Origin of the sequence: Shewanella sp. SM73 (assembly GCF_025653795.1) — a bacterium.
GTDB classification, from domain to species: domain Bacteria; phylum Pseudomonadota; class Gammaproteobacteria; order Enterobacterales; family Shewanellaceae; genus Shewanella; species Shewanella oncorhynchi.
The window spans coordinates 288,358-346,028 of sequence record NZ_JAKKRY010000005.1; the positions used below are offsets into that span (position 1 = coordinate 288,358).

General features: G+C 45.8%; 54 protein-coding genes and 1 riboswitch (1 of these 55 running past the window's edge). Of the genes, 27 read left to right on the plus strand and 27 right to left on the minus strand.

Annotation, left to right across the window (positions count from 1 at the left end; genetic code table 11):
* Positions 1-1,367 carry the final stretch of a S8 family serine peptidase gene (locus L5M51_RS09985; protein WP_263172523.1) on the plus strand. Its footprint begins 2,497 nt before the window's first position, so 1,367 of the gene's 3,864 nt are visible here — the last part of the coding sequence; its start codon lies beyond the left edge, outside the window; it ends in the stop codon at positions 1,365-1,367.
* A 68-nt stretch (positions 1,368-1,435) separates the two neighbouring features.
* Here the strand turns inward: L5M51_RS09985 and L5M51_RS09990 are convergent, their stop codons facing one another.
* The 9 genes from L5M51_RS09990 to L5M51_RS10030 all read right to left on the minus strand — a co-directional run bounded on the left by L5M51_RS09990 (position 1,436) and on the right by L5M51_RS10030 (position 9,698).
* Positions 1,436-2,206, minus strand: coding sequence for an ABC transporter permease (locus L5M51_RS09990; RefSeq protein ID WP_006080287.1), 771 nt, complete (start codon positions 2,204-2,206; stop codon positions 1,436-1,438).
* Positions 2,203-3,141, minus strand: coding sequence for an ABC transporter ATP-binding protein (locus tag L5M51_RS09995; RefSeq protein WP_263172525.1), 939 nt, complete (start codon positions 3,139-3,141; stop codon positions 2,203-2,205). The genes L5M51_RS09990 and L5M51_RS09995 overlap by 4 nt, the downstream gene beginning before the upstream one ends.
* 202 nt (positions 3,142-3,343) lie before the next feature.
* The gene (gene hpt / locus L5M51_RS10000) at positions 3,344-3,874 is read right to left on the minus strand and encodes a hypoxanthine phosphoribosyltransferase (RefSeq protein WP_028761726.1); all 531 of its coding nucleotides are present in this window, start codon (positions 3,872-3,874) and stop codon (positions 3,344-3,346) included.
* 7 nt (positions 3,875-3,881) lie between these two features.
* The gene (locus L5M51_RS10005; protein ID WP_028761725.1) at positions 3,882-4,541 is read right to left on the minus strand and encodes a flavin prenyltransferase UbiX; all 660 of its coding nucleotides are present in this window, start codon (positions 4,539-4,541) and stop codon (positions 3,882-3,884) included.
* A 1-nt stretch (position 4,542) separates the two neighbouring features.
* Positions 4,543-5,937, minus strand: a complete 1,395-nt coding sequence (mpl, locus tag L5M51_RS10010) for a UDP-N-acetylmuramate:L-alanyl-gamma-D-glutamyl-meso-diaminopimelate ligase (RefSeq protein ID WP_263172526.1) — start codon at positions 5,935-5,937, stop codon at positions 4,543-4,545.
* A gap of 198 nt (positions 5,938-6,135) precedes the next feature.
* Positions 6,136-6,759, minus strand: coding sequence for a hypothetical protein (locus L5M51_RS10015; RefSeq protein ID WP_006080282.1), 624 nt, complete (start codon positions 6,757-6,759; stop codon positions 6,136-6,138).
* 169 nt (positions 6,760-6,928) lie between these two features.
* On the minus strand, positions 6,929-7,795 hold the full coding sequence (locus L5M51_RS10020) for a sterol desaturase family protein (protein WP_212599734.1): 867 nt from the start codon (positions 7,793-7,795) through the stop codon (positions 6,929-6,931).
* A gap of 131 nt (positions 7,796-7,926) precedes the next feature.
* Positions 7,927-8,958, minus strand: a complete 1,032-nt coding sequence (locus tag L5M51_RS10025; RefSeq protein ID WP_263172530.1) for a DUF2804 domain-containing protein — start codon at positions 8,956-8,958, stop codon at positions 7,927-7,929.
* A 215-nt stretch (positions 8,959-9,173) separates the two neighbouring features.
* Positions 9,174-9,698, minus strand: a complete 525-nt coding sequence (locus tag L5M51_RS10030) for a porin family protein (protein WP_411569041.1) — start codon at positions 9,696-9,698, stop codon at positions 9,174-9,176.
* A gap of 227 nt (positions 9,699-9,925) precedes the next feature.
* On the opposite strand from L5M51_RS10030, the gene L5M51_RS10035 reads away from it, so the two are divergent.
* From L5M51_RS10035 to L5M51_RS10050, 4 genes are all read left to right on the plus strand, one after another.
* Complete coding sequence (locus L5M51_RS10035) at positions 9,926-10,492, plus strand: YajG family lipoprotein (protein WP_105250136.1); 567 nt, start codon at positions 9,926-9,928, stop codon at positions 10,490-10,492.
* A gap of 29 nt (positions 10,493-10,521) precedes the next feature.
* Positions 10,522-11,106, plus strand: a complete 585-nt coding sequence (locus L5M51_RS10040; RefSeq protein ID WP_263167575.1) for a peptidylprolyl isomerase — start codon at positions 10,522-10,524, stop codon at positions 11,104-11,106.
* 73 nt (positions 11,107-11,179) lie between these two features.
* On the plus strand, positions 11,180-11,500 hold the full coding sequence (locus L5M51_RS10045; RefSeq protein WP_028761869.1) for a hypothetical protein: 321 nt from the start codon (positions 11,180-11,182) through the stop codon (positions 11,498-11,500).
* Between the two features lie 284 nt (positions 11,501-11,784).
* The gene (locus tag L5M51_RS10050; protein WP_263172532.1) at positions 11,785-13,200 is read left to right on the plus strand and encodes an AmpG family muropeptide MFS transporter; all 1,416 of its coding nucleotides are present in this window, start codon (positions 11,785-11,787) and stop codon (positions 13,198-13,200) included.
* Positions 13,201-13,321: 121 nt separating this feature from the next.
* Here the strand turns inward: L5M51_RS10050 and L5M51_RS10055 are convergent, their stop codons facing one another.
* Positions 13,322-13,807: a YajQ family cyclic di-GMP-binding protein gene (locus L5M51_RS10055; protein WP_006080274.1), complete on the minus strand. Its 486-nt coding sequence runs from the start codon at positions 13,805-13,807 to the stop codon at positions 13,322-13,324.
* A gap of 155 nt (positions 13,808-13,962) precedes the next feature.
* Between L5M51_RS10055 and L5M51_RS10060 the strand changes: the two genes are divergently transcribed.
* The 4 genes from L5M51_RS10060 to L5M51_RS10075 all read left to right on the plus strand — a co-directional run bounded on the left by L5M51_RS10060 (position 13,963) and on the right by L5M51_RS10075 (position 17,331).
* On the plus strand, positions 13,963-14,325 hold the full coding sequence (locus L5M51_RS10060; protein WP_105250138.1) for a VanZ family protein: 363 nt from the start codon (positions 13,963-13,965) through the stop codon (positions 14,323-14,325).
* A 50-nt stretch (positions 14,326-14,375) separates the two neighbouring features.
* Positions 14,376-15,332, plus strand: coding sequence for a ketopantoate reductase family protein (locus tag L5M51_RS10065; protein WP_263172534.1), 957 nt, complete (start codon positions 14,376-14,378; stop codon positions 15,330-15,332).
* 350 nt (positions 15,333-15,682) lie between these two features.
* Entirely contained in the window at positions 15,683-16,021 is a 339-nt protein-coding gene (locus L5M51_RS10070; protein ID WP_105250140.1) for a P-II family nitrogen regulator, read from the plus strand.
* On the plus strand, positions 16,018-17,331 hold the full coding sequence (locus L5M51_RS10075) for an ammonium transporter (protein ID WP_263172536.1): 1,314 nt from the start codon (positions 16,018-16,020) through the stop codon (positions 17,329-17,331). The genes L5M51_RS10070 and L5M51_RS10075 overlap by 4 nt, the downstream gene beginning before the upstream one ends.
* An 83-nt stretch (positions 17,332-17,414) precedes the next feature.
* On the opposite strand, the gene L5M51_RS10080 is transcribed toward L5M51_RS10075, so the two are convergent.
* The 6 genes from L5M51_RS10080 to L5M51_RS10105 form a co-directional block, all read right to left on the minus strand.
* Entirely contained in the window at positions 17,415-18,935 is a 1,521-nt protein-coding gene (locus tag L5M51_RS10080) for an EAL domain-containing protein (protein ID WP_263172538.1), read from the minus strand.
* A gap of 173 nt (positions 18,936-19,108) precedes the next feature.
* Positions 19,109-19,981 (minus strand): DMT family transporter, encoded by an 873-nt coding sequence (locus L5M51_RS10085; RefSeq protein WP_263172540.1) that lies wholly within the window; start codon positions 19,979-19,981, stop codon positions 19,109-19,111.
* 188 nt (positions 19,982-20,169) lie between these two features.
* Positions 20,170-21,018: a 3-deoxy-8-phosphooctulonate synthase gene (gene kdsA, locus L5M51_RS10090; RefSeq protein WP_105250144.1), complete on the minus strand. Its 849-nt coding sequence runs from the start codon at positions 21,016-21,018 to the stop codon at positions 20,170-20,172.
* A gap of 58 nt (positions 21,019-21,076) precedes the next feature.
* Positions 21,077-22,324: a DUF819 domain-containing protein gene (locus L5M51_RS10095; RefSeq protein WP_105250145.1), complete on the minus strand. Its 1,248-nt coding sequence runs from the start codon at positions 22,322-22,324 to the stop codon at positions 21,077-21,079.
* 156 nt (positions 22,325-22,480) lie between these two features.
* Complete coding sequence (locus L5M51_RS10100; RefSeq protein ID WP_263172542.1) at positions 22,481-23,269, minus strand: SirB1 family protein; 789 nt, start codon at positions 23,267-23,269, stop codon at positions 22,481-22,483.
* A complete protein-coding gene (locus L5M51_RS10105; protein ID WP_006080263.1) occupies positions 23,269-23,664 on the minus strand; it encodes a SirB2 family protein in 396 nt (131 codons plus the stop codon). The genes L5M51_RS10100 and L5M51_RS10105 overlap by 1 nt, the downstream gene beginning before the upstream one ends.
* 119 nt (positions 23,665-23,783) lie before the next feature.
* Here L5M51_RS10105 and L5M51_RS10110 point away from each other — a divergent pair, with 119 nt between their 5' ends.
* The gene (locus L5M51_RS10110; RefSeq protein WP_113939757.1) at positions 23,784-24,197 is read left to right on the plus strand and encodes a GNAT family N-acetyltransferase; all 414 of its coding nucleotides are present in this window, start codon (positions 23,784-23,786) and stop codon (positions 24,195-24,197) included.
* A gap of 203 nt (positions 24,198-24,400) precedes the next feature.
* On the opposite strand, the gene L5M51_RS10115 is transcribed toward L5M51_RS10110, so the two are convergent.
* Positions 24,401-24,604, minus strand: coding sequence for a YheV family putative zinc ribbon protein (locus tag L5M51_RS10115; RefSeq protein ID WP_012088350.1), 204 nt, complete (start codon positions 24,602-24,604; stop codon positions 24,401-24,403).
* Between the two features lie 253 nt (positions 24,605-24,857).
* Here L5M51_RS10115 and L5M51_RS10120 point away from each other — a divergent pair, with 253 nt between their 5' ends.
* Both L5M51_RS10120 and L5M51_RS10125 read left to right on the plus strand, forming a co-directional pair.
* A complete protein-coding gene (locus L5M51_RS10120) occupies positions 24,858-26,771 on the plus strand; it encodes an ABC transporter ATP-binding protein (RefSeq protein ID WP_263145330.1) in 1,914 nt (637 codons plus the stop codon).
* A gap of 54 nt (positions 26,772-26,825) precedes the next feature.
* Positions 26,826-27,287 (plus strand): TIGR02444 family protein, encoded by a 462-nt coding sequence (locus tag L5M51_RS10125; RefSeq protein WP_263145332.1) that lies wholly within the window; start codon positions 26,826-26,828, stop codon positions 27,285-27,287.
* Between the two features lie 78 nt (positions 27,288-27,365).
* On the opposite strand, the gene L5M51_RS10130 is transcribed toward L5M51_RS10125, so the two are convergent.
* The 3 genes from L5M51_RS10130 to L5M51_RS10140 all read right to left on the minus strand — a co-directional run bounded on the left by L5M51_RS10130 (position 27,366) and on the right by L5M51_RS10140 (position 29,999).
* Positions 27,366-27,776 carry a GFA family protein gene (locus L5M51_RS10130; RefSeq protein ID WP_263145334.1) on the minus strand — a complete coding sequence of 137 codons (411 nt, stop codon included), beginning with the start codon at positions 27,774-27,776 and terminating at the stop codon, positions 27,366-27,368.
* A 51-nt stretch (positions 27,777-27,827) separates the two neighbouring features.
* Positions 27,828-29,423 carry a GMC family oxidoreductase gene (locus L5M51_RS10135; protein ID WP_263145336.1) on the minus strand — a complete coding sequence of 532 codons (1,596 nt, stop codon included), beginning with the start codon at positions 29,421-29,423 and terminating at the stop codon, positions 27,828-27,830.
* 69 nt (positions 29,424-29,492) lie between these two features.
* On the minus strand, positions 29,493-29,999 hold the full coding sequence (locus tag L5M51_RS10140; protein ID WP_263145337.1) for a TAT leader-containing periplasmic protein: 507 nt from the start codon (positions 29,997-29,999) through the stop codon (positions 29,493-29,495).
* 188 nt (positions 30,000-30,187) lie between these two features.
* Between L5M51_RS10140 and L5M51_RS10145 the strand changes: the two genes are divergently transcribed.
* The 3 genes from L5M51_RS10145 (at position 30,188) to L5M51_RS10155 (ending at position 32,438) form a co-directional block, all read left to right on the plus strand.
* Positions 30,188-31,231: a hydrolase gene (locus L5M51_RS10145; protein ID WP_263172544.1), complete on the plus strand. Its 1,044-nt coding sequence runs from the start codon at positions 30,188-30,190 to the stop codon at positions 31,229-31,231.
* Positions 31,215-31,460, plus strand: coding sequence for a YheU family protein (locus tag L5M51_RS10150; protein ID WP_263172545.1), 246 nt, complete (start codon positions 31,215-31,217; stop codon positions 31,458-31,460). Before L5M51_RS10145 ends, L5M51_RS10150 begins: the two co-directional genes overlap by 17 nt.
* Positions 31,461-31,550: 90 nt before the next feature.
* Complete coding sequence (locus tag L5M51_RS10155) at positions 31,551-32,438, plus strand: phosphoribulokinase (protein WP_011847692.1); 888 nt, start codon at positions 31,551-31,553, stop codon at positions 32,436-32,438.
* 401 nt (positions 32,439-32,839) lie between these two features.
* Here L5M51_RS10155 and L5M51_RS10160 read toward each other — a convergent pair whose 3' ends face one another.
* Complete coding sequence (locus L5M51_RS10160) at positions 32,840-33,349, minus strand: GNAT family N-acetyltransferase (RefSeq protein WP_263172547.1); 510 nt, start codon at positions 33,347-33,349, stop codon at positions 32,840-32,842.
* Between the two features lie 189 nt (positions 33,350-33,538).
* Positions 33,539-34,831 (minus strand): aminopeptidase PepB, encoded by a 1,293-nt coding sequence (pepB, locus tag L5M51_RS10165; RefSeq protein WP_113939740.1) that lies wholly within the window; start codon positions 34,829-34,831, stop codon positions 33,539-33,541.
* A 201-nt stretch (positions 34,832-35,032) separates the two neighbouring features.
* Between pepB and sfsA the strand changes: the two genes are divergently transcribed.
* The 10 genes from sfsA (at position 35,033) to L5M51_RS10215 (ending at position 44,606) form a co-directional block, all read left to right on the plus strand.
* Positions 35,033-35,737 carry a DNA/RNA nuclease SfsA gene (gene sfsA, locus L5M51_RS10170; protein WP_263172550.1) on the plus strand — a complete coding sequence of 235 codons (705 nt, stop codon included), beginning with the start codon at positions 35,033-35,035 and terminating at the stop codon, positions 35,735-35,737.
* A 163-nt stretch (positions 35,738-35,900) separates the two neighbouring features.
* Complete coding sequence (dksA, locus tag L5M51_RS10175; RefSeq protein WP_006082967.1) at positions 35,901-36,344, plus strand: RNA polymerase-binding protein DksA; 444 nt, start codon at positions 35,901-35,903, stop codon at positions 36,342-36,344.
* A 169-nt stretch (positions 36,345-36,513) separates the two neighbouring features.
* Complete coding sequence (gene gluQRS, locus L5M51_RS10180; protein ID WP_263172552.1) at positions 36,514-37,428, plus strand: tRNA glutamyl-Q(34) synthetase GluQRS; 915 nt, start codon at positions 36,514-36,516, stop codon at positions 37,426-37,428.
* 19 nt (positions 37,429-37,447) lie between these two features.
* Positions 37,448-38,989, plus strand: a complete 1,542-nt coding sequence (locus tag L5M51_RS10185) for a polynucleotide adenylyltransferase PcnB (protein WP_173497280.1) — start codon at positions 37,448-37,450, stop codon at positions 38,987-38,989.
* Positions 38,989-39,471 carry a 2-amino-4-hydroxy-6-hydroxymethyldihydropteridine diphosphokinase gene (gene folK / locus L5M51_RS10190; RefSeq protein WP_263172553.1) on the plus strand — a complete coding sequence of 161 codons (483 nt, stop codon included), beginning with the start codon at positions 38,989-38,991 and terminating at the stop codon, positions 39,469-39,471. The genes L5M51_RS10185 and folK overlap by 1 nt, the downstream gene beginning before the upstream one ends.
* 56 nt (positions 39,472-39,527) lie before the next feature.
* Complete coding sequence (gene panB, locus L5M51_RS10195) at positions 39,528-40,325, plus strand: 3-methyl-2-oxobutanoate hydroxymethyltransferase (protein WP_028761774.1); 798 nt, start codon at positions 39,528-39,530, stop codon at positions 40,323-40,325.
* 24 nt (positions 40,326-40,349) lie between these two features.
* Positions 40,350-41,195, plus strand: coding sequence for a pantoate--beta-alanine ligase (panC, locus tag L5M51_RS10200; protein WP_198572881.1), 846 nt, complete (start codon positions 40,350-40,352; stop codon positions 41,193-41,195).
* Between the two features lie 389 nt (positions 41,196-41,584).
* Positions 41,585-42,112, plus strand: coding sequence for a DUF4124 domain-containing protein (locus tag L5M51_RS10205; RefSeq protein WP_263172556.1), 528 nt, complete (start codon positions 41,585-41,587; stop codon positions 42,110-42,112).
* Positions 42,113-42,666: 554 nt separating this feature from the next.
* Positions 42,667-43,086 carry a curlin gene (locus L5M51_RS10210; RefSeq protein ID WP_131525368.1) on the plus strand — a complete coding sequence of 140 codons (420 nt, stop codon included), beginning with the start codon at positions 42,667-42,669 and terminating at the stop codon, positions 43,084-43,086.
* Positions 43,087-43,100: 14 nt separating this feature from the next.
* A complete protein-coding gene (locus tag L5M51_RS10215; protein ID WP_263172558.1) occupies positions 43,101-44,606 on the plus strand; it encodes a curlin in 1,506 nt (501 codons plus the stop codon).
* A 165-nt stretch (positions 44,607-44,771) separates the two neighbouring features.
* On the opposite strand, the gene L5M51_RS10220 is transcribed toward L5M51_RS10215, so the two are convergent.
* Entirely contained in the window at positions 44,772-45,437 is a 666-nt protein-coding gene (locus L5M51_RS10220) for a helix-turn-helix transcriptional regulator (RefSeq protein WP_014611267.1), read from the minus strand.
* Between the two features lie 394 nt (positions 45,438-45,831).
* Positions 45,832-46,440 carry a DUF2238 domain-containing protein gene (locus tag L5M51_RS10225; RefSeq protein ID WP_105251516.1) on the minus strand — a complete coding sequence of 203 codons (609 nt, stop codon included), beginning with the start codon at positions 46,438-46,440 and terminating at the stop codon, positions 45,832-45,834.
* Between the two features lie 154 nt (positions 46,441-46,594).
* Here L5M51_RS10225 and serA point away from each other — a divergent pair, with 154 nt between their 5' ends.
* Both serA and ygfZ read left to right on the plus strand, forming a co-directional pair.
* Complete coding sequence (serA, locus tag L5M51_RS10230) at positions 46,595-47,824, plus strand: phosphoglycerate dehydrogenase (protein WP_105251515.1); 1,230 nt, start codon at positions 46,595-46,597, stop codon at positions 47,822-47,824.
* A gap of 154 nt (positions 47,825-47,978) precedes the next feature.
* Positions 47,979-48,941, plus strand: coding sequence for a tRNA-modifying protein YgfZ (gene ygfZ / locus L5M51_RS10235; RefSeq protein ID WP_263172560.1), 963 nt, complete (start codon positions 47,979-47,981; stop codon positions 48,939-48,941).
* Positions 48,942-49,029: 88 nt separating this feature from the next.
* Here the strand turns inward: ygfZ and L5M51_RS10240 are convergent, their stop codons facing one another.
* From L5M51_RS10240 to L5M51_RS10250, 3 genes are all read right to left on the minus strand, one after another.
* Positions 49,030-50,046: a two-component system response regulator gene (locus L5M51_RS10240; RefSeq protein WP_263172562.1), complete on the minus strand. Its 1,017-nt coding sequence runs from the start codon at positions 50,044-50,046 to the stop codon at positions 49,030-49,032.
* Positions 50,047-50,094: 48 nt separating this feature from the next.
* Positions 50,095-55,422, minus strand: a complete 5,328-nt coding sequence (locus tag L5M51_RS10245) for a PAS domain S-box protein (protein ID WP_263172564.1) — start codon at positions 55,420-55,422, stop codon at positions 50,095-50,097.
* A gap of 130 nt (positions 55,423-55,552) precedes the next feature.
* Positions 55,553-56,911, minus strand: coding sequence for an alanine/glycine:cation symporter family protein (locus tag L5M51_RS10250; protein WP_105251512.1), 1,359 nt, complete (start codon positions 56,909-56,911; stop codon positions 55,553-55,555).
* Between the two features lie 250 nt (positions 56,912-57,161).
* A riboswitch (glycine riboswitch) is annotated at positions 57,162-57,291 on the minus strand.
* Between the last annotated feature and the right edge of the window lie 380 nt (positions 57,292-57,671).

The window sequence follows — 57,671 nt, forward strand, 5'->3', positions numbered from 1 at the left end:
TTAATCTTCCTAAAATGACGACAACTAAGGGCTCAGCTGGTTTCCCAAGCATAGTGAGTCTAGGGGTCAAACCAATTACTTGTCCAGAAGGTTGTGATGAACAAGCGTTCACCTTTACTGTGCCTAGCTTTAAATACAATGGGGTTAGCTATTCCAGCATCACTATGTCTGACAATGGTCTAGCGATTGTTGGAGGTGGAAGTGCAAGTGGTACATTTGCGAACAAAAAGCTACCTGATGGCAGCAACCCAAATAACATTTTAGCGCCCTTCTGGTCAGATTTTGATTTATCAGATAAATCTGCTGGCGATACTGGAGGTGGTGACTTAGCCGTTGGTGTATTCACAGATGATGATGGAGTTAAATGGTTAGCTTTAGAGTGGAATAAAGGCCAACTCTATGGTGATACATCAAATACACCTTATACGTTTAGCATTTGGATTAAGACAGGTAATACTGAAGAGGTTGTATTCAATTACATAAATATTCCAAATATGCCTTCAAACGTCACTATCGGCGCTGAAAATATAGGCGGAACAATTGGAACAACTTACCACTTTAATGGTGAAGGTGATTCGGTTGTAACAGGTAATACATTGACGCTGAAAAACACAACGGCAGGTAATGTTACTATCGACTATCTGGCTAAAGCGACAGAATTCTCCTTTGGCACTGGCGATATGGCAGAAGCTACAGAAGAAACCTCAATAGAAATTGATTTGCTCGCAAATGATATCAATCCAGATCAAAAAGTTGCTCGCGCATCAATCACAGGCAATGGCATAACCGCCAATGCACAACGTGTTTTGGATATTGCTCCTGTAGGTACATTGTCTAAAGCAACTGTAGTAGACGCACCTGCCAATGGTGCTGTCACTATCAGTGAAGCTGGCATTGCGACTTATCAGCCTAAGAAAGACTTCTTTGGCACCGATAGCTTCACTTACAGCGTCGAAGATGCCGATGGCAACGTATCAAAAGCGACTAAAGTGACTGTGACAGTTGCTAATGTCAATGATGCACCAACTGTCGCCCCAACAGGAGAAACCTTGCCTACAGGCCAAAAAATCACCGTCATGTCAAATGCTAAAGATGTCGATGGCGATGCACTCACCTATATTTGGACACAGACATCAGGTCCTACAGTGACTTTTGATCCTGCAGCAAAAAATATTAGCTTTACCCCAAAAGAGCAGGGAACCTATACATTTACTGTTATTGCGAATGATGGCACATTAAACAGTAATACTGGTGAAGTGACTGCGGTTGCTGCACCAAATAAAAATACAGACAATGGAGGAGGTTCACTCGGTTGGTTAACCGCCTTATTGTTACCACTTGCGGCAATGCGTCGTCGTATGAAGTAACGAGTTGTTGACAGTAAAAAGGGAGCCTTAATGGCTCCCTTTTTCTATTACGCTCTAAAGAAATATGTCTAGGAACGCAGGCCTATTCCGCGCGAGACTAAGTAATACGCTAAGGTCCAAAGTGCGACACAGAAACCGATCATAATGGCGATGGATAATGGCACGCTGATATCGGCAAAGCCTAAAAAGCCGTAGCGGAACACGTTGATCATATAGACCACAGGGTTAAGTGCCGACACGCCTTGCCAAAATGGGGGCAAGAGTGACAGGGAATAAAATACGCCGCCAAGGTAAGTTAATGGGGTAAGCACAAAGGTGGGGATGATACTGATATCGTCGAAGCTTTTGGCAAAAACAGCGTTAATTAAGCCACCCAATGAGAATAGCACTGAGGTTAAAAATACCGTCATCACCACTAAACCTGCGTGATGTAAGCTAATGTCGACAAAGAACATGGCCACTAACGTCACTATCAGGCCAACACACAAACCGCGCGCCACGCCGCCGCCTACGTAGCCAGCAATCAGCACATAATGGGGCACAGGTGCCACCATCAGCTCTTCTAAATTACGTTGAAACTTGGCACTGTAAAATGAGCTAGCAACATTCGAGTAAGAGTTAGTGATCACCGACATCATGATCAAACCAGGGGCGATAAACTCCATATAAGATACGCCGCCCATTTCTCCAATCCGGCTGCCGACTAAGTTACCAAAAATCAAAAAATACAAGGTCATGGTAATCGCTGGCGGGACTAAGGTCTGGATCCAAATTCGCGTAAAACGATTGATCTCTTTACTTAAAATACTTTTAAAGGCAATAAAGTAGAGCTGATTCATGCTGAGGCTCCCTGAGTTTTCTTCACGAGTTCGACGAAGAGTTCTTCTAACCGATTAGACTTGTTACGCATCGATAGCACTTCAATATTAGCTGCGCTCAATTGGCTAAAAACATCGTTAAGATTATGCTCTTTCGCTACATCCACCTCTAAGGTATGAGAGTCGGTTAAGCGACAAGCCATGCCATCGAGCACGGGGGCCGTTTCAGTATCGCGACGAAGATCGAGAATAAACGTCTCCATATTCAGCTTACTCAGCAACGCCTTCATGCTAGTGCATTCCACTAAAATACCTTTATCAATAATGCCGATATTACGGCAAAGCATTTCCGCTTCTTCAAGGTAATGAGTGGTCAGGATGATCGTCACGCCCTGCTGGTTTATTTGTTTGAGAAACTCCCACATAGAGCGGCGCAGTTCAATATCCACACCTGCGGTAGGTTCATCTAAAATCAATAATTTAGGTTCGTGCATCAGCGCGCGCGCAATCATTAACCGTCGCTTCATGCCGCCGGATAATTCCCGCGAAGGGCTATTGCGCTTTTCCCACAGATCCAGTTGACTTAAGTATTTTTTGGCACGCTCAAGGGCGATAGGTTTTGGCACACCATAGTAACCCGCTTGATTCACCACAATTTGCAGCACGGTTTCAAACTGGTTGAAGTTAAACTCTTGTGGCACTAAACCAATGCAGAGTTTGGCGTGTTCTAGCTGCTTATCGATATCATAATCAAAGACTTTGACCGTACCTGAACTCTTCTGCACTAAGGAGCTAATAATACCAATCGTGGTGGATTTACCAGCACCATTGGGGCCGAGCAAGGCAAAGAAATCCCCTTGATTGACGGTAAGGCTGATGCCTTTAACCGCTTCTACGCCGCCTTTATAGGTTTTTTTAAGCCATTCGAGTACTAGAGCATGGGTAATATTCGCCATATTTGTACCGATCCTTACACATTAGAAAGTAATAAGATGGTGCTAAAAAACACAATTACAATGATGGGTTGCAGAACTAAAGCAAAAAAATAGCTAATTGATTGAAAAAAAATCTTTAATGATTCTATCATTTATATTTTTTATATAGCCGCAAAAAGCAAAACTCCCGCCTGCTGCGGGAGTTTTAAACTGTATCGGACACTTAATCGAGTGGTACGACTTTGGCGATATAAGGTAGATTGCGATACTGCTCGGCATAATCAATACCATAACCTACGATAAACTCATCAGGGATAGTAAAACCGATAAAATCGACCTTCACATCCACTTCACGACGCTCAGGTTTATCCAACAGGGTGCACAGTGCAAGACTCTTAGGCTCCCGCAGTAACAACATCTCGCGCACTTTGCTTAAGGTGTTACCTGAGTCAATCAAGTCTTCCACAATCAGCACATCGCGACCGGCGATATCTGATTGCACATCTTTCAGCACTTTCACATCCCGTGAGCTGGTCATAGTATTGCCATAACTGGAAACCGACATAAAATCGATTTCAACATGGCCTTTAATGCGGCGACACAGGTCTGCCATAAAGACCACTGAGCCTTTTAACAAGCCGACCATCAGCAGACGTTCACTGTGGGCATAATGGGCATTGATTAGCTCGGCCATTTGATCCAATTTCTGGCTTATCTCTTCAGCAGAGATCATCACTTCGGTGGTGTGTTTCATATAAGTCTCAATTGTCGAGGTCGCGGTTAGACTGTTTGTCATAACCCCAGCGACTCGTTAATGCATGGTCAACGCCCAAATGATCGAGAATTCGAGCGACCATGAAGTCTACCAGATCTTCTACCGATTTGGGATTGTGATAAAAGCCGGGTGCAGCGGGCATAATGGTCGCGCCGAGGCGAGAAAGGCTTAACATATGCTCTAAGTGTATGGCACTAAAAGGAGTTTCCCTCGGTACTAGGATAAGCTGACCGCGCTCTTTAATCACCACATCGGCGGCGCGTTCGAGTAAATTATTACTCATTCCGGTAGCAACTGCCGCTAACGTCCCCGTTGAGCAAGGACAAATCACCATTTGTTTAGGTGCAGCGCTACCCGATGCAGGCGGCGAAAACCACTCATCTTTGCCTAATACCACTAACTCGCCAGCAATAATCACGCCTTTTTCGTGCAGCAAAGCCAACAGCTGGGCATGGGCTTTGTCACTGTTGGCGCTTAACTGTAAGCCGTGTTCCGTCGCCAATACCACTCGAGCGGCACTGGAGATCATCAAAAACACTTGATAACCCGATACCAACAGACACTCGAGTAGCTTAAGTCCATAGGGAGCACCAGAGGCGCCCGTCCAAGCTAAGCTAATCGCCTTAGTCGACTTTGCGTAGGCCATCTTAGCTAACCTGCTCTACAGTTGAAGCCTGTTCTAATGCGGCCAGCAGCTTCTTATGTAACCCACCAAAACCACCGTTACTCATCACCACTATGGTGTCGCCTGCTTTGGCGGTTGCTGCGACTTTGGCGACCACATCATCAATTTGATGTAACACAGTCACAGGGATCACCGCCGCTTCCATAGCTTCTTTCATATTCCAGTCAATGGTATCGGCTTGATATAAAAAGGCTTCGTCGGCTTGCATCATAGAAAAAGCTAAAGTGTCTTTATGGACACCGCTCTTCATGGTATTTGAGCGCGGCTCAAGTACCACAGTAATCTTGCTCTGCCCAACCTTAGCCCGCATGCCTTTTAACGTGGTCGCAATAGCCGTCGGATGATGGGCAAAATCGTCATATACGCTCACACCGTTAACGGTTCCGAGTAATTCGAGTCGACGCTTAGGTGGCATAAACTTAGCTAAAGCTTCAATTGCAGCACTCGGCTTAACGCCAACGTGACGCGCGGCAGCAATGGCCATCATGGCGTTTTCAATATTGTGCTGACCAATCAAATCCCATTCGAGAATACCTTGAGACTCGCCATCAAAAAACACTTCAAAGCGATGGCAATCATCACTTAACGCTTTGCCATACCAACCGCTGGTCGATTCGGCTAAATGGTAGGTTTCTTGCTCACTCCAACACCCCATATCAATCGTTTGCTTAACGGCATGGGAATCGGCGGGCCAAATGATCTTGCCTTCACCAGGAACGGTGCGAATTAAGTGGTTAAACTGTTTTTGAATCGCAGCCAGATCAGCAAAAATATCGGCATGATCGAACTCAAGATTGTTGATCACTAAGGTACGCGGATGATAATGCACGAATTTCGAACGTTTATCGAAGAAGGCACTGTCGTATTCGTCGGCCTCAACGACAAAGAAAGCGGTCTTGCCTAAACGTGCCGACACATCAAAGTTTTGCGGTACGCCACCGATTAAGAACCCAGGCTCATAACCACAATCATCTAAAATCCAGGCTAACATGCTAGAAGTCGAGGTTTTACCGTGAGTGCCAGACACTGCCAGCACCCAACGCTCAGGCAAAATATGATCGGCTAAAAACTGCGGGCCAGAGGTATAAGGGATGCCAATGTTCAACACGGCTTCCACACAAGGATTACCCCGGCTCATGGCATTACCAATGACAACTAAGTCAGGATAGTGCCCTGCTTCACCCAGCTGGCTAGGATCAAAACCTTGAATAAGCTCAATGCCTTGGTCCTCTAGTTGCGTGCTCATTGGAGGATAGACATTGGCATCCGAGCCCGTCACTCTGTGCCCTTTGGCCCTAGCCAATAACGCTAGACCACCCATGAAGGTTCCACAAATTCCTAAAATATGTACGTGCATACCGCTCGCTCTGATGTGTTGAATTCACCGCCATTCTAATCCATCGGGAGACAGATTGGCAGGTAACAATCGGTGAAAAGCACTGCAATCACAAATGACAGTTTTTAAATCCGTGGATTTCACATTCAAGTTGCAGAACTGAGATTTTTAGATAACAGGTCAACTAACACAAGGCCGAAAACTGTCGCAATGGAGGTCCTAACGTAAGTCACGGTAGAGCTGAGCGTGCTGGCTACGGTGGCGACTAAATAAGAATTGACGTAACGCTTCACGCTCTTCGGTTTCGGCCTGAAACTTAACGAAAGCCAGACCTTTCTCGCTACGAATAGGCTCGATATCGACGCGCATAGTCTCGCCATTGGGCAATTGTAATTGCAAGTCTTTACTGCCTAACAATTGTTTAAATTGCTGCTGTGATTTAGCACGAATGGCCATGCCAGAACTAGATAGCGAGGCAACAGACCATTGCTCACCTTGATCGTGGTCGAATATCCACACATCATCGGCTTGAGTTAACCGCCAACTGCGCTCCACTCCCGAGGCATCTAGCACTTCAGGTACACCTAAAGTGGGTTGAAACTGACCAAAGTCATCCACTTTCATCAGTAGCGGAAACCAGAGTTTATAGGGTCCGACTTCGGCCAATAGAGTGAGTTTTGCCTTACCGAGAATCGAGGCGATAACTTGCGGTACTTCAGTTGTGACTGTGAGCACGTGATTGACTAGGGGATCGTTAGTCAAGGCTGTGCCCACACGAGTCGGCGAAAAAAGTTCGCTAAAACAAGCAAGCTCCTCCGCGGATAATCGAGGTTCATCCATCATGATAAGTCCTCCCGAGTTAAACTCCTTACCCCAAAAAGTACCACCAAAGTATGGGATTGTACATTTTTACACCAAAACAGTGGCAAAAAACGGAATATATGCTAGCAAGGCTAAATTCAAGACTCTATTAGCCATTTGCGCTATTTAACTTGGAAAATGCAGTGGATTGTTATTCCTCGCTTTTTAAACTGCTGGAAGGCGGAGCAAACAAGATACGTAGTCGTTGTTTAACACTCAAACCTGTCGCGGTAACCTCTGCAAACATGTCTCGCCATTCACTAAAAGTCACTTTAAAGGGATTAAAACTATTCACTGGCTTAGTAATGCCGTAAATCACAGTCTCTACCTCGGGCTCAAAAGTGCCAAACAGCTTGTCCCAAATAATCAGCACACCCGCATAGTTTTTATCTATATATTGGGGATTACGACCGTGGTGCACCCTGTGATGTGATGGAGTATTGAAGACCCATTCCAGCGGTCCGAGTGATTTAATCGCTTGGGTATGCACAAAAAATTGTAATCCCAGATTGAGTAATACCACAAACACCACCCAGTTTGGATCGAAACCTATAACCACCAGCGGTAGCCAAAATACCCACATGCCTGCAAAGGGATACATTAAACTCTGACGAAACGCAGTGCTAAAATTCATATTCTCAGAGCTATGGTGCACCACGTGAGCCGCCCACATCCAGCGGACTCTGTGGCTCGCCCTGTGGAACCAGTAATAACAAAAGTCCTGCGCGACCATCAAGGCAATAAAGCTCAATGGGCCCATTTCAATATCGAATAACTTCCAACCAAACATCGCCAGATACAGCTTAGCGATCAGCAAACCAGTGAGTAAATCAGCACCTTGATGCATGGCCGCGAGGCTGAAATTACACAGCACTTCTTGGCCGCGATAACGTGCACTTAACGGTAGCCTTTGTCTTTTATCGCCAAAGTACCATTCCAGCAAAATACACGCGAAAAACAAAGGTGCGAGCACTAGCAGTAACAGCTCTGGGTGCTGGATCAGCGAGGAGATATCCATATAAGATCATCCTGTTCTATTTTTATTTTATGGTTATTTTTATTGTTACTTTTATAAAAATTCTGACTGCATTCTATAAACCGCATTCAACGCCACAACGCAGGCAGCTGCGGTCCGTTAGTCGCCGTTAGCTACCAGCGGGCATAATGATCTTCGGCGAGTCCCAGAACATTATTTAACTGGTAACTGTGCCCTTGATTATCGGTAATCGTGCCACTGAAATGACCGATGAATTGGCGGAAATTACTCTTAAGCAAGAGCAAATTACGCTTTTCACTGCGACAATTGCGCGCCGCAAACTGCAAATCCACTTGGCCATTTTGACTGTGGACTCGCCAAACCTCGGCGCCGAGCGTGGCATGGCGATCAAACTCAAATTGCACTGGCCCGAGTAAATGACGCTCACCATTAATCCAAAAGACATTTTCAGTAGCCCCAGTTTCATTGACACCCGCCGCTAAATTAAGTCCCATAATGCCCTCTTGGATCCGCGCGTTAATTGACGCCCAGCGCCAACTGGTATCACGGCGCATGTAACCCGCCGAAAAGTCATAGCCTGCTAAAGCTTGATTCAGCGGCTGCGGCTCATGACCCACAGTCAAACTACCTTTAACGGTCAAACCATTATGCTTTTGTGTGTAAGTCCAGCCGTTGTATCCAGTAGGACTACACATAGCCATAGGCAAACTTAAGGGGGCTGAGTGTAAAGTCACATCGGCTTGAATGTTTTTAGTATCAATCATTAACCGCCAACCGCCCTCTACAATCTCAAAGCTTAACTGCGCCCCTTTACGGCCAATACTACTTCGGCCCTCGGCTGGCGATGGCGTCATTTGATAGCCAAACCTCAAAGGTTTTAGCCAATCAAGCTGGGTGAGTGTGTTGGTTTTTATATCGTATAAATAACAAAAAGCACTGCCGACGTAGGCAATATCGGCAAGCGCGATGCCTAGGACATAACGCGGCGTGACCAAAGAGACAAACTGAAATTGTTTATAATCGAAATGCTTAGCCCACGCTGAAGCAGGTTTATCCATAGTATCGAAATAGGCAAAGTCCGCTAAACCTAAGGTTTTGACTATGCCATCGAAATGACCAAAATGGGGTAACCCCTTCGGATTGATCAAGTTATCTGGGGCGATTTGCGTTGCTATCGTTAACATGACTAAGCCTTACAAAAAGGACGCGGGAGCATCTATGCTCTCTCATTCTAAACATCGAATTTTTACTCTAACCTGTCCCCCATTGCATTAAAAGAGTGCAAGGACAAAGTGTTGTCATTTTGTTGCCAGCCAGTATTCGGTTTAATGTTTTAAATTCCTTGTTTGTAAAACGATTAAAGCGCCTAAAGGCGCTTTAATCGTTGGATAAGGAAAGATTAGAATCGGTAGCTAATACCAAAGTTGATCCCCTGTAATTCAAGCTCTTTCATCGGGATATATTGGTATTCCAAATTCAAACCGAATCCTGACTTAAATCGATATTGCCAGCCTGCAGCGCCATAAAAACCGACATCATCCGAGTCCATATCTTGTTTATCTATCTCATAGCTGACTTGAGTGTAAGCAGCGCCTAATTTGGCATACAGGCTGTTACCACGAGACAAAGCATATTCAGCGTAAGCGGCGGTTATAACACCTTGGTAACGTAAATCTTTTATCTCACTGATGACGCTAACAAGCGCACTCGCCACCCCACCTGAACCCGCTAAATAACCCGCCTCAAACCCAAAATGCTCGTTGAGCATATAGCGGTAATATAAGTCGCTGGTTAATGTGTCACCCGCATCATATTTACCGTTCTTAGTTTCAAATTCTTGGGTACCGTAACCTAAACTACCACCCAGTATATGGGCAGAATCGCCCGCGAGCGCATTGGAGCTCATCAGGCCTGACGCCAGCATCAGGCCAACAAATAACGAAGTGAATGATATTTTTTCCATATTTAACCTGCCTTCCATGCCTTGTAACTATGCGAATAAATGATGTGAATGCACAGAAAACACGGATGTGAATAATGAGCACAAGATATTAGCAATAAAAGCTGTACCTCAACTGAATCACGGTGTTCTGTGGCATCAAAAGTGATTTCTGGTATGCTGTAGCCACTTTTACTTGTACGAGAGATCCCATGAAACGGCTATTACTGACCTTGACTTTCCCCCTGCTGTTCGCGGGCTGTGCCAGCCAAAATCCGACTCATATGGCTTTCAGCCCTCAAGTGCCCAATATCAGCCAACAAACGGCGCAACTTGTACCTATCGCTCTTGAAACGGTAGATACACGCACAGTCGATTATGTTGCTCGTTTTATTGAAGAAGGGACAAAAACACGTTTAGTTGGCCCGAGCGAACCGCCTAAACTGTTACTCGATGAAGTATTCCGCGCAGGTTTTGCTCAAGCGGGCTACCAAATCGACCCAAGCGCAACTAATTCAGTGCAAATTCAATTAGAAGAATTGCAAATGGATATCACTAAAAAGACCTTTGGCTATGAGGCAAAACACAGTGTGTTAATCGCAGTTCAAGCCAAAAATTCCACCCAAGAGCTGGTAAAACGCTATAAAGCCAAAGGCACTTTAAAAGGTCCTTTAACGCCCGATTTTGCAACCTTAGAACTGGATATGAACAAATTGCTCGGCCAACTTACCGGCGAGATTCTAAACGATCCTGAGCTTAATCAGTTTCTACAAAAATAACAGCGTCAGTTTATTATAAGGAAATCAATATGCTCCGTTGGATATCAGCCCTCTTACTCATCTTTATGAGTCATCATAGCCTCGCACTCGACATTCAGGCCGATACCTTGTATCCCAGAGTCGAATTTGATACTAGCTTAGGCAAAATAGTGGTCGAGCTAGATAGAACTCGTGCACCAATCACTGTCGATAACTTTTTAACTCATGTCGTTAAAGGCGAATACGACAACACAATATTTCACCGCGTGATCAGTGACTTTGTGGTGCAAGGCGGCGGAATCACCCCCAAGTATGAAGAGCTGCCCGAAGGTAAGCCGATAGTCAACGAATCAGGAAATGGCCTAACAAATAGCATGGGCACTATCGCCATGGCTCGTGAAAACGAGCCGCACTCAGCCACTCGTCAGTTCTACTTCAACGTAGCCGACAACACTAAGCTCGACCCCTCTAAACGTCGTTGGGGTTATGCCGTATTTGGTGAAGTGATTGAAGGTAAAACCGTCCTCGAAGCTATGGCTGTCGTTGAGACAGGGACTAACACTAAGCTCAATTGGCCCGATGTTCCTGTTACCCCTATCATATTGAAAAAAGCCAAGTTATTACCAAAACAGTAATCAAAATATAATTTCGAGCAAAAGCGCTAATTTTGCATCTATACTGTGATAGTAAACAGAAAGGAGGCAAACGATGACGGCAACTGAGTTCATCGATAATAAAGCGCCCCAACTCGCCTTCTATGGAAAAGCGTTTTTGAGTGAAGAACTCGACTTCCATGAAGTGCAACTTTACTTATGGGACACGTTAGAAGAATGGCAGCAACTGAATTCGACTGGCGAAGCGCAAACTGAAACTGAAAAAGTGTTTTGGCACTTGCTCCACAGCTTTAACAGGTGGCCTGACTGTGTGATCCGCGGTAATCAATATCTGCGTAAGCAAGTAAATGATTGCTGTGACTACCTGAGTTTAGGCGGCCGAGTGCCGCAGGGATGCATCGGGATAAGACCTTAAGTTCAGCATTCCTATCGATAAAAAATGGCCCTGTAATAGGGCCTTTTTTATTTCGTAAACCAATTCCTCGTGTGTACATTATTACGCTCTCCTTACTATCAAGATCTATGCTAGCGATAAAGATAAGCGGTAAACTTTTAGCTACAAGCAGTTAACTCTCGAGCCATATTCAACCATCTTATAGTGCTAAACGGGACTCCAAAGTAAAAGGAATACCATTAGCCCTTGAACCCTATGGCACCTTACCCGTAAGCTAAGCGGATTAAACACTTAGACTCATGCCTATGTCCGCAAAAGGTTTTATTCAACGTACACTCGATGCCCTCAGTGTCTATTATCACAAGCGGGTTTTGATCCTGTTATTACTGGGTTTTTCTGCTGGTCTACCATTAATGCTGGTATTTTCAACGTTATCCTTTTGGTTGCGTGAAGCTGGTGTTGATCGCACTTCAATCGGTTATTTCAGCTGGATAGCCTTAGCCTATGCGTTTAAATGGGCTTGGTCACCCTTAGTCGATCGGCTTTCATTGCCGCTGCTAACTCGATTTCTAGGCCGCCGCCGTAGCTGGATGCTGTTCGCTCAGTTGTTATTGGTTGGTGCCATCTTAGGCATGTCTTTTAGTGACCCTCTCAAAGATCTCGAGCGCTTGGCACTGTTCGCATTAATGGTCGCCTTTGCCTCAGCCACTCAAGATATTGTTATTGATGCCTTTCGGATTGAATCAGCCCCAGAAAAGATGCAAGCCGCACTAGCAGCGGCCTATCAAGTGGGTTATCGCAGCGCCATGATAGTAGCCACCGCAGGCGCACTCACCATAGCGGCTTGGGTTGAACCCGGTAACACGGCATACAACTTAGTGGCATGGCAAACTTCTTACCTGATTATGGCAGGATTGATGTCTGTTGGGATTTTGACCACACTTTTTAGCCGCGAACCCGAAGTCGATACCCGCGCCGCCGATGCCACTGAATTAGTGCTAAAACAACGCTTAAGTGCACGTTATCCTAGAATTATCGCAGCGGGCATATCTTGGGTATATACGGCCAGTATTTTACCCTTTATCGACTTTTTCAAACGCTATGGCCGCAGTGCTATCCTCATCTTATTACTGATTTCTTGCTACCGGATCTCGGATATTGTGATGGGGATTATGGCGAACGTCTTTTATGTGGACATGGGATTCACTAAGGAAGAAATTGCTTATTTGAGTAAAATCTATGGCCTGATCATGACCTTAGTCGGCGCAGCCTTTGGCGGCGTTCTGTTAGCTCGCTTCGGAACTATGAAAATCCTTTTCCTCGGTGCCTTACTGGTTGCCGTAACCAATCTGCTATTCGCGTGGCAGGCAGTGATTGGCTACAACGTGCCCTTTTTAACCTTTGCGATTTCCGTGGATAACTTCAGCGCTGGGATAGCCACGGCGGCATTTATTGCCTATCTCTCGAGTCTCACTAGCAACGGCTACAGTGCAACGCAATATGCCTTACTGTCTTCGATTATGTTGCTTTTCCCTAAATTTATCGCGGGCTTCTCGGGCGCTTATGTCGACGCATTTGGCTATGTGAACTTCTTTGTCGCCGCCAGTGTTATTGGCTTTCCGGTGTTGTTTTTGGTTGTCTTAGTCAACAAGTATGCGCCGCATCCAAGCACATCATTAATGGATGATTCGTCAAAAAGTGCACCAACAAAATCGGATTAAGGTCTCATAGCACTTATGTCATCAATATAAAAAAGCCCTCACACCTTAGTGTGAGGGCTTTTACATTTAAAGACGAAATGGCAAACGCGATACTGCATCACGTTAAACCAATTCTGCTCGATTAATCTTTAAAGTTATCAAATTGGAAAGGCTGGCCTAACTCAGACTCACGTGCCAACGCCATGACAGCTTGTAAATCGTCACGTTTTTTACCTGTAACTCGTACTTTCTCGCCCTGAATAGACGCTTGCACTTTAAGTTTGCTGTCTTTAATTAGCTTGACCAGTTTTTTAGCAATTAAGGTTTCTATACCTTCTTTAAACTTCACTTTTAGGGAGAAGGTTTTACCGCTGTGGATGGCTTTCTCATCGACTTCCATCGAAGACGGATCCACATTACGTTTGCTCAGTTGCATACGTAAAATGTCCACTAATTGTTGGCATTGGAAGTCATCTTCAGCGGTTAACGTGACCACATGGTCCTTATATTCCACGTCAGCCGTTTTACCGCGAAAATCGAAACGTGTCGCCAGCTCACGCTTAGTATTATCAACCGCATTACGCAGTTCAACTTCATTCACTTCTGACACAATATCCATTGAAGGCATAGTTTTTATGTCCCATATCAAATTAATATGCAGCTAGTTTACCCACACACAGGCCTAAGTTGAAGGTAAAGCCTAGAATAAAAGCGTAATCATGGGTGACTTTAGCCACACATTTTCCTATCATTGCCCCACTCTAAGCTAATACAAACATATTTGTGATAACTAAAAACACCCTATTTAAGCTGGCTTTAGCCGTAGCCTTTGTCGTGATCAGTTATCTGGTATTTTCCAGACCAACCTATTCGCAAAGTATTCCGAATATCGACAAGGTAGGCCATCTTGGGAGCTTTTTTTGCCTCTCCTATCTCACCTATCTTGCTTTCAAACCTAAGTGGTATTGGTTATCTCTCACACTGGCAAGCTACGCCATTTTAATTGAGTTAGTGCAATCACGTTTGCCCTACCGTAGCGCTTCTGTGGGTGACGTTATTGCCGACTTTTCGGGTATTGCACTGTTTTACTTTTGCAATTGGGCCTATGGCAAATACTTCCGCGCAGCGCAATTGCGAGAAGATTAACTCAGGCGCTTCAAACTGGTACTGATGACCGATACCTTAAGGCTACACATATGACTCATGCTGTGAACATAAATCGCGTAGTGGATATTGCGATTTTAGGTGCTGGTGCCGTTGGGCAGCTTATTTGCCACCAACTGACTACAGCGGGCATGGGTGTTGGTCTTATCGGCCGCGATTCAATTGCATCTATACAGCAGACACTTAGCGTCACTCCATTAGCGCCGGCCAATGATAATCAACAGAAAACACAAGCACTCCAGTATTCTGTGCCTATCTTAGCGGCCAATGCGCTCGATAATATTCGCCTCGTGATTGTCTGCGTCAAAGCCTATCAAGTGCTCGATGCACTTTTGCCCTTACTTAACCAACTGCCCAGACAATGCCACATTTTGTTGTTACACAATGGCATGGGACCTAATTTAGCCCTAGCGCCGCTAATTGATGCGCAAGCTGATGGCAGAGGGTTAAGCCTAGGGACAACTTCCCAAGGGGTGTTACGTCAAGCCAGTTGGCAAATTAGGCAAACTGGACAAGGGCTAACTCAATTTGGGCATTTTGCAGGTACAGAGCTCACTGAGCATTATCGCAATGCTTTACTGGCGGCTATCCCAAACAGTGAATGGGTGGATGCCATTGTGCCTTGTCTATGGCAGAAACTCGCCGTTAATGCCGCGATTAATCCGCTTACAGCACTATATCAATGTCCTAATGGCACACTCGCCGAGCCAGGTTTTAGTGACATGATTAAAGGCATTCTCGACGAGTTAGTCACGGTTGCCACACTCGAGGGCGTGCCTCTCGATAAACAATTGTTACACGACAGGGTCTATCAGGTGATCCGCCTCACTGCGGGGAATTTCTCATCGATGCACCAAGATATTGCACACCAAAGACGAACTGAAATAGACCAAATTAATGGTTATATCTGTGAGCGTGCACGAGCGCACGGTTTAAGTGCGCCAGTTAATGCTGACTTCTGGGCGCGCGTCAAACAGCTAGAAGCTTAAGCAAGAAAACTCACATAACAAAACTAAATATAACATTATGTTTAATTTATATAATTTTTAATTTTTTGCTAAATTCCCACTTTTTATTTACCGCATTAAAACGCGAATTCCCCTAGTGCCATACTCACTCGGCTTTTCCCGCACTCATGCTAGTCAAGCAAATTTAACTTGCACCAATGATACGCACTAAATCAGGGCAGATTAACTTTGCTTTGCACCGTTTTGCATCAAAATTTCAAGCTATTTCGGTGCATTTTAATGTTAACGCAATGATAATAAATGCTTTATCTATATGGCCTAATTCCTGCTTTATTCCAATAAATTGAGTCTGCAGCTTGTTGGAGAGAAAATTGAAACTGGTCACCGCAATCATTAAACCATTCAAATTAGACGATGTACGTGAAGCTTTAACCCAGCTCAGCGTCCATGGCATGACAGTCACTGAAGTACGCGGTTTTGGCCGCCAAAAGGGCCATACGGAATTGTATCGTGGTGCTGAATATGCAGTGGACTTTTTACCTAAGATTAAACTCGAAGTTGCCATTCATTCCGATCAAGAAGATGCCGTTATTGATGCCATTATTGCTGCAGCCCATACGGGCAAAGTGGGTGATGGCAAAATCTTTGTGACTTCGTTAGAACAAGTGGTGCGCATTCGCACTTCGGAAGAAGGAGTTGATGCCCTATGATGCTAGTGAGCTTCAGACTCAGTATTAAATACCTATTGATATTATTCAGTATATTGGCGACGAATGCCGTCGCCGATGATGGTCAATTTAGCGCTGCAAATACAGCGTGGATCTTAAGCTCATCCGCATTAGTGTTGTTGATGACCTTGCCAGGATTAGCCTTGTTTTACGGCGGTTTAGTTCGCAGTAAAAACGTGCTTTCAATATTGATGCAATGCTTCTCTATTGCCGCCCTAGTGTCAGTTTTATGGTTCGGGCTAGGTTATTCACTCGCATTCGACACAGGTAGCAGTTTCATCGGTGGCTTAGACAAAGCACTACTGTCAGGTATTGGTCGCGATAGTCTTAGCGGGGATATTCCCGAGCCTCTGTTTATGCTATTTCAAATGACCTTTGCCATCATAACGCCAGCTTTAATCATCGGTGGTTTTGCCGAGCGAATGAAGTTTTCAGCTGTGCTTATCTTTTCAGGTGCTTGGTTATTACTGGTTTATGCGCCGATCACCCACTGGGTTTGGGGTGGTGGCTGGTTAGCACAGCTAGGACTGTATGATTTCGCGGGCGGAACCGTGGTGCATATCACCGCAGGGGTTGCTGCGCTCGTGGCCGCTAAAGTGCTAGGTCCACGCAAAGGATTTCTAAACTCGGCCATTATGCCGCACAACCTGACGATGACTGTCACAGGTGCGGGCATGCTGTGGGTGGGTTGGTTCGGTTTTAACGGCGGCAGTGCGCTCGGTGCCAATGGCACCGCAGCCATGGCGATTCTAGCCACTCATCTCGCCGCTTCTATGGGCGCGATGACATGGGCGGCAATTGAGTGGATTAAGTTTGGTAAACCCAGCGCCCTTGGCATAGTCACAGGCATGGTAGCGGGCTTAGGCACTATCACTCCCGCCTCTGGTTATGTTGGCCCAGCAGGCGCCTTAGTCATAGGTTTACTCGGTGGAATCGTGTGTTTTTACTCAACGGTTTATATCAAACAGAAACTTAAAATCGATGACTCCTTAGACGTTTTCCCCGTGCACGGTGTCGGCGGTATTCTTGGTACCCTTTTGGCGGGTGTATTTAGCTCGACCCAATTAGGCGTCTTTAGCGGCTACGGTTTTGCGGCCGTGAACGACACTATGATAGACCAACTTGGGGTACAGATTATCGGGGTTGCGGCGACATTCACTTATACTGCGGTGGTCACTTGGTTGCTGTTTGTGATCATCCGTAAGCTACTTGGCGGCCTTCGCGTCAGCACAGAGCAAGAAGTTAACGGCTTAGATTTATCGGAACACGAAGAAACGGGTTATAGCCTTTAATCAGAACCTCGAACCTTTAGTTAAGACAGTTGAATAGCCATAAGGGTACCAAGGCGCCCTTATGGCAGACTTACATCATGATGCTACTTTTTGAAATGTTCGACTAACCATAACTTTAAATCCGCCAGCTTCATGGGCTTAGCAAAGAGATAACCTTGTAAAAAATGGACTTGGCGACTGGTCAAATAATCTGCCTGCTCCTGGGTTTCAACCCCTTCAGCCACCACCACATAATTCATCTTATGGGAGAGCTCAATAATGGTATCGAGTACGTGGGAAGTCACGGAGTCCTGCCCTATGGTATCGATGAAGCATTTATCGATTTTCAAGTAATCCAATGGCATGGTTTGTAACAAAGATAAGGTTGTTTGCCCAGTACCAAAGTCATCGATAGCCACTAAAATCCCCAACTGGCGTAAGCTTTCAATGCGCTGGCAAATATCCGGCGTTAATAATTGCCGTTCGGTGATTTCGATTAAAGGCTTAACGCCAATACGATCCAAAGAATCCCGCAGATGAATAAATTTCGACTCGATATCATCTTGGGTAAAATGCTCTGGCGCCACGTTGAATGCGACTCTAAAGCCCGATTCAACCTTCATATTAGCAAAATCTTTTAATGCCTTTTCGAAGATATAATTGGTCAATGGAACAATCAACTTGCTCTCTTCGGCGATAGGAATAAACAAATCAGGCCGTACTAAGCCCATTTGTGGGTGCTGCCAACGCACTAATGCCTCGACTCCTTTGGCCTTGCCGTCCTCAGCGCAGATCACAGGTTGATAAACCAAAAAGAACTCTTCGTTCTCTATCCCGCTACGAATATCATCAGCAAGGGAGTGACGAGATAACCGTGAATAGAGCACAAACAAGATAGAACCCGTAATCAAAATAATGCTAAAGGGTAATGAGATGGCAAAAAATATCCAAAAAAAATGCCTAAAAAAAGCAGGTGACATTTCTAGTAACACTGAAAAATTGTGCTCATCAGAATCTAAAGTCATTACCTCATTTTTGATAAATCCGAGTGATTCAGGAATCGTTTTACCATTGATGGATAAAGCGACATTGATAACTGCGCTGGGAAACACATCGGGCTGTACAAAGGAATCTACTAAATATTTCCCTTCAATAATCACAGCGGCGCCGTGTTTAGATTTAGGGTCCCATTTAGATGACACTATCGCGGGCACCTCAGGCATAAAAGGCGTGCCCGTAATAATAAACTGGTTAGATATTTCAAGATTTTCGGTAGCACTAACAATGCTCAGGGGAGTATCAATATCACCGGTTTTAGATGAGCAATAAACACGTTGCGAATCAAATATTAAAGCCGAGCGAAAGTAAGGCTGGAACAACATATAGTCGTGTAATTCTTGACACTCAGTGTCCTTCAACGCCAATGCATAATGGCTGATTTCATCGGCATGAGAGATCAAAGTATCTATGTTGCCTACATAAATCCCCCCCACACCTTTGACTTTATCTTCCACAAAATACTGTGCAGAGAGATAACTTGCTACAACAGCAACCCCAATGGGAAACAATATCACTGCCAGCCATTGCCACAATGGCAGATTCAATTTTGCTATTTTTCTTCGCATAGTTCTCTGTTTAGTTCCTTAACTCGCACAGCACTCGGTTAAAAATGGTATCAAAATCTAAGCGGCAAGGTATGTATATGTTTGTATCTCAGTTCATATCAGCTTGATATAAACTGGCTAAATCGCGTTTTATTCTAGTATAAAAAACCAGTATGACATCAATGAGTTTTAATCTATTCCCACATCACCAAAATGGCGGCCATAGCAATAAGCACTAATCCAAGCATATCTTTTATCTTCACTTTTTCCTTCAACCAAAAGGTGGCAATCAGGATCATAAAGAAGACTTCAACTTGACCTAAGGTTTTTACATAAGGCACAGCCTGCAGCGACATTGCACTAAACCAGCCGATAGAACCTAAACAACTGGCGGCACTGGTGAGTAAGGTAAGCTTAGGTCGCTGCCATAACGCGGCCAGTGTGGATTTATCCTTAAGTAACAGATAACTGACTAACACTAGGGTCTGTAGACTAATCACGAATAACAGCACCCAAGCGGCGCTATGGGGGAAGCCGATATTCAAACATAAACTCGCCTCTCGCACCCAAAGCGATGTCAGCGCAAACGAAGTACCGCAAGCCAAACCAATCAATACCGTATTGAGCGACAAGCTTCGCAGGCCTTGCTTGGCACTCATGAGAAAAATTGCCACACCACCCAACAACACTCCCGACCAACCTAAAAGGGATAAATGCGTCCCAAAAAACACTGTGCCTAAGATCGCAGCGACCACGGCTTCACTCTTGGCTAGCCCAGCACCAACGGCAAAGTTCTGTTGCTTGAACAATTTCACCATCAAGCCCGTCGCGAGGATTTGCATCGCCGATGCTCCGAGAATAAAACCGATAAAACGGTCGCTAAAATCGGGGATTCCGACATCCTGCCAAAGATATAAGCTCGCCAGATACACTGCGGCAATCGGCCCAGCCCAAATAAAACGCGCTAAGGTCACGCCCGCAACACTCACTTCTTTACTCAGCTGGCTTTGAAACGCATTACGCCAAGCCTGCATAAATGCCGCCAGCAAAGTGAGTAAGATCCACATAAAGGTATTCCGTAAAGAATCTGGTCGGCTATAAAAACAAGATTGTTAGGCAAAGCCCATCATAAAACATTAATGTTTCAGATAGCTACGGGGCTATACCAATCACATTCCTCGACTGAAAAACAAAAGCCCCGAACGAGTCGAGGCTTTGGGATTAAGTCACTAATTCATTAAGTCTTAGCTTGCGATTACTTACTGGTATCGATTGGCTCGAAGGATTTAACCAAATCGTCGATCGCTTTCATTTGCTTCAGATAATTTTCTAACTGATGCAAAGGCAGCGCACATGGGCCATCACACTTAGCGTTATCAGGATCGGGGTGCGCCTCAATGAATAGACCCGCTAAACCCAGCGCCATACCACTGCGCGCTAATTCGGTTGCCTGTGCGCGACGTCCACCCGCTGAATCGGCACGACCACCAGGGCGTTGCAGTGCATGGGTCGCATCGAAAATCACCGGATAGCCAGATTGCTTCATCTCGTCCATACCCAACATATCAACGACTAAGTTGTTATATCCAAAGCTTGAACCACGTTCACACAAGATGATCTCGTCATTACCCGCTTCGTTAAACTTAGTGATGATATGGCGCATTTCATGTGGTGCTAAAAACTGTGGCTTTTTCACATTGATGATAGCGCCAGTTTTTGCCATCGCGACAACCAAATCTGTCTGGCGTGCTAGAAATGCAGGTAACTGAATAATATCAACTACTTCTGCCACTGGCGCACACTGATGCACTTCATGCACGTCGGTGATCAAAGGTAAATTAAAGGTCTTTTTAATCTCTTCAAAAATCTTTAAGCCTTCCTCCATACCTGGACCGCGGTAAGAGTTAATCGAAGAACGATTCGCCTTATCAAAAGACGCCTTAAATATATAAGGGATCCCCAGCTTTTGAGTCACTTCGGCGTAGGTTTCAGCAATCGACATAGCGAGATCGCGAGACTCAAGCACGTTCATGCCACCAAACAACACGAAAGGTTTATCGTTGGCAATCTCGATTGAACCTAGGTTTATGATTTTATTACTCATCGCAACTTCTCTCTAAAATGCTGGAACCTTTCCCAGCGGTGAATAGGAGCTAAGGCGGTTATACCGCAACTAACTGTAAAATTTGACCACAAATCCATGCCATATAGGTTCCTAACGCATAACCTAATACGGCTAACAGTACGCCCACTGGTGCTAAAGCGGGGTGAAATGCCGCCGCAACTACAGGGGCTGACGCAGCGCCACCCACATTCGCTTGGCTGCCTACGGCCATATAAAATAACGGGGCTTTAATCAGCTTAGCCACCAATAACATAAAGCTTGCGTGAACTATCATCCACACAATACCAATTAAAAAGTACAATGGCGTATCGAGCACCTTACTCACATCCATATGTAGACCAATGGTCGCAACTAAGATGTAAAGGAAGGCTGAAGCCACTTTTGATGCCCCCGCCGCCTCTAAATGACGCACTGGGCTGAATGACATCGCCAAACCAATCGTTGTGACTATCACCACTAACCAGAAGAATTTAGAGGTTAAACTGTAATCTGCGGTCCAAGGATAGTTCACTTCAAAAAATGGCCCCAGAAAATCAGCGGCGATATGAGCAATACCTGTGATACCAAAGCCTACAGCGACAATCAGCATAAGATCGCGCAGATTAGGAATACGCGCATTTTCAGCATGATACTTTTCAACTTTATCTTTTAACGCTTCAATTGCAGAAGTATCCGCACCGGTTTTAGCATCGATCTCTTTCGCTTTTGAGGCTAGGAACAGCAGCACTGCCATCCAAATATTGGCGACTATCACATCGACTGTCACCATCACAGAGAAAATATTACCGCCCACATCATAAATTTCTTTCATTGCAGCTTGGTTTGCACCGCCACCAATCCAGCTCCCAGCTAAGGTCGTCATACCACGCCATACCGCATCGGGGCCATCGACCCCAATTAAAGAAGGTTCAATAACCGACACCAGCAACAAGGCGATAGGGCCGCCGATAACGATACCGACAGTGCCAGTTAAAAACATGATCAAAGCTTTCGGCCCTAAACTTAAAATAGCTTTTAAATCAACGCTTAAAATCAATAAGACTAAACAAGCTGGCAGCAAATAACGGGATGCCACAAAATACAGTTGTGAGGTATTACCATCGATTACCCCAAAGGTATTCAATAACGATGGCAAGAAATAGCACAATAAAAGGGCGGGAATAAAACGATAAAACTTCTGCCAAAAAGGATGACTACTGCTACTGGTATAAAATACAAAACCTAGAATTGTCGCGAGTATTCCTAACGCCGTGGCATCGTTCGTCACTAAAGCCGTGCTTGTCATGCTAATTTCTCCCTGTTGATACAGTTATTATTTTTATTAGAGACTTAACTTTTAAGTCCCTGGGTCAAACTTCCATCTGCCCAGTGTTATTATTTTTGCGGATTGAATTCGTTAATAAAAGTTGAATAAATAAGAAGAGCCCCGAAAGGCTCTGCTTTAGTGATAAACCTCGGCGTGTTCGTTTAATTCTTTGAGCTGCATCTTCACTATCTCGATCACGGGATCGTGAGGACTATTATCAACAAAATGCTGCAGATCGGCGGCGGCCACATTAATACAACCCAACTGCTGTGCAATAAATGCCCGCTCACGATTCAAATGTACATCGTCAACATGCCATTGCAACAGCAGACTGCAACACTCCATCGCTGCCTCAAATTGATGCGACACTATGCAACCCGCCTTAAGCTCATGCAGCATACGCGTCAGCAGTTTTTTCACCGTTGCAGGCTTTAAGTAACTTGCCTTAAGCTCAGCAGCATTACCTAACTCGCCGCGCACTAACACGTGCAACTGGTGACGGGTGAGTTCCTTGCCCGTTAAAGGATCCAAATAACTCACTTCACCGTCAATCTTACAACGCAGCACCGTATTGCCAGGTAGCAATATGGGTTCGAATTCAAGATCTAACTGCTTCGCAAGCAACATCAATACCGTCGCCAGCGTAGTACTATTACCTTGGCGACTAATTAAGCAAGTACCTAAATCTGCCGCCTCGGTACTGAAGTAGTTCTCACGAACACAAAAACCTAAATCCTCGTAAAACCAATGCAACAGCGCATTAAAACGCTGTTGTTGATCAACCAAGTAATGAGTTAATACGGCTCCCGCCATTTCAAACCAAGCCCATTTAGCGGCTTCAAGTTTAGAAAATCCAAGGTGCGCACCTACATCCAATGCCGACTCGGGCAATGAAATGCCATCTTGCAGAGTGTAGTTACCCATTAACCCAATAATACCGCTTGTTTAAAATGAGCCAATTTAGCAGCATAAACCAACCAACCTATCGCGCCTAAGTAAGCAAACACTTTGAACAATTTGTTTCTGTTCGCTTTTATGGCAATGGCGCCTAGGACAATGTAAGCAACTACAGCACCGATTTTTTCGGTCATCCAAGGATCCACAAAAGGAAATTGCTGGATCATAAAACACAAAGTTAAGCCCGACAGCAGTAGGAAAGTGTCGATAACATGGGGCGCTATCTTGAGCAGCTTCTTCTCCATCAGAGCCGATTGGCGCAGATGCAGGACAAAGCGCACGGTAAGCAGTAACACGCTCAACGCGATAAAGGTAAAATGCAGATGTTTAACCGCAGGATATAGACTGTAAAAAGTTTCCATTACGATACTTATGGCCAGTGACAAAGGCGCTAGTTTACCCTAATCCTTGGCGGCATACCAATGCCTATCAGCCTAGATATTCAGAGCTAACATCATAAAAAATCAAACGAGAAGTGACGATGAATTTAAGCTTAATTAACGATGAATCAACCGAGTTCGCCGACGCTATAAAACAAAAAATTGTCGAGTTCAACCAAGTCCAATGGCAGGGGCTTAGCCGTAAAAATCTCGGCCTCAAATTACAAGATACCGAAGGTAAACTGTTAGCGGGAATAAGCGGCAAAACCTTCGGCAATTGGTTGTTAATCGATTATCTGTGGGTCGATGATTCTTTAAGACTCCAAAGTATAGGCACGCACTTATTGTTAGCCGCAGAAAGCCAAGCAAAAGAACGCGGCTGCCAATTTGCCCTACTCGATACCTTAGATTTTCAAGCTAAGCCCTTTTATGAGCGCCACGACTATCGCGTGCAGTGGATACAACAAGCCTACCCAGAAACCGGCAGTAAATTCTTTATGGTAAAAGTCTTGTGATGTTTAAGGTAAGCGGTCATAACCGTACCCAATGCTTAGGCTACCATTTCTGATATCTAACTCAGACCGTTTCAATGAACTTGAGCTAATTGCGAGTGGTTAATGATTTGCGCACCTTTTACTCGCAAAGCTACAAACGGAAAAATAAGACATAGGACAGGGCGTCCTCAGCCGAAGCAACCCAATTGAATTAAATCTTCAACCTAATCCGGTTTAAACACGCCGATCACAGCACCGGTGGCTTTTTCTGTGACCTTTTCATCGGTTTGCTGTTCACGGTAATCACACTCTGTGCATTCAACGGTTTCGATGCCGTTTTCCTTGTAGAGTAAAATGCTGTCTTTGGCGCTACATTTTGGGCACTTAGCACCGGCTACGAAACGCTTTTTGATTTTAGTGTTTGTCATAATAGATAAAGGACCAGATAGCAGGGCCAAGGGACTCGGCCGAAGAAATTGCCGCTATTTTGCCACACTGATGATTGAATGCCAGTGTTACCTGAAAGTATGAGGCCTTAGGTCGATGTGATGCGATTCACTGAAGATCGTCCTGAAAAGTCGAATAATTGTCCGAGTTATCGGGTCAGGCTGTGGTTTGAAACTGGGTTGTACGCTATTATCTGTGCCCTGACGAATTTACGTTCTAACCAAGTTGTAGTTAATGATCAGCATCAACCAAGCGCAATTAATCCGTGGCAGCAAAACCCTGCTAGATGAGACCTCTCTCACGATTTATCCCGGCCATAAGGTCGGTTTAGTCGGTGCTAACGGCACAGGCAAATCCTCACTGCTCGCATTAATTTTAGGTCACTTAAGCCTAGATAAAGGTGAATTTAGTCTGCCTTCTGGCTGGCAAATTGCCACTGTGGCCCAAGAAACCCCTGCGCTCGACGTCTCGGCACTGGAATATGTGATCGATGGCGATAGCGAATATCGTCAATTAGAAGCCCTATTACACAAGGCCCAAGAAGATAACGACGGCAATGCCATCGCACTCTTACACGGCAAAATCGACGCTATCGGTGGTTATGCGATTCATTCGCGCGCGGGTTCATTGTTAGCGGGTCTGGGCTTTAGTGAAGCCGAGCAAAGCAATCCAGTCAAAAGCTTTTCGGGTGGTTGGCGTATGCGCCTCAACTTAGCCCAAGCGCTACTGTGCCGCTCTGACTTATTACTCCTCGACGAACCGACCAACCACTTGGACTTAGATACCATGTACTGGCTCGAAGGTTGGATTAAGTCCTATCAAGGCACGCTGATTTTAATCAGCCATGATAGGGACTTTATCGATGAAATCGTTGATGAAATCGTCCACGTTGAAAATCAAAAACTCAATTTCTACAAAGGCAATTACAGTGCCTTTGAGCGCATTCGTGCCGAACGTATGTCGCAGCAACAGGTTGCCTTCGAACGTCAACAAAAAGAACGTGCGCACATGCAGTCCTTCGTTGACCGCTTCCGTTACAAGGCAAGTAAAGCCAAACAAGCGCAGAGCCGCTTAAAGGCACTAGAGCGCATGACTGAGTTGTTGCCGTCTCAAGCCGATAGCCCCTTTTATATGGAGTTTCGTGCTCCAGAAGCCCTACCCAATCCGCTGATTAAGATGGAGCAAGTCGCGATCGGTTATAGCGATAAGCCAATCCTTAGCAAGGTGCATTTAAACTTAGTGCCGGGTGCGCGCATTGGTTTACTCGGCCGTAACGGTGCAGGTAAATCGACATTAATCAAGCTGTTATCGGGCCAATTATCGCCAATGACAGGTTTGTATGAACCTAATCCTGGCGTCAATATCGGCTACTTTGCACAGCACCAAATCGAATTTTTACGCCTCGACGACACGCCGATGCAGCATTTAGTACGTCTGGCACCCAATGCCAGAGAGCAAGAGTTGCGTAACTTCTTAGGCGGTTTTGGCTTTAATGGCGATATGGCGCTCTCACCTGTACGACCCTTTTCTGGCGGCGAGAAAGCCCGTTTAGTACTGGCGCTATTAGTTTGGCAACGCCCTAACCTATTGCTGCTCGATGAACCCACCAACCATTTAGACTTAGAGATGCGCCACGCCCTGACAATGGCATTGCAAACCTTTGAAGGCGCTATGGTTGTCGTCTCGCATGATAGGCATTTACTACGATTAACCTGTAGCGATTACTATCTGGTGGATCAAGGTGAAGTACGCGCCTTCGACGGCGACTTAGACGATTATCACCAATGGTTGCTCGATGCGGCGAAAGCCAACTCGAATCAAAACAGCACCAGTGACGAGATCAAACCTGCGGCCGATAAGAAGATACAGAAACGCCTCGAGGCCGAGATCCGCCAAAAGGTATCGCCGCTCAAGCGCAAACAAACTAAGTTAGAAACCGAGCAACAAAAGCTGAGCGAACGCCTCGCCGAGCTAGAGCACTTGCTGGCCGATAGCGAATTGTATGATCAAGATAACAAAGCCAAGCTAACCTCGGTATTAACCGAGCGAACGAGCTTGACGCAAACCTTAGAAGACAGTGAAATGCAATGGCTCGAGTTGCAAGAAGAGATAGATGCAATGGAGCAAGAGGTCATGGAGCAACAATAACTCCAGCGTTCTTTTACATAAAAGTCAGTAGCAGCGGCAATACAAGGAAATAGTATGGCGGTTTTAACCCAGTTCGACAGTCAACTCTGGCAATGGTGTGATATGAGCTATGCGCAAAACAAAGCGCTCTGCCTCGAATTGCAAAATAGCTGTCAGGTGAACGTCAATCTACTGCTACTGGCGCAATATTTAGATATCACTATGGATGTGTCTGGGCCGCAGCAATACAGCACAGACCAATGGCAAACACTGATGAATGCAGTAGGTGAATGGGATGAAAGATTTCTCATGCCCTACCGCAAATTACGTAAACTCGCTAAGTCCAGCCTGAATGAACAAGAGTATCAGCAGATGCTCGCCGTTGAGCTGATGATGGAACGTAAAGCGCAACGAACCATCTTAAATAAACTCAATGAACTCAGCCCAAACGGCCAAACGACAAATCTCGTGAGCTACTTAAGCCTGTTTGGACTCAGTGAAATAGACGCCAACGAAATCGGCTTAATCGCGCCCTGATCTAACCAAATCACGTTAAATCAAGCACAGCCAAGTTAGATCGAGCTCAATCAAATCAACGCAGTAATCATCAAATCGCTAACGGCTACGTGCTTGCGGATAGCGTTCACAGTCATCCTTGATCACCAACCAGTTCAGCTGACTCTCAGTATAAATATGGTACTTAGGCTGAACTTGGTTAGCATCGTCCAGACTCGCTATGCTCAAGGTCAAATAATCGGGATATTGAGTATGTCGGTAAGTTAACGATGTACCGCATTGGTCACAAAATCCACGGCGAATAAACTCGGACGATGCAAACTCAGTCACCTGACCTTTAAGCCAAATCACTTGGCTGAGTTTAAAATCCATCCAAGCCCCAAATGCAGATCCCGTGCTTTTTTGGCATGAACGGCAGTGGCAATAATCCGCATCAAAGGGTTCACCTTCAATCTGATAACGAATCGCGCCGCATAAGCAACCACCTTCCCGTAATATGTTTTCAGACATTCACACCCCATCAAGCTTTATCAAGCTAAGCTGCATTTTGATAAGATAACATCAGGCTTTACCGTCAGTGAGCTTCTGTGCGAGTGCGGTGGCATTACGCGCCGTGATGCCATAAATCGACAGCTGCGGATTAGCGCCAAGGCTGGTCGGGAAGATAGAGCCATCCATTACAGATAAATTTTCTAAATAGTGCGACTGACCATAACTGTTGACCATAGAAAGCTTTTCATCTTCGCCGAAGGGACAACCGCCCATCACATGGGCCGATGCAACGATAGTGCGCAGTGGCGCGAGTGACATCTGCGCAATGCTTTCTTTGGCGTCTTTCCACGAGGATAAGTAAGGCATGCCATCGCTGATCGGCAACACTTTTAAGGCGCCAGCCGAGAATTGTAACTCCGCCATACTAGCAAAAGCGCGTCTCGCGGCCTGCCAAAAAGCATCGGTCAACGGATAATCTAAAGCAAAGCCCTTATCCGTTAAGTGTACTTCACCGCCTTGACTGTCGGGATGATAGCCATCGCGGATCAAAGCGATAGTTACTTGTAACTGATTGAATTGTGACATTAACTCAGCATGACTCGTACCATAACCTAAAGTTTTAGAGGCGATTAAAATCGGATGCACCGGCGGCACTTCGAGTTTATAACCCAACTCACCATCGGCGCCATTGTTCCATACAAACTCATCGGAATAGATAGATTGCGGCGCACCGCTATGGCCATTGATCGAATCGGCAAATACGCCGCCGGATAACAAAGTAGGATGTAAAAAGGTGCGTTTACCCAAAAGTTGGTGGGGATCGGGCACTTGCGAACGCATCAAAATCGTCGGTGTATGGATAGCACCCGCACTCAAGATATAATGTTTAGCCTTAAATAACAGCTCAACGTCAGTGGGTCGTAAATTCACATCCAACGCCTGCGCCTTTAACGCAAACACTTGGCCATTATGGTGCTCAATCTTAGTCACTTTAGCGCGGCTGATCAGCTGCGCGCCTTTCTCAAGTGCCGCGGGAATAGTAGTGACTAACATAGATTGCTTCGCATTGACCGGACAACCCATGCCGCAATAGCCAGTATTCCAGCAACCCGCCACATTGCGTTTAATGACTGTGTATTCCCAGCCAAGATTGATACAACCTTGCTTCAGGGCGGCATTATTGCGATTAGGCTCATAATTCCATTCATGAATGTTGAGCCGTTGTTCCATTTGCTCAAACCAAGGATCTAAACTCTCGCGATTAAGCCCAGCAACCGATTTATGTTGCGCCCAAAAAGCTAACGCCTCGGTCGGAGTGCGGATTGAAGTGGTCCAGTTAACTGTGGTTGAGCCACCGACTGCGCGGCCCTGAAAAATTCCAATCGCCTTGTCGGCGGTTTTCATCGCCGCAGCTTGTTGATACAAGTTGGGATAAGCAACTCGCTCTTCCATATTAAAATCGCTGGAGGATTTTAGCGGTCCCGCCTCAATCATGATCACGCTCAGCCCTGCTTGGGTGAGGATTTCAGCCGCCACACCGCCGCCAGCACCTGTACCGACAATAATCACATCGGCTTCAAACTGCTGGTTTTCTTGCAATTGGCTCGCATCAGTGTGCAACCAACCAGAGTTTAAACCATTCACTATAGGATCTATGATTGCCAACTTGAGTGCTCCACTGTCGCGGGTAAGATGCTTATTATTCGGCGTTTGATTAGGTTAAAAATGGACTCGCTATTTGAACAGTTCAGGCTTGGCATAATGCAAGCGGCTCCAGTGCTCAGGACAAGCGTAGTAACTTGCCATCACTAATTCGCGCAATCCGAGATAAGCCGTTTGTAACAAAGCAAAATAACTGTGGCGCCAAGTTTCTAACATATCAGTTAACTCGGCGGGAGAGCGCATCAATAGCGGTGTCATGCTCGAGGTGAGTACTAGTAAACCAAGACGATTTTCGAGCATATCGAGCAGCTCAAACAATTCGGTCTGCTGCTCATCGGGTAACACAGCAATCGACTGTTTGATGGCATCTAAAGTGCGGTTTTGCGCCGCCAACTTATGGATGGCCACATCAGGCAAGGCGCCGTCGAGCATCACAGGCAAAAGCACGCTAAACAACAAACGATAATCTTTGCCTTCGCTATCCTCGGGCAAACTAAACTCAGGAGAATAGAGATTAACCCCTAAGGCTAACGCCGCCGTACCGGCAAACGCGCCCACTATAAAGGTTCGTCGCTTCATCTCTATCTCCTAATTATCAACCTAAATGTCGGCCTAAATATCAGCATAAAAAACAATTGTGCTACAATGGCCGCGAGTTTATACCCAAGCGACCTCAAAATACGAATTTCAGCATTTTGAGTTGGTTTGGGTATAAATTAAACACACGTTTTAATTTTCAGCAATAGCCGATACCAAGATAAACATCTATGCCAAATTCCTTTATGCCACCTTGGTGGGCCAAGAGTCCCCATATACAAACGATTTTACCCGTATTCACTAAAGTGGCCAAACCAGCATTACAGCGGCAGCGCTTAGAGTTACCCGATGGCGATTTTATCGATTTAGATTGGCAGGATGTTCCACAGTCTGGCAAACCGATCATGGTGATCATCCACGGTTTAGAAGGGAGTGCTCAGTCCCATTATGCGAGGCGGATACTGCAAGCCTGTAAAGAACAGCAACTCGCAGCCGTCGTGCACCATCACAGAAGTTGTTCGTGTGAGGCCAATCGCCTCGCCCGCAGTTATCACAGTGGTGACACGGACGATTTACAGTTTAGTCTATCGACACTGAAAAGCGCGTATCCGCAATCGCCCTTATTAGCCGTAGGTTACAGTTTAGGCGGCAATGTACTGACTAAGTATCAGGGCGAATATCAGGATGACAGTTTATTAGCTCGCGCAGTGGTTGTCTCTGCGCCGCTGCAATTGTCCGCCTGTGCTAAACGCTTGGAAAATGGCTTTTCGAAGGTGTATCAAAGCTATTTAATCAAACAGTTGCAGCAAAAAATCAGCCATAAACTGAATGATCCCGACTTAGCCATCTCTATGCCGCTAAGCCAGTTACAGGTAGACCGTTTAAATACCTTCTATGATTTTGACGATAAAGTCACAGCGCCATTACACGGCTTTGACGGCGTAGACGATTACTATACGCGTGCCAGTGGCTTACCCTTTGTCAGCCGCATAACTAAACCGACGCTCATCATACATGCTAAGGACGATCCCTTTATGACCGATGAAGTGATCCCCCAATCAAGTCAATTGTCGGGATATGTGGAATACGAACTGCATCCCTATGGCGGCCATGTCGGCTTTATTGAAGGCGGTACACCTTGGAAACCGCGCTTCTACCTTGAGCGACGGATTTTACACTTTTTACTAGGCGATCAAAGTGTTCACTCGCTTACTGCAGACCCAATCAACGGCGACAATATTACCCAAGGAAACACCGATGCTCATTCCCTATGAAACCCTGTTACAACTCCCCAAGGAAACGCTCGCCAATCTGATCCGCGAATATCTCTTCGGTCAAGTGGAGGATGGCAGCTTTGCCAGTCTCGATGAACAGGAGCTTGCTCAGGCGATAGTCCAATGTCAACAAGCACTTAAGCAAGGTAAGTTGAAATTAGAGTACAGTGAAGACGATGAATCCTTCGCCATACGTTCAGCGGAACAAATAGCACAGCAGCAAGATTGACCAGTCCTACCTCTGTACCGTATAAATAGTACTCGCGTTTTTATCGCTTACCCATAAGCGGCTCTTTTGGTTCCTAGCTAGGTAGAAAAAATGTCAGCAAAACATCCCATTATTGCAGTTACAGGCTCATCAGGCGCGGGAACCACCACCACCACCACCGCCTTTAGCCATATTTTTCGCCAACTCGGGATCAACGCCGCCTTTGTCGAAGGCGACAGTTTTCATCATTTTACCCGCGCCGAAATGGAAGTCATGATCCGCAAATCCCAAGCTGAAAACCGCAATCTTAGCTATTTTGGCCCAGAGGCTAATAACTTTGCTCGTTTAGAACAATGCTTTCGCGATTACAGCACCACAGGCCAAGGTGAAACCCGCAGCTATTTACACACCTTCGATGAGGCAGTGCCTTTTAACCAAATGCCCGGCACTTTTACCCAATGGCGACCACTACCTGAAAATACCGATATGCTCTACTACGAAGGCTTACATGGCGGCGTAGTTACTGGTGATGCCAATGTCGCCCAGCATGTGGACTTGCTGATCGGCATGGTCCCCATAGTCAACTTAGAGTGGATCCAAAAAATTATCCGCGATACTTCGGAGCGTGGTCACAGCCGTGAAAAAGTCATGGGCTCGATTGTGCGCAGTATGGACGACTATATTAAGCACATGACGCCACAGTTCTCCCGCACTCACATTAACTTTCAGCGAGTACCGACGGTCGATACCTCTAACCCATTTAGTGCCAAAGATATTCCGAGCTTAGATGAGAGCTTTGTGGTGATCCGCTTCCGCGGTATCAATAATGTCGACTTCCCCTATTACCTCAATATGATCCAAGGTTCATTTATGTCACGGGTCAACACACTCGTCGTCCCCGGCGGCAAAATGTCGCTGGCGATGGAGCTGATCCTCACGCCTTTGATTAAAGATTTGATGGAAAAACGTCAGCAACTTAATACCCCAGAAGCGAACTGAAACCTTGAGGATTTGTGGGCAATTTTGACTAAAGGCTAAGGAAATAAAGTCTTTTTTTGCAATGGATTAAGTTTTATTTAAGCCACTAGCGCTAATCTTGTCGGCATCGGGATTTCAGGCGAAAGAACGATAGTTGGCATACTCTTGGGAGTTAATTCCCCCATCTTGATCTGTTGATTTCCTTGAGTATGTCAGCAACCTGTTAACGTAACTTTAAGTCTTCAGAGTTAATTCCACATCCATACTTGATCTGTCGATTTCCTTGAGTATGTCAGCAACCTTTTTAACGAAACTATATAAGTTAATTCCGCATCCATGCTTGATCTATTGATTCCCTTTAGTATGTCAGCAACCTCTGATGAATAGCTAACTCCATACCAGTGCTTGAGCCAATATGCATTTTAAACTGATTTTCTGCGCACGAGATTCTTGTACATCACCATGCACTCTAAGGCTATGCCTCTGGGCGAACAGTAAATAGATTCCTCCTCTAACCCCTCACCACCAAAACCACAGTGGCGATAGAAATCCACCGCATTTAAAGTTGATTCTAATCTGAGCTGGGCAATCCCCTGATTAAAAGCCATAGTTTCAATAAATTGCAGCAGCACTTTACCGACACCTAACCCCATAGCATCGGGGGAAACAAACAAGGCTTCTAACTGGGCATAGGGTTCATCCAACATGGCAGTGCCGACCACAGTCTTAAGCTGCGACTCGTCAGAGGACAACTCTGCCACATAAAAATGTGCATCGACGATACGACTAAATTGCTCGGTCAGTTCGCCTTCGGTCCAAATAATCAGATCGCCCGCATCATAAAATCCAGCGCAACCTTTATTGATGGCAGCATTGCGGATATCCCAGCAGGCCTGAGCATCCGCTTTCGTTGCTTTTCGTATCGTTATCATCATGTTTCCCGATTAAAAATGCTCAGCCATAACATGCCATGAAGCCGCTAAAACGCCAAATAAACGAGTGATCTCATCTTTCAACCAATAAAAAACCGCCCGTAGGCGGTTTAATCAAAGCTACAGAACCTTAATGGATCTTTAGCTAACATATCTGATTTAGTCTTAGCGCTAGGCTTAAATCTAGGCTTAGCCTTTAATCAATTCACTAATAGTCAATACGCCATGGGTCGTTGCACCCGCGCCCCACATGGCAGAAGCTGAATCTTCAAAAGCGCCCGCTAAATCAACGTGTAACCATTTAGCTTCGGGTGACACGAAACGCCATAAGAAACCAGCAGCATTAGAAGCACCACCTGCACCACCGCCTTTCATTGCGCGGCTGTTGGCGGTGTCAGCATAGGCAGATGGACACATTTCTTTGTGCCAAGGATCCAGCGGCAGCGGCCATACGCGCTCGGCAACGCTAGTGGCTTTTTGCTGGGCCAGTTGCAACACATCCGCCTGTGGCGAGAAAATCGCGTTGTAGTTAGAACCCACCGCCATCACAGCGGCGCCTGTAAGGGTCGCTGCATCGATAATAAAAGGTGCGCCTGTAGCAGATGCAGCTTGTAGGCCATCGGCCAACACTAAGCGCCCTTCCGCATCTGTGTTCACCACTTCAACTGTTACACCATTTTTGTAGGTCAGAATATCACCTAACTTATAGGCGCGACCGCTGATCAAGTTTTCAGCACAACATAAAAAGAGTTTAACGCGTTTGTTGAGGCCAGACTTGATCGCTAAACCAAGTGCTGCAGTCACAGTCGCCGCGCCGCCCATATCGCATTTCATGCCTAACATGCCTTCAGAAGCTTTGATGCTGTAGCCGCCAGAATCAAAGGTTATCCCTTTACCCACAAGCGCCACAGACACAGGTGCATCGGCGGCTAATGGGTTGAAGTCTAACTCTAACATTGCCGGTGGACGCTCACTGCCGCGACCGACGGCATGGATACCAATCCACTGTTCTTCAAGCAGCGCTTCACCTTCGATAATCCGATAACTCACCTTGTCGCCACCAACCTCAGCCAACCATTTTGCGGCTTGCTGGGCGAGTTTCACTGGCGACAGGTTCTCAGGCGTATCGTTGATCAGTTGACGGGCAAAAGTCGCCACATCGAGTCGACGTTGCAATTCTGCTTGCACAGACTCATCACCACACCAATGGATTTGATAGCCTGGTTTTGCCGTCGCGAAACCTTGGGCAAATACCCATTGGCTATTGAGATCCCAAAACTGCCCAGCTAATTCCACACTGCTAATGCCTTGACTGCGCAGTTTACGGGCCGCCATTTGAATTTGACGCAGCTCATCGCCACCCGCTAAATGAATTTGCGCACCGTCGGCAGTATAAGTCACATCAGCCTTGCCCCAGTGCGCGGCGGGTGCTTCTTTGGTTAATTGCACTTTCATCAATTCAGTTACTTTTAGTTCACTCATTAGGGATCCTTATTTTTCGATTCGTTTTAGAATAATCAATCAGAACAATCAATCAGCAATCAGAACAAACTTTATGGCGGCAGTTTACTGCTAGCAGGCGATGACGCAAAGCGATTGGCTGAAGTTACTCAGGTAAAATCTGTAAACATTTGCGAAATTTGCTAGGCTTTGCGACCTAGAACAGCCGAGATAGGTCTACCGATGGAATTTACTCCGCCACTACAACAGGGCATTTTATTGCGCCGCTATAAGCGTTTTCTGGCCGATGTGCAGCTAAGCGATGGCAGTGAGATCACCCTACATTGCCCCAATACCGGCTCTATGCGTAATTGCCTGTATCCCGGTGAAACCGTATGGTTTTCTACCTCTGATAACCCTAAACGTAAGTACGCCCATACATGGGAACTGATGACCACGCCAGATGCTGGCTTAATCGGGATCCACTCGGGTCAGGCGAACACCTTAGCCGAAGAAGCCATCAATAAAGGTATCATCAAGGAACTCACGGGTTATGATAGCCTCAGCCGTGAAGTCAAATACGGTGATGAAAATAGTCGCATCGATATCCTGCTACAGGGTGCTCAAAAACCCGCCTGTTATATAGAAGTCAAAAGTTGTACTTTGCTCGAGGATGGCCAAGGTTATTTTCCTGATGCTGTGAGCTTACGCGGTCAAAAACATTTACGTGAATTGATGCACATGGTGAGTCAAGGCCACAGAGCAGTATTGCTATTTGTGGTGCAGCACAGTGAAATATTCAGTGTTGCCCCCGCAGCACATATCGACCCTGAATATGCTAAGTTACTGAAAATGGCTGTGTTAGCCGGCGTTGAAGTGCTAGCCTATCGCTGTGAAATGTCCCCGACTGAGATTCACCTAGCCCAAGCCTGCGATGTACGAGTATGATGTTAAGGCTGAGTTAAATTTGATTTCATTTGAATTAGCGAACATAGTCAAAAAATTCAATCAAAGCAGAATGAAAAGTTTGCCTCGATGTGAAGATTCTGCTATAGATAGCGGCCGTTCTTAAGGACGCCCTACAAACGCAAATGATTACAGGAGATGCGTTATGCCTGAAGGCACCAAAAAACTTGGCGTACTCGCTATCGCAGGTGTAAATCCTTACCAGGAAAAGCCGGGTGAGGAGTATATGAACGCTAAGCAACTGGGTCACTTCAAGACAATTCTTGAAGCTTGGCGCAATCAGTTGCGTGAAGAGGTCGACCGTACTCTTAGCCACATGCAGGACGAAGCCGCAAACTTTCCCGATCCTGTTGACCGTGCAGCACAAGAAGAAGAGTTCAGCCTCGAACTTCGTGCTCGCGATAGAGAACGTAAGCTGATCAAAAAAATCGAAAAAACACTGCAAAAAATTGAAGAAGACGATTTCGGCTTCTGTGATTCTTGCGGTATCGAAATCGGCATCCGCCGTCTCGAAGCGCGTCCAACAGCCGATCAATGCATCGACTGTAAAACGCTTGCAGAGATCAAAGAGAAACAAATGGCTGGTTAATCAAGCATACTGGGCGGGGATTTCCCCGCCTATTTGTTTCTAGCAACTCGTAATCTCGACGAGCTTAAGCCAAGCTCACTCCAATTTACCCCGATTCGCTTTTCTCTTAGCATCCCTCTAAAATACATCCACTTTTACCGTCGCGACTTTAAAACACCATCTAGTTGTTATGTCAAAGCCATTACATTCCGATTTATCCAGCCAGCCCTATGTCGGCCGCTTTGCGCCTTCGCCTTCGGGTGCCTTGCACTTTGGCTCGCTTATCGCCGCCCTTGGCAGCTATCTCCGCGCCCGCTCGCTACAGGGTAAATGGCTAATTCGCATCGAAGATATAGACCCACCGCGGGAAGTCAAAGGCGCCGCCGATGATATCTTACGCACCTTAGAAGCCTATGGATTTGAGTGGGATGATGTGCCTCTGTATCAAAGCCAGCGCACAGCGGCTTATCAAGCGCAAATTGACTCGCTGCTCGCCCAAGATAAAGCCTATTTTTGCCAATGTAGTCGCAAGCAAATTCAAGCCATGGGCGGCGTCTACGATGGCCGCTGCCACCGATTGCCACAAACCCAGTCTGCAAATCTTGTTAGGTCGGGTGCGGTGCGAATCGTCAACACGGCGCAAGTGCAAGAATTTGATGACAATCTAATGGGCCATATTTGCGTTGATAGCCATTTTGCCGCAGAGGATTTCATCATCAAACGCAGTGATGATCTGTACGCCTATCAACTGGCCGTGGTACTCGACGATGCTTATCAAGGGATCACCGAAGTGGTTCGAGGCTGCGACTTAATCGAGGCCAGTTGTCGCCAACTGAGTTTGTATCAAAGCTTTGGTTTAGCCACACCGCAATGGCTGCACTTGCCACTCGCCTGCATAAGTAAAGGCTTTAAGCTCTCAAAACAGAATCATGCACAGGCAATTGATACACTTAATCCACAGGCGAGCCTCAATGCGGCACTGACATTTTTAGGCCAACCCCCCGTCGAAACCCGCGGCTCTGTGGCGCAAATGCTCGCTCAAGCCGTGGATCAGTTTCAATTATCCACTATACCGCAACAATCTGAGATACTGATCGAGCCCTGATATACTCATTAGGCCGCATTTGGTATATGATAGCCGCCAGATTTTTAATCAAATAACAGATCATATTTCGAGGTGTCCCATTTTTCGCCGTATCAGCCAATTCTGCAAACAGCTATTTGAAGACGCGCCTAAAACGACCGCTCCGACTCCAGCTCAGATTGAACCAACAACACCTGAACAAAGTTCCGGTGCTTTGAGTTTAGAGTTAGTACCAAGAGATGCCCATACCATCTCGCGCAAACAAATCAGCGAGAATGCCCTTAAGGTATTATACAGACTGAATAAATCTGGCTTTAAAGCCTATTTAGTCGGCGGCGGTGTACGCGATTTACTCTTAGGGATTGAACCGAAAGATTTCGACATAGTGACCAATGCAACACCGGAAGAAATCAAAAAATTATTCCGTAATTGCCGTGTTGTCGGTCGCCGTTTCCGCTTAGCGCACATTGTTTTCGGTCGCGATGTGATTGAAGTCGCCACCTTCCGCGGTCACCACGGCGAGAGTAATGAGAAAGTCTCTAAAGCCAATGCCGAAGGGCGTTTGCTGCGCGATAACGTCTATGGCGAAATCGATGAAGATGCCGAGCGCCGCGACTTTACCGTCAATGCCCTCTATTACGATATCAGCGATTACTCGATCCGCAGCTACGGCGGCGGTATGGCCGATCTCAAAGCGGGCACCCTAAGATTAATCGGCGATCCTGAAACCCGTTACCGCGAAGATCCCGTGCGTATGTTAAGGGCGGTGCGTTTCGCCACTAAGCTCAACATGGGTATCGAAACCGTCACAGCCGCACCGATTAAACAATTAGCGCCGCTGCTCAAAGATATTCCGGCAGCACGCATGTACGAAGAAGTGTTAAAACTCTTCTTTGCAGGCAAAGCCTTAGCCAACTTCGAATTAATGCAAGAATACAAGCTATTTGCACCGCTGTTTCCGCAAGTGGCCGCTCTGCTAAAAGATGATCCTAAAGGTACGACCATGAAAATGGTGCAAGCCATCATGAAGAGCACAGATCAAAGAGTTAACGAAGATAAGCCGGTCACACCTTCATTCTTCTATGCTGCGCTTCTCTGGTATCCACTGCGTCAACGCGCCGAAGATATTGCCGTTGAAAGTGGCCTGACGTTATATGATGCCTTCTTTGCCGCCATGGGCGATGTGATGGAGCAGCAATGCCAAACCATTAGCATTCCACGCCGTTTTAGTACGCCAGCAAAAGACATTTGGCAGTTACAGTTACGCTTTGATCGTAGCCAAGGCACTCGCGCCTTTAAACTAATGGAACACCCTAAGTTTAGAGCTGCATACGATTTACTCTTACTCAGGGGCGAAGTCGAAGCGGGTAATGTCGCTAAAAGTGCCGCTTGGTGGCAACAATTTGTCGAAGCCGATGAAACAGAACGTTTAGCTATAGCGCGTAGCGGCAGTAAATCGCCAAACCGTAACCGTAATGCCACCCAACGTCGTCGCCGTCCTCGTGCACCGAATGCCGATGGTTCAGCGCCGACGAGCGCACCTAAAGCGAGTGGCACACCTAAAGTTAAAACGGCTGAATAATGCCCCGTGTCTACGTCGCATTAGGCGCAAATCTTGAAGATCCCAAGGCGCAATTAGACAATGCCGTGACGGCATTGTCCACCTTAGGCAATAGTCTCGTCGTTTCTCCCTATTACCATTCGACGCCCATGGGCGATGTCGTGCAACCCGATTATGTTAATGCGGTAGCGAGTTTCGATACTGATCTTGCGCCATTAGCTTTACTCGATGCACTGCAGCATATCGAAAACACCCAAGGACGAGTCCGCCTAGAGCGTTGGGGGCCTAGAACCTTAGATCTCGATTTACTCTTGTATGGTAATGAGAACATTGACATTCCTAGACTCAAAGTGCCCCACTACGGCATGAAAACGCGCAGCTTTGTACTCGTGCCTTTAGCCTCAATTGCACCGGATCTGATTCTGCCGTGCAACACTGCCATCGACAGTCTTATCGATACAAAAATGTTGGCCGAGTTACAACAACTGGGCATTGATCATTGAAGTCCGTCCTCAGTTAGCTTATAACACCACTTCTATTTGGTTTGAAGATCATCCATATGTCTAAAATTACTAGCTCAACCCTGTTGAAATACAAACAGGAAGGTAGAAAATTCACGGCACTGACAGCCTATGATGCCAGTTTTGCCAGCGCGTTCGATAGCGAAGGTGTCGATGTGCTGCTGGTCGGCGATTCTTTGGGAATGGTTCTCCAAGGCCATGACGATACCCTGCCCGTCACTACAGCAGAAATCGCTTACCATACTCGCTGTGTTCGTCGCGGTATCGAACGTGCGCTGCTGATCGCCGATATGCCCTTTATGAGTTACGCCACGCCAGAACAAGCCATGGTCAACGCCACTGAGTTAATGCAAGCTGGCGCGAACATGGTCAAAGTCGAAGGCGGCCACTGGTTACTCGAAACCGTCACTAAGCTCACCGAACGCGGTATTCCTGTATGTGCCCACTTAGGCTTAACGCCTCAGTCGGTTCATGTGTTTGGTGGTTTTAAAGTGCAAGGCCGCGATGCCGAAAATGCCCAGCGCATCCTCGACGAAGCTAAGGCTTTAGAAGCCGCGGGGGCTCAACTACTCGTAGTGGAATGTATCCCTGCGCCTCTCGCTGCGGCGATCACTCAAGCCTTAACGATTCCAGTCATTGGAATTGGCGCAGGCGCATCGACCGACGGCCAAATATTGGTGATGCATGATGTGTTAGGTATTTCAAGTGGTTACATTCCACGTTTCTCGAAAAACTACCTAAAACAAACCGGTGAAATTCGTTCTGCGGTACGTGCTTATATCGACGAAGTTGCCCAAGGAACTTTTCCTGGCGAAGAACACACTTTTAACAAATAACAGATTTATGCAAGGTAAGGCTCAATGATCACTAGCGCCCATATTGATGATATTCGCACTCAAGTGCGTGCATGGCGTGCCAAGGGCGAAACTGTCGCCTTTGTGCCGACCATGGGCAATCTCCATCGGGGACACATCACCTTAGTGAAAGAAGCGGCTAAACGTTGTGATCATGTGGTGGTATCGATTTTCGTCAATCCAATGCAGTTTGGCCAGAACGAAGATCTCGATGCCTACCCACGCACACTCGCCGCCGACAGTGAAGCCCTCACCGCCGCTGGCGCTGAGTTGCTGTTTACCCCAACGCCAGCCGTGATGTATCCCAAGGGCTTAGCGCAACAAACCTATGTTGAAGTGCCAGGTATTTCAGATCTGCTCTGCGGCGCTAGCCGTCCGGGGCATTTTCGAGGCGTTGCGACTATCGTCTGTAAACTATTCAACATAGTACAGCCCGATGTGGCACTCTTTGGCAATAAAGACTATCAACAGCTATTAGTCATTGAAACTATGGTTGAAGACTTGTCATTACCGATTGAGATTATCGGTGTTGATACCATACGTGAGGACTCAGGTTTAGCCATGAGTTCGCGCAATAGTTATCTCACCGCCGCAGAAAAAGCCGCTGCACCAGCATTAAAACAGGCGATAGATGCTATGGCTGCAGGGATCAAACAAGGTCAGAGTGTTGATGCTGTCACCGAGCAAGCGAAAATCAGTTTAGTGGCTGCGGGCTTTACGCCGGATTATCTGGAAATTCGTCATGCCCACACGCTTGAGAAAGCGCAGAGCCAAGACCAAACCTTAGTCATTTTGGCCGCCGCCTATATAGGTAAAGCGCGACTTATCGACAACTTAAGGTTCGATCGCTAATCTCTTAAGCGTTATCAATAAATAAAAAGGAGCACTCGCTCCTTTTTATTTACCCAATGCTCGACCAGAAGCTATTTTCTTCTTTAGAATCAATCCAAGCGCCAAAAATTTGAAGCGTCAAAAAACTGGTTTTATCCCTAAATTTACGCCATAGTATGATGCAGATGTTAATTTAAGGTAAATGATTAGCAGCAGACATTGACGAGTGAATTTGACCTTCTAATGATGCATGGCTAATCCTTTAATTTATTGGGCTTAACAGCCAGTTAAGCCTAATAAAAGCAGTTATAAAGGCATAATAATGTAAACGTCATAATCATTATTTATCATGCTTAATCAAACAATTAAATCATAATAGCTATGCAAGTGTACAAAGGATTTGTGGCCTCATGGCAAGACTGATACTCACCCTAATTTGTGTTATTTTGCCCACTGCAATACAGGCAAATACTATTTATAAATGCCGTAAAGATGACAAAATTGTCTTTAGCCAAACCGCTTGTCCGCAGGAATTTAGCCAACATAAAATCGAATACCAGTTAGGGATAACGACTGAAGTAGACTCTGATAAAAGAGACATTCCTGTCGATCCCTTACACACTCTACTGAATAGCCGAACCATTTCTAAAGAAAAATTATTGCAGTTACTCGACGGCGAAATATATCGTCTTAAGCAGGAAAATAGCTATTTTGAAATTCTGCGCGCCAGTGAATTGCAGAAATTAGAACGTAAGCGTTATTGGCAAAATAAAGAGAAAACCGATCCTGAATACATTAACGAAATGGACGATATCAATAATCGCTTCAATGCGTTAACTGTGAGTAATAACAGTGCGATGCAACAACTGGAAGACCGTAAAAGCCAAATCAGTACCGAAGCATTCCATGAAGAGTTAAAAAAACCAGAAAAGCACTGATCTCGCATAAGACAGTAGTATTAATCTTTTCTCTACCCCGTTAAGGAATTCAATCATAATAATGGTTAATTTTCCGCTCACAGTAATGTCCCTTTGTTTAACCTAGGATTCATTACCGCAATGACAAGAAGCCTGTTGTTACAAACAGGGTAAATGACATAGGTTGCTACAGTTAATTAAACTCCTCAGCAGTTTCTCACAGGCACAAACGCGTACTTTTTTTATCAAGAAAATGCAAACGCGATAGTCAATGTATTTCCCTTCACTTGTTATTGCATTGTTTAAAAATTAAATACTCTCTTCACAACAAATACGACTTAACTACTAGGACAACTAGACTAGACCCCTTAAATAAAAACACGTCAATAAACATATAAAATCTATTTAATCAATACGATATTAATACAGCCATCATTTACCTTCCGTTAATCCTTTCTAGAATAAATACCCGTTTGGCCAATTGCGACATATTAACGGGACTCGTATCTTCAGGTCTGAATTTGGGATGCAAGTTGCTTTAAGCAGCCCAAGATATTTGATGCAAGGAGTCACCCGTGCCAAATACCTCTATACGCTTTTTGGTGCCGCTGATCTTGCTCTGTAGTTGTATGACTTCAGCACAAGAGCTGAATGTCAACGAGTTACCCGTAACCCTTCAGGCATTACTGGAACGTTCCGGTCGCGATAACCTTATCGAGCTGGTTCAACAAGGCACTGCCAACCAAGGATTACTGTTCCAGTCAGGCAGCGATAACAAGGCCGATGTAACACAAGTGGGCAATGATAACGATGCGCTAATCACACAGATTGGTTCAAACAATGAAGTCCAGCTACTGCAAGTCGGCGGTCAAAATACGGCTTCAGTGACACAAATTGGCAATGACAATCTCGTGCAACTGAACCAACTAGGAAGCGGCAACTTTTCGATTCAACAGATTGCGGACGGTGCTGCAATCTCAATAACTCAATATTAAACAGGGAGCGTCACATGAAATCACAAGCTAAAAAATCACTTATTGCTTTGGCCATTGCAACAGGTTTAAGCGGTCAAGCTTTTGCTGCCAGTACAGTGAGCGAAATTAGCGTAGTACAGTCAGGCCAAGCCCAAGACACTTTAGTCTCACAAACGGGTGGCCTTAACGCTGCTGCGGTTGTGCAAACAGGTACAGATCAAACCGCAACTGTCATCCAAGACGGTGTGTGGCATGAAGCGGCTATTAATTCAACGGGTGATGATAACAAGGTCCAAATAACGCAACAAGTTGACTGGCATGTGGCAAGTGCAAATGTTGTAGGTGACAACAACAATGTAAATGTGTCGCAAGATGGTTTCTTTAACCAAAGCAGTAGCGATGTTACTGGCAACGATAACACGGTATTCGTTAACCAATTAGGCGAAGTCAACGAAAGCCAAGTTGAAATCACTGGCGCTGAAAACAGCGTGTTTGTTGAGCAAGAAGGCGACGCAAACTTTGCAGTTTTTCGCGTTGAAGGCAGCAACAACGACGGTAAAATCACACAAATCGGTGACAACAACCAAGCAGGTTTAATCGCTCTCGACTTAACCGCTAACGTGGGTAACAACAACGACGTTTCTGTTAATCAAGCGGGTAACAATAACTTTGGCGCAGCGAAAGGTATTGCAGGTAATGACAACACAGTAGACATGGTCCAAAAAGGTGATAACCATGTTGGCTTCGTTTACGCACTGGCCGGCAGCGACAACGATATTTCAATGGATCAAAAAGGTAACGGCAACACGGCTTATCTTGCTATGACTACGGGTGATGACAACAGTGTCGATATTACCCAAAATGGCAGCGGCAACACTATCGGTGATACTTTAGTGGCAGATATCCAAGGTGATGATAACGATATTACTATCACTCAAAAAGGCGATGTCAACGGTGCGGAGTTCCAAGTATGGGGCGATAGCAACGACGTTGACTTGAAACAAAAAGGCGATGCGAACTTCGCAACCTTTGGTGCATACGGTACAGATAATGACTTCGATTTATCTTCTAAAGGCGATAACAACGAAATCATTGCCTTTGCTGATGGTGAAGATAACAGTATTGAAGTTAGCCAAGAAGGCGATGAGAACTTTGCTTATGTAGATGCCGTGGGTAGCGATAACGAAGTTGATGTTGAGCAAGATGGCGCTGAGAACGAAACATTGATTTCTGTTGCTGGCAACAACAATGCCGATGTCAGCGCACTTCAAAGTGGCGATCTTAACGTTATTGACCTGATTATTGAAGGTGATGAAAACACCGCGCAAATTACTCAATCAGGAAACGGTAACTGGGTAGGCGGCGATAACGACACTTCATTTGCTTCAAATTCATTTGGCGTTAGCGGTGACAATAACAGCCTGTCAATCACTCAAACGGGTAATGACAACTTAGTGTTAGGTTCTCAAGCGGGCACTAACAACAGCATCAACGTGAACCAATCAGGCAATATGAACGTTGCCACTGTAGTGCAATACTAATCAATACTGTTAAACCACCACAGCTAAACTCTTTGGTGGTTTATAAAATGGGTGTTAAACAAAAAGCGGGAATGTTTAAATAAACATTCCCGCTTTTCTATGTTGATATGCCAGCAATCATTAACCACTCACAGCGAAAAGCTAACGACCAATATCTTTAACTGACTAACTGCACAGCTCAAAGTGAGTTTGATAGGTTTGCGCCCAACGTAAAAGCTCAACCCGATTACGAGACTGTGTCTTGCGGAAAATAGAAGAAATATGCGCCTTCACTGTATGTTCGCTGATACATAACCTATGAGCGATTTCTTTATTCCTCGCACCACTCGATACGAATTGAATGATAGTGCGTTCACGGGATGTCAGCATCTGCAGCATAGCTACAGTATCAGAGGGCATCTCATTATTACCTTCTAACTTTTGTACGACACGGCGAAACATTTTGCTTAGCAAAGTTCTATCGTACCAAAGTTCCTCTGCCACCATTTTACGTAAACCCGTTAACATCAGATCCATACGTTGATCGGCAAATAAAATACCTCGAATGCCGAGCAACATTGCAGATTCTTGGTCTAAGGAGTCTCGCTCAACTTGATACAGCGCCACAGGAAAATGTGACACTAATCGCGAAGCTAACAGAGGTATCCCTTTGTTATCTAATGCTGAACCTTTTTGGGTGATCAGATAAAAACTACGGCGACTCTTGTCTAAATCCAGTTCTGCCGCATGCTTTACTATACGCGTTTTCAAACCTATGGATTCAGCGAGTAACGCTAAATGACATGGCGCGGCCATTTGGTGTAAAAAAACCAATTCATTAATTGTGCTCAATGACTCTCCTCCCTGAAAAGTATTCTCTATTGCAAAATGGTATGTTTGACTCGTCTTTTTAGTTAGATTTTTCAACATTCCATTAACCTAGTTAATTCTGACTAGTTAACGATTGAAAAACATCACCCAAATGTACTATTCCCTGTTTAATGCTAGTAGGTTCGACTAACTCACCACAATAAAATGGAATAACAGTCAAAAATACCGTTTTACTTGGCCAACGCCCAGCACCTAATACTTTCCAACTATGACGTTATCAATCCAAAGTTGCAACACAAAGAAAACACAATAACAACACTAAAGTATGACAACTCAATGTCATCACACTCACACCATATATTTCAGGGAAAAAAGTCTTACAACTCAAACAGAGAGCATCACCCACTTTTAGCCGCTAAATCCTCTGCTTGAGTCTCGCGATTTGTTTATCTTGAAAACGAGACAGTAAAGCTAACGCGACAATAGCACCAATGAGGGCAAGAAACATGTCAGATTGGGTATCCCATACATAGCCTTGAGTCCCTAAAAAGGCTTCAGCCCCTTCGCCAGTTGCCACGGCAACCCACCATTCGATCAGTTCATAAAACGCCGAAAAAGCGAGTACAAAACAAGTGGCAAGAAACGCACACCAAGCCCCAGGTTTAACAGCTTGATTACGCAACATAATTTCACGGGCGAGCATGGCTGGGATAAAACCTTGCGCAAAATGACCCACTTTATCGTAATTATTACGTTCTGAACCCATCCAATCGGCAATCGTGTCGAATAACGGCACTTCAGCGTAAGTATAATGAGCACCTACAAACAACACACAGCAGTGTATTAAGACGAGAAAATATACTAAAGGTGTCAGTGGAAAACGTTTGCGAGTAAAGAATAAAATCGGTACAGCAATCAATGCAGGCAAGGCTTCGAGCCACCACGTGAAAGGATCTGCGGGTTTTATCGCCGACCACACCAAAACTGAGAGGTAAATACCGCACCATGCGATTTTGTTATTCAATGTTTCTTCCTCTTATGCGATATTGTTCTAAATTTAGAATATTAACTTTAGCCATCTAGCCCTCCACACTGAGCAAAAAAAGTGCTACTTTGGTGGGTGAAGGTTGTGAGCATATCATAAGAAACATTTCTATTAATTAGAGGGTACCCATATCATGGCGAAACATTCGCTGGACAAGGATAAGATCAAGATCCTGCTGTTGGAAGGCGTCCACCAATCTGCGGTCGATGTATTTGAACGTGCGGGATACACCAATATCGAATACCACAAAGCTTCCTTAAGCGATGAAGCCTTACTTGAGTCCATTAAAGATGCGCATTTTGTGGGACTTCGTTCGCGTACCCAATTAACTGCAGAGGTGCTGAAACGTGCCGAGAAGTTAATCGCGATAGGATGTTTCTGTATTGGAACCAACCAAGTTGACCTTGCCACCGCCGAATCCCTTGGTATCCCAGTATTTAACGCGCCATTCTCAAACACTCGCAGTGTTGCCGAACTCGTGATTGGCGAAATCATTATGTTGATGCGGGGTATCCCTGAACGCAACGCTATCGCTCACCGTGGTGGCTGGATGAAAACCGCAGCGGGCAGCTATGAAGTGCGTGGTAAAACCTTAGGTGTAATTGGTTACGGCCATATTGGTACTCAGCTTGGCATTCTGGCGGAAACCTTAGGTATGCGTGTCGTGTTCTTCGATATCGAAGACAAACTGCCACTAGGTAACGCACAACAAGTCCATTCGTTGGAACTCCTATTAGCACAAGCTGATGTAGTAAGCTTACATGTCCCTGAAACTCCACAAACAAAAGACATGATAGGCGCTGCCGAGTTTGCAGCAATGAAAAAGGGCAGCATCTTTATCAACGCATCACGCGGTACTGTAGTCGATATTGAAGCTTTAACCGTTGCGTTAAAAGAACGTCACCTCGCAGGTGCAGCAATCGATGTATTCCCCGTTGAACCACAATCGAATGACGATGAATTTATCAGTCCTCTACGCGGTTTAGACAATGTTCTCCTCACGCCGCACGTCGGCGGTAGCACGGCCGAAGCCCAAGAAAACATTGGTATCGAAGTCGCGGGTAAGCTCGCTAAATACTCAGACAACGGCTCAACCGTTTCTGCGGTTAACTTCCCTGAAGTGTCATTACCAACGCATAAAGGCACCTCGCGCTTGCTGCATATTCACCAAAACCGTCCGGGCGTGTTGATCAAGATCAACCAAGCCTTCTCGGAAAAAGGCATCAACATCGCCGCCCAATATTTGCAGACCACCGCAGAAATTGGTTATGTCGTGATGGAAGTCGACACAACTCAAGCGGAAGAAGCCTTAGTTGAACTTAAAGCCATTGAAGGTACATTGCGTACCCGCGTGCTGTTTTAAACTTTAAACTCCACTCGCTTTAAGCCTATCGACTAAAGCACACATAATAAGGCGCACAGATCATTCACAGATATGTGCGCCTTATGCTTTTGAGCCAACTGGAATTCCGTTACAATCTAGCCTCTCACATCGTCTTCATTTTCAGGATCTCGCTATGACTATTTCAGTTTCTACGCCCCATTGGGATCTGGACGCTACCTTGCCTCCACTTATGCTTGCCAACTTATCTCATTTGGGCCTCATCAAAGTCGTTGGAGAACAAGGCCGCAGTTTTATCCATGGCCAAGTGACCACAGATATCAGCTCATTGGCCACAGATCAATGGCGCTGGGGCGCCCATTGCGATCCTAAAGGTAAAATGCTGGCCAGTTTCAGAACCTTTGCCATTCAAGATGCACTCTTTATGTTGATGCCAAAGGATGCCATCGAAGTCGATTTACCCCAGTTACAAAAATATGCCGTGTTTAGTAAAGCCACCCTAAGCAATGCATCCGCTGAGTGGACTCTGCTCGGGGTTGCCGGTGAACAGGCAAACCAATTCGTGAACAAACATTTTGGTGACATTCAGCAAGAGCTCACACTCATTGAAAATGGTGCGATTTTAAAAGACGCTGAACGTTTTATTTTAGTATTAACACCAGATGCCGCAGCAGCTTTAGTTGCGCAATCGGAACTGAGTGTATTTGACGCCAGTGCATGGCAAGCGTTAGAGATTGCAGCAGGTTACCCCAACCTTGCCGCCAGCCATGCCAGCCAGTACGTACCGCAGATGTGTAATCTACAAGCGGTTAACGGTATCAGCTTCAACAAGGGCTGCTACATGGGACAAGAAACCATAGCGCGAATGAAATATCGCGGTGGTAATAAACGCGCCCTGTATATTTTGCGCGGTCACACCAATCTTCAAATCAACCTAGCATCAGGCCTTGAAATCGCGATGGAAGACAGTTTTCGCCGTGGAGGTCAAATCATTGAGTTTGTACAGCGCGGCAACCAAGTCTTGTTAACCGCCGTACTTCCTAATGACACGGCTAATGATACTCAACTACGTTTTGCCGACGATGAACAATCACATTTAACGATCCAAGCCCTGCCTTACTCATTAGATGAAGCATAATACTTTGATTTAATATGATTAGTATAAAATATTGAAGCAGAATAAAGGCGCCAATGGCGCCTTTATCTTAGTCAATGCACTTCGAGCATTAATTTTCTAAATAAGTATCTCGAATAGCAATTGCTTCTGGCAGGATTTGCTTGAACTCCTCCACAAGCTTAGGATCGAAATGTTTTCCCGCTTGATTTTCAAATAGCTCCATAGTCGCTTCAATCGTCCAAGCCTGCTTGTAAGGACGCTGGGACGTCAACGCATCGAACACATCCGCAATCGCGGTGATACGCCCTTCAAGGGGAATTTCTTCGCCTACCAAGCCATTGGGGTAACCTGAACCATCCCACTTCTCATGGTGAGTTAAGGCGATACGGCGGGCCATTTGCAATAACGGATCGCTATGTTCACCAATAATTTCTGCACCTATGGCGGCGTGCTGCTGCATAATTTCCCATTCCTGCGCATCAAGTTTCCCAGGCTTTTTCAGCACTGCATCAGGCGTACCGATTTTACCAATATCGTGCATAGGCGCCGCATTAAAAATCAAGTCACAAAAGGTTGTCGGTAAGCCGAGCTTTATCGCTAATATACGGGCGTAATGGCTCATACGCACAACATGTAGACCCGTCTCGTTGTCTTTGTATTCAGCGGCACGACCAAGACGACGGATAATCTCGAAGCGGGTTTCTTCTAATTCGTGAGTACGAACTTTAACTTGTTGTTCGAGTAGACGTTTTTGATCATAGAGCGCAAGATGCGTTTTAACTCGCGCTTTAACGACAGGCGCACTGACAGGCTTAGTAATGTAATCCACCGCGCCCAATGCAAAACCTTGGGCTTCATCAGCAATTTCAGATAAGGGGGTCACGAAGATCACCGGAATATGGCTGGTCAGCGGCTCTTGCTTTAGCAGCTTGCAGACTTCATAGCCATTCATACCTGGCATCATGACATCGAGTAGAATCAAGTCAGGCCGCGATTTTGTCACTAACGCTAATGCCCTTGGCCCATCGATCGCCACTTTGACTTTGTAATCATCACCTAGAATACCAATCAAAATATCAATATTCTCAGGTGTGTCATCGACGACTAATATTGTTGCTTTTTCCATTAACAACTCCACTCAATGTCACGCATTATAAATTCGCGCTACCGCTTTCTATCCTAACTGTGTAATCACATCGTCAATTAAGTCGATTGCCTCATCAAACTGATACTGGTTAATCATAGATAAAGCGGGGCTTAATGTTTGCCACATTGCACTACTCACCTTCGGCTTTAACGCATCAATTTTTGCCACAGCGCTGGCATCGGCTTCATCTAGATTCTGACGTAAGACCCGTAATGCGGCTCTCAAGTCCTCATCTGATAGCAAGTCCACCGCTTGGGGCTCGGCTTGATTCACTATCACAGGCTTAGCCTGTTCAATCGCATCGCAGATAGAGGCCACTAGCGGTTGAATTTGAACCAATTCATCTTCATAAGGCGCTTTCTCTGTTAAATGCAACTCAAGCAAACGCGCTAATTCCACCAATTTTGCCGAACTTAAATTACCCGCTAAGCCTTTAAGGGTGTGGGCGATACGCACGGCATCTTCGACTTGATTCGCCGCTATCGCTTTGCGAACCTGCTCCACGACATTACGTTGACTGCTCACAAAACGATCAAAGATTCGTTGATAAAGACGCGTCGAATGCTGTACCAGTTGCAAACCTCTATCGATATCCAACTCAGGGTGTTCTGGCCACTTGAGCAATACCGTTTGATCAGCGCCATTGCTGACTTCACCCTGTGCGCTGGACGAAGTTAACCGAGTTGAGGCTTCCGCCCTTATCGCAGCAGAAATTCCAGAAGAAGATCCGAGGTATTTCAATAGGGTTTGATAGAGCACATTCACTTCTATGGGCTTGGCAATATGGTCATTCATCCCTGCCCTAAGACACATATCTCTATCACCAGCCATCGCATTAGCAGTCATAGCGACGACAGGTAAATTTGCCAACTCAGGCCTTTTCCTTATCGCTTTAGTGGCTTGATAACCATCCATCACCGGCATTTGGCAGTCCATTAACACTAGATCGAAATGCTGTTGGGATAGCTTATCTAAGGCAATTTGGCCATTGGTCGCTATGGATAAAATAATCCCCACTTGCTCTAAAAACTCGCTGGCGACTTCCAGATTCATCTCGTTATCTTCCACTAATAAGATACGCTTCCCTTGAAGTGGCAATAATAACTGCGGCGCCAGCTCTTCAGTGCGGCGTCTCACTGGCAATATGCCTTCACGGCCAATCGCATTCATTATGCCATCGAGCATGCGTGAGGCGCTGATGGGTTTACTTATGTACCCCGCCAGTGCTAATTGCTCAATTTGAGTGATAAATTCATGATTAGCATGGGCGGATACCATCAAGATCTTAGGCTGAGACTTAGCCTGTAGTTGGATCTGACGGGCGGTTTCTAACCCGTCCATATTAGGCATTTTCCAATCGATTAATGCCACTTCATAGGTCTGCAGTAAGCAGCGGCTTATTGCTTCTTCACCTGAACGAACCGTATCGACTCTAAAGCCCATACTTTCGAGCGTTGTACGCATTATGTCTCTGGCGGTCGCGTTATCATCTACCACCAGCACAGACATGCCCTCAAGCTCTTGCTCAAGCACTAATTTTTGGCCCTCGGAAATTTGTAACTTCACAGTGAAATAGAAGGTGCTGCCATGACCAAATTGACTTTCGACACCAATATTGCCCCCCATGAGTTCAACGAGTTGCTTACAAATAGCCAAGCCTAAGCCTGTACCACCGTATTTACGGGTGGTTGAAGTATCCGCTTGGGTAAAGGATTTAAATAATTTTGCTTGCTGCTGCTCAGTTAAGCCTATGCCGCTGTCACGCACACTAAAACGCAGCACGACATCATCATCTTGCTGTTCAACAAGATTTAACGACAGTAATACTTCACCCCGCTCGGTGAACTTAATGGCGTTATTCATCAAGTTAATCAACACTTGACCTAAGCGTAGCGAATCACCATATAAATAACGCGGCACGTTAGGGGCGACTGCAAATAACAATTCAATCTGCTTGTGGGCGGCTTTCTCAGAGAACATATCGCTGAGATCTTCTAGCATAGTATCGAGCTGAAATGGCACTGAATCTATGTCGAGCTTACCCGCTTCAATCTTAGAGAAATCCAGAATGTCATTGATAATAGACAGTAAAGACTGCGATGCCCTCTCAATCTTCTCCACATAGTTTTTCTGTTTTTTATCTAATTCGGTCTGTAAGCACAGCTGGGACATGCCGATAATGGCATTCATTGGGGTGCGTATTTCGTGGGACATATTCGCCAAGAAGTCACCCTTTGCTTTACTGGCGGCATCGGCTTGCTCTTTGGCAAGTAACAGTTCATCGGAAAGCAATTTAAGCTCTGTCATATCGACCATGCTGATCACAGCCGATTCAAATTGTCCTTGGGCATCTAACAATGCCGACACATTGACCGTCATCCATAAAGGCGCACCGGAAGGACGAATAAAACTTCTCTCGCCACGATAATGGTCAATTTTGCCACCGACTAATTCCTTAAATTGCGCCTTGGCAATAAGCTTATCTTGCGCGCTAAGGACCTCAAAAATTGCGGTATTGCGTAAACTCTCCCGTGACCGCGCCATATCGGCACAGAATTGGTCATTACAATCTAAGATAACGCCTTTAACATCCACATTGACGATACCAATGGTCGCACCATCGAACAGTGCCTTAAAGTGCGCTTCACTGAGGGCTAACTCTTGTTCTATGCTCTTGCGTTGGGTGATGTCCATTACATACCCATTCCAAGTAATGGCGCCATCTTCTTCTACATGGCCGCTCGCCCCCGCCTCCATCCAACGTATGCTGCCATTGGGATGGCGATAACGAAATTCGCGGATCCATTGAAACCTATCTTCACTCTTACCCGAAAGTGCTCGCACGACATCCGGCCTTTCGTCATCAAAAATCCGCTCAGCGATGGTGTCAAAATTACTAATAAGATCATCACGATGTAGCCCCAGCATTTTCATTGCCGCACCAGAGAGAAAGGTAAATCTGCGATCAGTAGGCGAGTGCCATAACAATTGGTACACGGTACAAGGAATAGACTCTGTAATATTGGTCAATTGCAGGCGCGAAGCCTCCAACTGCCCTATAGCAAGCTTACTCTCTGTGATGTCATCAATACTGCCGTCGAACCAAAGTGGAACGCCCTCTTCGGTATAACTTGCCTTACCTTTCTCATGCACCCAGCGCACACTGCCATCGCGATGGCGGATACGATATTCCACTTCAAAGGTTTCTTGCTGCGCGAGTGCCCTATCAATATGCAAATGACATGTAGGCCGATCCTCTTCTAAAATCAGCGAAGCAAAAGTACGTTGGCGATTTTCAATAAACTGACTCGCTGCATAACCCGTAATCTCAGCAATATTGTCACTGATATATTCCATGAACCATACATCCGCGATACGAGTCCGATAAACGGCGCCGGGAATATTAGTCACTAAGCCACGAAAACGCTGTTCGCTATCACGGATCTTCTGCTCAACGGCCAGTTTTTGCGTCATATCGCGTATTGAAGCCGCCACTTGCCTTTGTCCATCAAAGGCAGGGGGAAGAATACTCAGCGCTATTTCCGCAATAAATTCATTACCATCGGCTTTTAAAGCCCGAACATGACGGGCATTTGCCATGCCTCTATCGCGGCCTTCGCGCAGGAATGTTTGCTGCTCAAGTACATGCCCGTTTCCTAACTCTTGCGGCAATAACGCCTCAACCTGCAAACCCAGCATAGCGCCCGTTTTGTATCCAAAGAGCTGCTGACAGCGACTGTTAGTAAAGACGATTTTCCCAAGTTCGTCGACAATGAGCATGGCCTCTGGAGCGGCTTCTAGTACGGCATTTGACCAGACTGCCGCTGAAAACTGCTCAGTAACATCGGTAAATAACATCTCCACCGACATTAACTCACCCGTATCTGATAATAATGGCTGCATAAACACATCGAGCCTTCTTAAATGCCCTTTTTCATCCAGCATTTCCACTTGGTGCGAAGGCACATTTTGGCCCTTTAAGGCTAAATCGGTATATTCCCAGTTCTTCTCATTGAGGGGATTAGCCGAGAAGAGCCTTTGATATTTGCGCTTGAGCAAATCAGGGGTAATCCCCAACACCTTAGTTACCCCCTCACTGACCTGGGCGAGTTGACCATTAGGTTCGAGGGAACAATAGAAAGATTTATCACTCATACCATCAATTAGGCGCGCAAAGCGATTACCGCGAGAATCAAGAATGGCTTGTTCACGTTCTGCGAGTAATTCCGCCATTTGATTGAAGGTAGTACTCAGCGTCACAATTTCACTCACGGCACCTTTAGGTACAATGAGCTGCTGAGTTTTACCCTGTCCAAAGGACAAGATACCCGACTCGAGTAGCTCTAGCGGCCGAGTTAACCGTTTCGCCGCGAGATAACAGGTCAGCAATAATAAGAGGGTTAATAAACTTAAATTGAGGATGATAGATGCTAGATCATCAAGCAGGGAGTTGAATAAATCTTGTTCTGGCGCTAATACAATCACACGCCACTTTAGTTGCGGTACAGTCGCAATACTCGCAAGATAAACAACATCTTGGTTATCAGCAAACCTTGTTTGACCATCAAGCCTTTTATCCTGTAGCGTCCAAAAATCGGCATTTTTATTCTTATCGAGCCACTGGGCTGAAGTCGTTGCCAGCACTTTTTCTTTATCTATATGATAAATAAGCCGCCCTTGATCGTCTAAAACCACCAGACGATTTGGTGCAATCCCCAATTGTTTTGGCAATTCATCTAAAGCTAAATCAACCGTGGCGACCCCAAAATAATTGCCGACCTCACCAAAAGGAGCCGAATAGGTCACCATCAGAATATTCCCCGCCCCCTCATCAAAGTATGCCTTTGACCAATAACCGCTCGCTTGATTGATAGCCTTGCTCCACCAATCCCAAGTACCATCGGTATAGTCGTAGCCTTCAGCGCCAATATCGAGGTAGTGTAAATCGTTACCACCACTTGTATCGCGGTAAACATAGGGGGAAAAGAGCTTTCGATTGGGGAAGGTATTAGGTTTAAACGCGACTGCGGAGCCAAAAAAATCAGGGTTACGTTTGACTCGATTCATCAAGACACTTTTAACACTCTCAGTGTCATTCATGTCTTCTTTACTTGACAAAAAACCAATAAAATCAGCAAGGCCTTGGGTGTTGGCCTGCGCATGCTCGAGCAGAAACTGCAGACGAGAAGCTGAATGACTCGCCTCTTGTGTCAAGCTATGGTACAGCCGATTCTCTGAGGAGATATAACTAAACCAAGCGTTTACACCATAGACACTCGCCATAATTAAAATGAGAGGCAAGGCTATGTGGGATAAAATCCTACTGCGAAAAGTACGAAGTTTACTTTTTTCCATGGCGTCGCCCTAAAGCCCTCGATTTTATAAGCACTGCATTTAAAAATAGCACTTATAAAGTAAACGAAGAATTTAGTGGCGACAATGTTAAAGTTAAAATAATGTGAAGTAATTTATTGTTTTAAAAACACTAATAAGCCGTCTCTAAGGTTTGATTAGGTAAGATACGAGCAAAATAGCTTTGGGTTTCGGCGATAATGATATGCCTCAAGCCCACAATGGCGATCAAGTTAGGGATAGCCATCAAACCATTAACCGTATCGGCCAACAACCAAATCACATCCAGTTTGATAAAAGCACCACCCGCAATCAGCACCAAAAACACCACTTGATACATGCGTAACCCGCGCTCACCGACTAAGTAATACCAACAGCGTTCACCATAATAATGCCAGCCCAAAATCGTTGTAAACGCAAAACACACTAGCGCAATCGTCACCAAATACTGACCCACAAGCGCTGAGCCTCCCAGAGCAAAAGCAGCACTCGTCATCGCCGCGCCCGCAGTTTCACCACTCCATACTCCTGTGATGATCAGCACTAAGCCCGTCATAGTACAAATAATGATGGTATCGAAGAAGGTGCCCGTCATGCTGACCAAACCTTGCTCAACGGGTTCATTGGTCTTCGCGGCAGCGGCGGCAATCGGCGCACTACCAAGGCCAGATTCGTTCGAGAACACACCGCGGGCAATACCGATTTGAATCGCCTGTGCGACTGTCGCCCCTAAAAAGCCCCCCGCAGCTGAGAGTGGCGTAAAGGCAGATTCAATCACTAAAGCTAAGGCGGGTAAAATCTGCTCGGAGAAACCGACTAAGATCCACACGCAGGCCAGCACATAACCAATCGACATCGCAGGCACAAGTTTTTGCGCCACATTTGAAATGCGCTTTACGCCACCCAAAGTGACTGCGGCAACTAACACAGTCAACACAGTTGCAGTCAACCAAGTCGGCACCTCAAAGGCAATCGTCAGTGCATCGCTGATGGCGTTAACCTGTGCAAAAGTACCGATACCGAAAAAGGCCACACCAACCCCAAAAAGAGCGAACAATTTCGCCATCCAAGGCAGACCAAGGCCGCGCTCGATATAATACATAGGGCCACCCGCAATCTGCCCACGAGCATCGGTGGTACGGTACTTTACCGCCAACATACATTCAGCATATTTAGTCGCCATGCCGAAAAATGCCGCCAGCCACATCCAAAATAACGCCCCAGGGCCACCCATTTTTATTGCCGTCGCCACGCCAACAATATTACCGGTACCGATAGTGGCGGACAGCGCAGTACAAAGCGCGGCAAAGGAAGATAAATCCCCATGACCTTTGGCGGGTTTAAACAACAATCCCATCGCCATCGGCAGACGAAATACTTGGATAAGCTTGAGACGCACAGTGAGGTAAACCCCTGTACCCACCAGCAAACAAAGGGTAATTGGGCCCCAGACGATGCCATTAATACTGGCAAGTAAAGCTTGAAAACTCATGATATTCCTCGAATATTAAACAACAAAATTAATAAACGGAGGAGGAAAAGAAATGGCTGTGACGCGCCGCAGTCGGACGCTATAGCGAGCTATTTTAACCTAATCTCGGCCGAGAATCGCCTAAGCTGAACGCTAAAAGCGTAGCAAGCGAGAGCTCTACACGAGTGCTTTCAATAAGAGCAAAAGTGCTCCATCTCAAGCAAAAGAGTAAAAATAGCCCACGACGACAAACGACAGGGACTGTGCAGTCATCCTCTCCTCTGTCCTTTTGCCTGAGCGTTTCGCGTCGCAGGTTATACAATAACACCACGACACTTTCGCCTTCGGCGCCACCTGATTGCACAATGAGTGCAACTGGTAGTCTCTCCAGAGGCTCGTCCAGTAACAGTCCACGCCTATCGGCACCTGAAAGAGTGCTTTGTTTTTTATAAGAAGACTCGCTTCTGTAAAACCAAAGTTGCCTCGTCGGTGTGGGGTCAATTCCCCACTCTCCTGCTACCTTCATCCGAACGGATTGCTAGATTGAGATTTACTCCCAAGCTAACAGGACGCACAGAATGCAACAAATGCGACGTCAGCTCAAGCCGTTTGCTCACAGTTCGCAGAGGATTTAATCCAGTTGACTATTTTTACACCAAATGACGATTTATGTTTTGTTACCCCGTGGATGATCCTATTACAAGAAAAATCAGTATCTATCTGAATAGAAAATGCTTTACCTTGAACATAGAATGGCAATGCTAAATTGCGGCCACTAAGT

Coding starts and splice junctions, on each gene's coding strand:
- L5M51_RS10055 (WP_006080274.1), bottom strand. CDS start 13,807: ATGCCTTCAATGGATATTGTGTCAGAAGTGAATGAAGTTGAACTGCGT.
- L5M51_RS10050 (WP_263172532.1), top strand. CDS start 11,785: ATGTCCGCAAAAGGTTTTATTCAACGTACACTCGATGCCCTCAGTGTC.
- gluQRS (WP_263172552.1), top strand. CDS start 36,514: ATGTCAAAGCCATTACATTCCGATTTATCCAGCCAGCCCTATGTCGGC.
- L5M51_RS10250 (WP_105251512.1), bottom strand. CDS start 56,911: ATGAGTTTTCAAGCTTTACTTGCCAGTATTAATGGCATCGTCTGGGGC.
- sfsA (WP_263172550.1), top strand. CDS start 35,033: ATGGAATTTACTCCGCCACTACAACAGGGCATTTTATTGCGCCGCTAT.
- L5M51_RS10080 (WP_263172538.1), bottom strand. CDS start 18,935: ATGCGAAGAAAAATAGCAAAATTGAATCTGCCATTGTGGCAATGGCTG.
- L5M51_RS10155 (WP_011847692.1), top strand. CDS start 31,551: ATGTCAGCAAAACATCCCATTATTGCAGTTACAGGCTCATCAGGCGCG.
- L5M51_RS10075 (WP_263172536.1), top strand. CDS start 16,018: ATGATGCTAGTGAGCTTCAGACTCAGTATTAAATACCTATTGATATTA.
- L5M51_RS10005 (WP_028761725.1), bottom strand. CDS start 4,541: ATGGCCTACGCAAAGTCGACTAAGGCGATTAGCTTAGCTTGGACGGGC.
- L5M51_RS10140 (WP_263145337.1), bottom strand. CDS start 29,999: ATGAAGCGACGAACCTTTATAGTGGGCGCGTTTGCCGGTACGGCGGCG.
- L5M51_RS10100 (WP_263172542.1), bottom strand. CDS start 23,269: ATGGGTAACTACACTCTGCAAGATGGCATTTCATTGCCCGAGTCGGCA.
- panC (WP_198572881.1), top strand. CDS start 40,350: ATGATCACTAGCGCCCATATTGATGATATTCGCACTCAAGTGCGTGCA.
- L5M51_RS09995 (WP_263172525.1), bottom strand. CDS start 3,141: ATGGCGAATATTACCCATGCTCTAGTACTCGAATGGCTTAAAAAAACC.
- ygfZ (WP_263172560.1), top strand. CDS start 47,979: ATGACTATTTCAGTTTCTACGCCCCATTGGGATCTGGACGCTACCTTG.
- folK (WP_263172553.1), top strand. CDS start 38,989: ATGCCCCGTGTCTACGTCGCATTAGGCGCAAATCTTGAAGATCCCAAG.
- L5M51_RS10115 (WP_012088350.1), bottom strand. CDS start 24,604: ATGACAAACACTAAAATCAAAAAGCGTTTCGTAGCCGGTGCTAAGTGC.
- dksA (WP_006082967.1), top strand. CDS start 35,901: ATGCCTGAAGGCACCAAAAAACTTGGCGTACTCGCTATCGCAGGTGTA.
- L5M51_RS10240 (WP_263172562.1), bottom strand. CDS start 50,046: ATGGAAAAAGCAACAATATTAGTCGTCGATGACACACCTGAGAATATT.
- pepB (WP_113939740.1), bottom strand. CDS start 34,831: ATGAGTGAACTAAAAGTAACTGAATTGATGAAAGTGCAATTAACCAAA.
- L5M51_RS10015 (WP_006080282.1), bottom strand. CDS start 6,759: ATGATGGATGAACCTCGATTATCCGCGGAGGAGCTTGCTTGTTTTAGC.
- mpl (WP_263172526.1), bottom strand. CDS start 5,937: ATGCACGTACATATTTTAGGAATTTGTGGAACCTTCATGGGTGGTCTA.
- L5M51_RS10040 (WP_263167575.1), top strand. CDS start 10,522: ATGCTCCGTTGGATATCAGCCCTCTTACTCATCTTTATGAGTCATCAT.
- L5M51_RS10120 (WP_263145330.1), top strand. CDS start 24,858: ATGATCAGCATCAACCAAGCGCAATTAATCCGTGGCAGCAAAACCCTG.
- L5M51_RS10025 (WP_263172530.1), bottom strand. CDS start 8,958: ATGTTAACGATAGCAACGCAAATCGCCCCAGATAACTTGATCAATCCG.
- L5M51_RS10215 (WP_263172558.1), top strand. CDS start 43,101: ATGAAATCACAAGCTAAAAAATCACTTATTGCTTTGGCCATTGCAACA.
- L5M51_RS10160 (WP_263172547.1), bottom strand. CDS start 33,349: ATGATAACGATACGAAAAGCAACGAAAGCGGATGCTCAGGCCTGCTGG.
- L5M51_RS10110 (WP_113939757.1), top strand. CDS start 23,784: ATGAATTTAAGCTTAATTAACGATGAATCAACCGAGTTCGCCGACGCT.
- L5M51_RS10045 (WP_028761869.1), top strand. CDS start 11,180: ATGACGGCAACTGAGTTCATCGATAATAAAGCGCCCCAACTCGCCTTC.
- kdsA (WP_105250144.1), bottom strand. CDS start 21,018: ATGAGTAATAAAATCATAAACCTAGGTTCAATCGAGATTGCCAACGAT.
- serA (WP_105251515.1), top strand. CDS start 46,595: ATGGCGAAACATTCGCTGGACAAGGATAAGATCAAGATCCTGCTGTTG.
- L5M51_RS10065 (WP_263172534.1), top strand. CDS start 14,376: ATGACTCATGCTGTGAACATAAATCGCGTAGTGGATATTGCGATTTTA.
- L5M51_RS09990 (WP_006080287.1), bottom strand. CDS start 2,206: ATGAATCAGCTCTACTTTATTGCCTTTAAAAGTATTTTAAGTAAAGAG.
- L5M51_RS10205 (WP_263172556.1), top strand. CDS start 41,585: ATGGCAAGACTGATACTCACCCTAATTTGTGTTATTTTGCCCACTGCA.
- L5M51_RS10130 (WP_263145334.1), bottom strand. CDS start 27,776: ATGTCTGAAAACATATTACGGGAAGGTGGTTGCTTATGCGGCGCGATT.
- L5M51_RS10095 (WP_105250145.1), bottom strand. CDS start 22,324: ATGACAAGCACGGCTTTAGTGACGAACGATGCCACGGCGTTAGGAATA.
- L5M51_RS10145 (WP_263172544.1), top strand. CDS start 30,188: ATGCCAAATTCCTTTATGCCACCTTGGTGGGCCAAGAGTCCCCATATA.
- hpt (WP_028761726.1), bottom strand. CDS start 3,874: ATGAAACACACCACCGAAGTGATGATCTCTGCTGAAGAGATAAGCCAG.
- L5M51_RS10030 (WP_411569041.1), bottom strand. CDS start 9,698: ATGCTGGCGTCAGGCCTGATGAGCTCCAATGCGCTCGCGGGCGATTCT.
- L5M51_RS10085 (WP_263172540.1), bottom strand. CDS start 19,981: ATGTGGATCTTACTCACTTTGCTGGCGGCATTTATGCAGGCTTGGCGT.
- L5M51_RS10245 (WP_263172564.1), bottom strand. CDS start 55,422: ATGGAAAAAAGTAAACTTCGTACTTTTCGCAGTAGGATTTTATCCCAC.
- panB (WP_028761774.1), top strand. CDS start 39,528: ATGTCTAAAATTACTAGCTCAACCCTGTTGAAATACAAACAGGAAGGT.
- L5M51_RS10125 (WP_263145332.1), top strand. CDS start 26,826: ATGGCGGTTTTAACCCAGTTCGACAGTCAACTCTGGCAATGGTGTGAT.
- L5M51_RS10020 (WP_212599734.1), bottom strand. CDS start 7,795: ATGGATATCTCCTCGCTGATCCAGCACCCAGAGCTGTTACTGCTAGTG.
- L5M51_RS10105 (WP_006080263.1), bottom strand. CDS start 23,664: ATGGAAACTTTTTACAGTCTATATCCTGCGGTTAAACATCTGCATTTT.
- L5M51_RS10150 (WP_263172545.1), top strand. CDS start 31,215: ATGCTCATTCCCTATGAAACCCTGTTACAACTCCCCAAGGAAACGCTC.
- L5M51_RS10035 (WP_105250136.1), top strand. CDS start 9,926: ATGAAACGGCTATTACTGACCTTGACTTTCCCCCTGCTGTTCGCGGGC.